Here is a 53,512-nt window from a genome sequence, read left to right on the forward strand (position 1 = left end):
TTAGCGCAACAACGCCATGCCCGCATGTCGTATGCGGGCTCTCGTCTTTACGGTAATTCCTAAGACTGCAACGCCCGCACGCGGCGGCGATAGTGCCGCGCGCGGGCGTTGGATCAATCCGCCGCGAGGCGTTGGAGATAAGCACCGTAGGTGTTCTTGGAGAAGCGTTTGGCCTGCGCGAGCAACTGGTCGCGTGTGATCCAGCCAGCGGCGTAGGCGATCTCCTCGGGACAGCCGCTTTGCAGGCCCTGCCGCTCTTCCAGCGTCCTGACGTAGTTTCCCGCGTCCAGAAGGCTTGCATGCGTGCCGGTGTCGAGCCAGGCGAAGCCGCGCCCCATGAGTTCGACCGACAGCAGGTCGTCGGCAAGGTAGCTTTCCAGCAGCGTCGTGATTTCAAGCTCCCCCCGCTCCGAGGGCTTGACGTCCCGCGCCCGCGCGGAGGCGGTGCCGTCAAGGAAGTAGAGCCCGGTGACCGCGTAGGAGGACGGCGGTACCTTCGGCTTTTCGATGATCTGGGTCACGCGCCCGCCTTCGCCGAAGCCGACAACGCCATACCGCTCGGGATCGGCAACGCGGTAGCCGAAGACGGTGCCGCCCTTTTCCTTCTCATCGGCAGACCTGAGCAACTCCTGCAGACCTGCGCCGTGAAAGATGTTGTCGCCAAGCACCATCGCCGAGGGAGCTCCGGCCAGGAACTCCTCCGCCAGCAGATAGGCCTGCGCCAGCCCGTCCGGGGAGGGCTGGACGATCCACTCCAGGCTCACGCCCCATTGCGAGCCGTCCCCCAGAAGCCGCTGAAACTGCGCCTGATCGTCCGGCGTGGTGATGATCGCGATCTCGCGGATCCCGGCCAGCATCAGGCAGGTGAGCGGATAGTAGATCATCGGCTTGTCATAGACCGGCATGAGCTGCTTCGACACCCCGATGGTGATCGGGTAGAGCCGGGTGCCGGAACCGCCCGCCAGAACGATACCCTTGCGTGCCGTCATCTCAGGTCTCCAGTTGCTTGAGAACAGCCGCCAGCCCCTGCCGCCAGTCCGGCCGCGGGATGCCGAAACCGGCCGTGAGGGAGGAACAGTCGAGCCGCGAATTGGCCGGCCGTCGCGCCGGCGTCGGATAGGCGGAGGTAGGGATGTCCGCCACGTCCACCTTCAGGCCGGCCTGAAGGAAGATTTCGCGCGCGAAGTCGGCCCAGCTCACATCCGGCGCGCCGGAGAAGTGATAGGTGCCGGTTTTCCCCGGATCGGCGATCAGTCCGCGGGCCATGACGATCAGCGCATCGGCAATGTCGGCAGCAGGTGTCGGCCCGCCGACTTGGTCCGCCACGACGGTCAGTCGCTCCCGCTCGCGCCCGAGGCGCAGCATGGTCTTGACGAAATTCGCCCCATGCGCCGAGAAAACCCATGAGGTCCGCAGGATCGCAGAGGTGCCGCCCGCGTCGCGGACACCCTCCTCCCCCTCCAGTTTCGTGCGTCCATAGACGCCAAGCGGTCCTGTCGGGTCGTCGGGTTTCCAGGCCGCCGTGCCGTCGCCCGCAAAGACATAATCGGTCGAGACATGCAGAAACGGCAGCCCGCGCCCGGCTGCGGCACGGGCCATGGCGGCAGGAGCGGCGGCATTGACGAGGCGCGCCGTCTCCTCCTCCGCCTCGGCCTTGTCCACCGCGGTATAGGCGGCGGCGTTGATGACGGCATCGGCTTCCGCCTCCCGGATCGCGCGGGCCGCGCTCTCCGGGTCGGTCAGGTCAACCTTGTCGCGGGGCAGGGTGGTGATTTCCAGAGCGGCGCCCGCGCGGTCCTGCAACTCCGTGGCGAGCTGCCCGGTCCTGCCGATAACCAGAAGCCTCACGCCTTGGTCCCCAACCGCTGACCAACGCCCGCGCGATCCTGCAGGGCCTGCCACCATGGCTTGTTGTCGAGATACCACTGCACCGTCTTCTCCAGCCCCTGCTCCAGCGTGACGGAAGGGCGCCAGCCCAGTTCCTCGCGGATACGCGAGGGGTCGATGGCGTAGCGCAGGTCATGGCCCGGACGGTCGCTCACAAAGGTGATGAGCTGCTCATGCGGAGCGCCTTCGGGATGCTTCTCGTCGAGAATGCGGCAGATCATGCGCACGAGGTCGATGTTCTTCGCCTCATTCTCTCCGCCGATGTTGTAGCTGCGTCCGATCTCGCCCTTCTCCACCACCAGAAGCAGTGCATCGGCGTGGTCCTCCACGTAGAGCCAGTCGCGGACATTCTCCCCCTTGCCATAGACAGGGATCGGCTCTCCTGCCAGGGCCTTCAGGATGACGACCGGGATCAACTTTTCCGGGAAGTGGAAAGGACCGTAGTTGTTGGAGCAGTTCGTCATCACCACGGGCAGGCCGTAGGTCTCGTGCCAGGCCCGGACCAGATGGTCGGACCCCGCCTTGGACGCCGAATAGGGACTGTTCGGGGCATAGGGCGTGTCTTCGGTGAACTTGCCGGTCTCCCCCAGAGTGCCGAAGACCTCATCGGTGGAGATGTGGTGGAAGCGGAAGCTCTCGGGGCGCCCCTTGTTCGTCCAGTGGGCCCGCGCGGCTTCCAGCATGTTGAACGTGCCGGTGACGTTGGTTTCGATAAAGTCCTTGGGCCCGTCAATGGAACGGTCCACATGGCTTTCGGCGGCAAGGTGCATCACTGCATCCGGGTCATGGGCGGCGAAGATGCGGTCGAGCGCCTCCCGGTCGCGGATGTCAGCCTGCTCGAAAGTATAGAGGTTCGAACCCGACACGCCCGCCACGTTGTCAAGGCAGGCGGCATAGGTCAGCGCGTCGAGATTAACGACCTCATGGCCCTGTGCCACGGCCCGGCGCACCACGGCCGATCCGATGAAGCCGGCTCCGCCGGTCACCAAAATCTTCATCGATCTCACTCCGTATAGGGGAACGGGCTGTCGAAATCGGCAAAGGCGGGCGCCGCCGCATCCTTGGCCGAAAGCACGGCGTCATCCTGGGAGATTCCCCAGTCGATGCCGATGTCGGAATCGTTGAACCGGACGCCGCCGTCGCATTCAGGCGCGTAGTAGTCCGAGCATTTGTAGAACACGAGCGTATCCGGCTCCCGCGTGACGAAACCATGCAGGAAGCCTGCCGGGATCAGGAGCTGACGACCATCCTCGGCCGAAAGCTCCACGCCCACCCATTTCCCGTAATGCGGTGAACCCTTGCGGACATCCACTGCAACGTCAAGGATCCGGCCCTGAAGCACGCGGACCAGCTTCGCCTGCGCATGGGGCGGACGCTGGAAATGCAGGCCGCGGACGGTCCCGACCTGGCGTGAGAGGGACTGGTTGTCCTGCACGAAGGGGGTGGAGATCCCCAGATCGGACAGGGCCTTGAGGTTGTATGTCTCGGAAAAATAACCGCGGTCGTCGCCAAATCGCTTGGGGGTGATGATTACGACCCCGGGGAGGGCCGTCTCCTCGATCTGCATCCCTGCTCCGTTCCTTTTCACGCCTCCCCGCTTCATGCCTAGCAAGTCGCGGCAGGTCTGTCACCGGCCAAGACGCGCCAGAAGGGGCCAAGCTCATGTCTTGACAGCGGGAACCGTCGTTCCAGATCGCATGAAAAAGGGCAAACGCCGAAGCGTCTGCCCTTTCCCGCTTACGTTTGCACGAAAGCTCAGTTCGTGGTGGTCGTGGTGCCGCGGCGGCTGTCGCTGCTGTCGTCCGCGATCAGAGCGACGACGGCAACGGCGGCTGCGATGGCGGCGATGGTGCCGACGCCACCCATGCTGCCGGTCTCACCGACGACGACGACGGGCTCCGGCTCCGGGATCGGCGCAGCAACGGAGCCGGCGAAGCTTGCGACGGTGCTGGACAGCAGGATCGCTCCGGCCGCAAGTGCGGAAACAGTCGATTTCATCATTTTCTACCTCTTGGGTCGGCTAGCGTGTAATTCACGATCAGAAGATAGCATGGCCCATGGATTTTCCAAACGCAATCAATCCTTGAGCTGACGAAGCTCGACCCACCCCAGATAGGGCGAGACCCACTGCCGCGAGCCGCGTATGACGCCGGAATCGTCAATCCAATAAGCGTTTTCGAAGGAAATGTCTTCGCTCGTGCAGCGTTCGATGATGTGCCGGGTGGCGAAACTCCGCTCTGCCACGACAAGATTCTCCCGCCCGATGTTGCCAAGATCACACAGGAAGGAGCGGCCGTAGGACTGGTTATCCCCGTCGATGTAGAACATCCGGCGCTGGTGCTGGCCTGCGCCTGCGGAAATGACGGCGCGGGACGGCACGTCGGCGGACATCAGATCCGCTCCGGCGAGGCCCCGAGTCGCGACGAGCACGCCCTCCCTGAAGGCAAGCGTGGATCCATCGCCGGACACATAGGTATCCACCCCCGCATTTCGCCCGGCGAGGGCGAGGAGCGCATTGCCCCCCGTCCGCTCGACATGGGCGGAGATGAGAGGCGTTTTCTGTTGCGCGAGCATTGCCTGCGTGACCTGGGGCATAGGTGTGGGCTGGGGACGGTCGCCCGCGCCCATGACCACGTCGCGAAGCAGGGTGCGTGAATCCTGAAGATCGCCGCAACCGGCCAGCGTCATGAGCGCAAGCCCGATAGTGGCGACGAGCGCCTTTCGCATCAGCGCCATACCTTGCCCCATTGCTGTTCGAGCCGCTCCTCATGCATGCCGCGCACCGTGTCATAAAGCCGGCCCGTCACGCCGAGACGTGCTCCGCCATCGCGGTTGATCGGGCGGATGGCGGTGGAATAGGCCTGCTGCGTCGGCTGGCCGAGCATCCAAGAGATCGGAATGGTGAGGGTGATGCCCTTGTCGAACGATCCCTCGCCGAAATCCTCCGACGAGACGTTGGTGAAGGTGGCAAAGGCGCCCACACGCCAGCCGTTCGCGAATTCACGCTCCAGCGTCAACGTGGTGCCCCAGTCGCCCGCCAGATAGCGGCCCACGTCGATTTCCGCGCGGTAGCCGCTGCCGATATCGTAATAGGCCGAGACATGGCCGGTCACGACATCATAGTCCTGAAAGCCGAAGTAACCGTCGAAGTCGCGCTGCTTGACCCAGTTCAGCTCCGCGCCGAAGGCCAGGCGGCTCCCGACGGGCGCCCAGAGTGCCTCTGTCGAAATGCCGCCGAACATCTGCTCCAGATAGCCGAAGGTGACACGAGTGTAGATCTCCTCCGCCGGATGGCGATACCAGGCCACCTGCAACCGCTCGATACGGGGATCGCCGTATTTGTCATATTCCGCCTGATCGGAGCGGACATGCGGCAGGCGCGAGTTCGACACGCGCTCCACGCTGTCCAGGTTGCCGATGATCCGCTTGGAGACAGCGCCTGAAAACGTCAGGCCGGGCAGGAGATCATACTCCGCCGCCAGCAAGGCGTTCAGGTCGGCCCGCACCGGCTGATCGGGGTCGAACCAGCTGAACACCGCATTCGGGCCAAGCGACCAGCGGAATTTCGGATACAGCCCCTCGCCCCAGACGGTGCCTTCCGCCACGGCATCGGTCGTCTCGCCGATTGCGGTCCGCGCGAGAAGGCGATTCGATCCGTCGGGCGCGTTCTCCAGCGCCTCGATATCGCTCCGCTTGAAGGTGACGCGCGCGGCGGGGATGCCGCGATTGACCGGCTCGATCTCGAACGTCTCGATGGAGGCCGGAAGGGTGCGGGTCATCGCGCGGGCGGCGCGACCGATGGCCTGCGGTTCCTGATCGAACTTGTTGTTCCGCAGCCGGAGCCGCGCCGTCTCCGCGGTGACGGAGAGCGCCTCGACATGCATGCCGTCCGCGGCCAGAACCGTCTCCAGCCGGTCTCTCAGCGTCACTGCGGCTTCCGGGTTCTGCGCCCATTCACGGCTCCACGCCTCCGGGCGGGAGACTGGATCGGGGCGCGCCACCACCGGCAGCGGAGCGGGTTCGGTCGTATTGCGGTTCGGCGGGTTCTTCGGATTGAGCGCGAGCTGAAATGTCAGGCCGAACTCGCTGCCATACATGTAGTAGGCGCCCAGCCGGATATTCTCGCTTGCCTGATATTCGGCGCCGAAGTTCCAGTCGGACTTGCGGTCGAAGACATCGCTCTGCTCCGATTCCAGCACATAGGCGTCGGAGGAATACTCGACCTTGAAGCCCAACCTGTCGTTGGCCTGCCACTCCACGCCCGCGAAGGGCGACATCGGCCCCCGGAACCAGCGATCCGGTTCGAACTTGCCGCCCGTGCCGCTGAATCCGCCGGGCCGGTCGCCAAAGGGCGAGCCCAGGTCATGCCCGGTGCCCAGCCGCCCCCAGCCCAGACCACCCGTGACCTTGAGGCCGGGAATGACGGTCTTGGTCAGCGCGACATATTCCCCCGAGAACACCCCCGTTCCCGCGAGATCCTGAAACCCGATGGTCAGCGAGGGCCAGTAGCCCTGCTCCCTCAGGGGGGTTAGCCGCAGGTCGAAGCTCCGGTCGTAAAAGGTGTCGTAGCCCGCGTAGTTGAAATCCCGCGTCTCGCTGTAGCGGAAGGACGCGCCCAGCCACGGCAGAAACTGAAAGCTCAGCGTGCCACGCGTGATGCCGGAGAAATGCCCGATGCCGAGCGTGAATTCCCCATCCGGCATGGCCTCGCCCGTGGGCATGTCGATCAGGCCGGCAACGCCGTTCATGTTCATCGTGGGGGAAGGTGTGAGCGCGGGCGAGGGCAAGAGGGTCTCGGCGGAAAGCGGCGCGGCCACGGCGCAAAGCGCGAGGACAGAGGCCACGGCGCGCCCGGGGCGCCTGTCTCGTCTGAAGGGTGGTGTCATCTGTCCCCGGCCTGTTGTCGCGGTGTGTCCGCCTGCTCTTTGATTGCAGCAAGGCTAGCCGCAGTCACCGCCAGTCACAATAGCGGGACCGACGAAACCCGGCGCAGGTGGCAACTCGGTGCCGTTCCGGCGCAGCGGATCAGAGACGGAAGTCGTCGGTCGCGCTGATCAGTTCCGCGGCGATGCCTGGTTCGGAGAGCGCATGGCCCGCCAGGGGGATCATCCGCAGGTCCGCGCGCGGCAGCCGCTCCGCCAGCCGCCAGGCGGAGACAGGCGGACAGACCATGTCGTACCGCCCCTGCACGATCCGGGTGGGGATATGGGCAATGCCTGCCGCCCGGGCAACGATCTGATCGTCCTGTTCCAGAAAGCCGCGATGGGTGAAGTAGTGGTTCTCGAGCCGCGAGAAGGCGCGGACATAGTCCGCCGGCCCGTCGCCCATCACCGCAGGGTGGTCGATGCTTGCCAGAGCATTCTCCCACCCTGCCCAGAGCCGGCCATAGGCCACTTCCTCCTGCAGGTTTCCACTGAACAGGCGCCGGTGGTAGGCCGCGATAAGGTCGCCCCGCTCGCTCTCCGGGACGGCATTGGCGAAACGCTGCCACAGATCGGGGAAGAACCGGCCCGCCCCGCCGCCATAGAACCAGGCCAGTTCCGCCTGCGTCATCAGAAACACGCCGCGCAGCACCAGCGCGCTCACCCTCTCGGGATGGGCCTGCGCATAAAGCAGAGCGAGTGTCGCGCCCCAGCTTCCGCCGAAGGCCATCCAGGCGTCGATATCCAGCGCTTTGCGGATGCGCTCGATATCGCCGATCAGATGCTGCGTCGTATTCGCCTCCACGCTGGCGTAGGGGCGGGAGCGCCCGCAGCCCCGCTGATCGAACAGCACGATGCGATAGACCTGCGGGTCGAAGAACCGGCGCATCATCGGGCTGCACCCGCCGCCGGGACCGCCGTGGAGCACGATCACGGGCTGACCCTCAGGGTTCCCGCATTGCTCCATGTAAACGACATGGCCGTCGCCCATTTCGATCATGCGCTGGTCGAACGGGTCGGTCGGAGGGTAAAGCGTCGCCGGGGGGCGTTTCGGGGATGCGGTCCTGTCCATGAGGGTACTATATAACCGTCAGGCGGGCGCTGCCTATTCCGATTGCGCGAAAGGACAGGGGATGACGACGGAGACCACAGTCGATGCCACCGAAGTCGCCAAATTCGAAGCCATGGCGGCGGAATGGTGGGATCCTGATGGTAAGTTCAAACCGCTTCACGGAATGAACCCCTGCCGACTCGACTATATCTGTGCCCAGATCGCCGCGGAATTCGGACGCGACAGGAACGAGCCGCGCCCTTTCGCGGGGCTGAGGCTTCTGGATATCGGCTGCGGCGGCGGACTTCTGTCCGAGCCGATGGCGCGGCTCGGCGCCGATGTGGTGGGCGCGGATGCGGCAGCGGGCAACATTCCGGTCGCGCGGGTGCATGCTGCGCAGCAGGGACTCCCCATCGACTACCGTCATACCACGGCAGAGGCGCTCGCTGCCGCAGGGGAGCGGTTCGACGTCGTCCTCAACATGGAGGTGATCGAACATGTCGCCGATCCCCTCGCCTATCTGACCGCCTGCCATGATCTTCTGAAACCGGGCGGGCTGATGATCTGCTCCACGCTGAACCGCACCGCCAAGAGCTTCGCCCTTGCCATCGTCGGCGCGGAATGGGTTCTTCGGTGGTTGCCGAAGGGGACGCATGACTGGCGGAAGTTCATCACGCCCGAAGAACTCGGCACCCTGATCGCGGCCGCGGGAATGACCCAGGTGGATCGCAAGGGCATGGTCTTCGATCCGCTGCGCCAGAGATGGTCGCTCTCTCCGAGGGATCTCTCCGTAAACTACGTCACGGCGAGCACGAGACCGCTCTGAAAGCGCCCATACGCAAGGTCAGGCTGCTGTCGCTGCCATTGCAGACGATCGCACAAGGCCACGGAGCCGAGCCGCATAGGGTCGGAACAAAGGACTCGGAACAAAGGACAAGGAACCGGACATGCGCGGATAGGGCCGATGCTTCCGGGCCGATTGACCGCGGTCACGGCTGCAGCGGCGCTCAGCTGCAAGACGCGTCAACTCCGCCAGTTGGATAGGAAACGGTTCAGCCCGCGAGGCGCATTATTCTTGATCTTCGCGCCCCGGAGTCCCCCGACCGGAACCCTGCCTTCTGTCCCCGACCGTCAGGCCGCGCGTTTGCCGGTTTCCACGGGCCTTCCGGTGAAGGTCTTGTCGCCCACCCGAACGACGACCTTGCCGTTTTCGAGCATCTTTATGAACATTCCCTGCACGGAAATGCAGCTTCCGATGGTGATGGTGCGCAGCATGGCTTTCTCCTCCCAAAGCAAGACCATTGCGGTCCGTTAAGGATATCTCATGAACGGTCTTAAATCATCCCGCAAGATTAACTCCCGCGAATGTGTTGATTCTATGCCGCAACCACCTAAAGGATGATTAACGGATCGACCGATCGGAAAGAAATCAAAGCCAGTCGCGCAGGATAGGGATCAGGGGAATATCGGCGGGCGGCATGGGATAATCGCGGAGCGCATCGGCCCGCACCCACTTCAGCACCTGCCCCTCGCGCGCCTCGGGGATACCACGCCAGCGGCGGCAGGCGAAAAGCGGCATGAGCAGGTGGAAATCGGCATAGGAATGGCTGGCGAAGGTGAGCGGCGCAAGGCAGCTCTCCTCCGTGTCGATGCCAAGCTCCTCATGCAGTTCGCGGATGAGGGCCGTCTCCGGTGTTTCCCCCGGCTCCACCTTGCCGCCCGGAAACTCCCAAAGTCCGGCCAGTGACTTGCCGGGCGGGCGCTGCGCCAGGAGCACGCGCCCGTCACCATCCACCAGCGCGACCGCTGAAACGAGAACGACTTTCACGAGCGGTAGTCGGCGTTGATGTCGATATATCCGTGGGTGAGATCGCAGGTCCAGACCGTCGCCTTGCCGCGGCCCAGTCCCAGATCGACGGAAATCGTCAACTCCTGATTCTTCATGTAGGCGGAGGCGGCCTCTTCGCTGTAACCCTCCGCGCGAAGGCCTTTTTCCGCCAGAAGCAGGTCTCCGAATCGGATGGCAAGCAGATCCCGATCCGCTTCCGCCCCCGATTTGCCGACCGCCATGACGATCCGGCCCCAGTTCGCATCCTCACCCGCCACGGCTGTCTTGACGAGCGGGGAATTGGCGATGGCGAGCGCCACCTTGCGTGCATCCGCGTCATTGGCGGCACGGGTCACGCGGACTTCGACGAACTTCGTCGCGCCCTCACCGTCACGGACCACCTGTTTGGCGAGGTCGAGCATCACGCCCTGCAACGCCTTCTGGAAGGCGCGGGAGCCCTTGCTGCGCAGGTCCCGGATTTCGGCGGCAGTGCTCTGCCCCGTGGCCGCGACGATCAGCGCGTCGGAGGTCGAGGTGTCGCTGTCCACGGTAATGCTGTTGAACGTGCCATCGACATGGGCGCTCACCATGCGTTGCAGCGTGGCTGCGGGGATTTTCGCATCGGTGAAGATATAGACGAGCATCGTCGCCATGTCGGGCGCGATCATGCCCGATCCCTTGGCGATCCCGGCGATGCGGATCGTGCCGCCATCCCCTTGCACCTCGGCCATCGCGCCCTTGGGGAAAGTGTCGGTGGTCATGATGGCACGGGCGGCGTCGGCGATACCGTCCGCCGACAGCGCGGTTTTCAGGTCCTCCAGCGCGGCGGTGATCCGGTCATGCGGCAGCGGCTCGCCGATCACTCCTGTGGAGGAGGAGAAGACGCGGGACACAGGCAGGTCGAGCGCCGTGGCAACCCCGCCTGTCACGCTGTCCACCGCGTCCTGACCGCTCCGGCCGGTGAACGCATTGGCATTGCCGGAGTTCACGATGATCGCGGCCCCGGCCTCCTGCGCGATGGGGCCGGAAAGCTTTGCCTGACAGTCCAGCACCGAAGCCGCGCGGGTGGAAGATTTGGTGAAGGCCCCGGCGATGGACGTGCCGGGGGCCAGCCGGACCAGCATCACGTCGGTCCGGCCCTTGTAGCGCACACCGGCCTCTGCGGCGGCGAATTCCACACCCGCGATGACGGGCAGCGCGGGAAAGGCCGCGGGCGCGAGGGGAGAGACGGGGAGCTTCTTCTTCTTCGCGGTGGAAACGGCGTCTTCGACCCGCTCCACCGCCTCGCCTACCGCGGTTTCCAGCTTCTTCTTCAGCTTGGCGACCTTGCCTTCGGCCTTTTTCGCCTTGGCCTTCCAGTCCTTCGCCATTCCCGTCTCCTCGCGCCGCTGGGCTGTTACTCGTTCAGCAATGTCTGATTGCGAAGCACGGACGGGTCAATCCCTTCGGTGCGCTCAATCTTGGCCGATTCGGTGGCTTTCGCGAGTTCCGCCTGAACGGCGGCCTGCTGGAGCTGCGTCTCGATCTGCGGACGAACCTCGTCCAGCGCGGGAACGGCGGCGTCGCGCACTTCCTCCAGCTTGATGACATGCCAGCCGAACTGGGTCTGGATCGGCTGGGACACCTGTCCGGGTTGCAGGGCGGACACGGCTTCCTCGAATTCCGGCACCATCATACCGGCCCCGAACCAGCCCAGATCGCCGCCATTGGTCTTGCCGCTGGGATCCTGGGTCTTTTCATTGGCGACCGTGGCAAAATCGCCGCCGTCCGCGATGGCCTTCTCGACGGCCTTCGCCTCATCCTCCGTGGGAACGAGGATATGGCGCGCGTGATATTCCTTGCCCGGCTCCACCTTGGCATATTGCTCGTCATAGGCGGCCTTGACCGCCTCTTCCGTCACCGCCGTCGCCGCCACGCGCTCAAGCGCGGTCCCGGCAAGGAAGGCCCGCTCCGTCGCGCCAAGGCCGATCTCCTCCCGCTTCGTCAGCTTGCCCTCAACGCTGTCGGCCAGAACGGTCTGCTGCACGAGCTGTTCGATCAGCCCGTTCATCAGAACGTCATCGGGAAGCTGCTGGTACTGCGCGGGCAGACCCTCCTTCACCACGAGCAGATCGCCCATCGTGATATTCTTGCCGTTCACCGTCGCGACGACGGTTTCAGCGGTCACATCTGCGGCAGCAGCAGGGAGCGCCAGTGCCAGCGTTACCGCCGCGCTCATGCAGAACTTCGCCATTTTCGACATGTCGGATGCTTTCCTCGCAGAAGCCGCGACCCCTCGCGGCGTTGACAGTTGAGCGGGCGACCCTTACATCGCCCAAGGATTCATGGCACCGGCGCGACCGGGGCGTCCCTGTCCATTGCCCTTCCGGAGCCGTTCCGTGGGTGGTTCTAGGCAAGGCATCCCGCCCGGGCAAGGCCGGTGGCCACACGATGACGTGGGCCAAGCGGAGAAAACATGCTGGGGCTGGGTAAAATCGCCAAGAAGGTCTTCGGGACCCCGAATGATCGCAAGGTCAAGGAAGTTCGCCCGCTCGTCGCGCGGATCAATGCGCTGGAGCCTGAGTTCAAGGCTCTCTCGGATGAGGGCCTGCGGGCCAAGACGGTCGAGTTCCAGGACCGATACGCCAAGGGCGAAAGCCTGGACGACCTGTTGCCGGAGGCCTTCGCCAACTGCCGAGAGGGCGCGCGCCGCGCTCTGGGCCTGCGGGCCTTCGACGTGCAGCTCATGGCGGGCATCTTCCTCCATCAGGGCAATATCGCGGAGATGAAGACGGGTGAGGGCAAGACCCTCATGGCGACTTTTCCGGTTTATCTCAATGCCTTGGCGGGTCGCGGTGTGCATGTCGTCACGGTGAATGACTATCTGGCCAAGCGCGACGCGGATTGGATGAGCAAGGTCTACGGCACGCTCGGCCTGACGACCGGGGTAGTCTATCCGTTCCAGCAGGATGCGGAGAAGCGCGCGGCCTACAAGGCCGACATCACCTATGCCACGAACAACGAACTGGGCTTCGACTATCTGCGCGACAACATGAAGTCCTCCATCGAGGAGATGGTGCAGCGCGACCATTTCTTCGCCGTGGTGGATGAGGTCGACTCGATCCTGATCGACGAGGCGCGCACGCCGCTCATCATTTCCGGCCCGTCTCAGGATAGATCCGAACTTTACAAGACCATCGATGTGTTGATCCCGGAAGTGCAGCCCGAGCACTTCACGCTGGATGAAAAGCAGCGCACCGTGGTCTTCACGGAGGACGGCAACGAATTCGTGGAGCAGCGGCTGCACGAGATGGGGGTGCTGCCGGAGGGCCAGTCGCTCTACGATCCCGAATCGACCACCATCGTTCACCACGTCACGCAGGGTCTCCGGGCGCACAAGCTGTTCCAGCGCGACACGCATTACATCGTGCGGGACGGCGAGGTGATGCTGATCGACGAATTCACTGGGCGGATGATGAAGGGACGGCGGCTTTCCGAAGGGCTGCACCAGGCCATCGAGGCCAAGGAAGACGTCCAGATCCAGCCCGAGAACGTCACGCTCGCCTCCGTGACCTTTCAGAATTACTTCCGGCTTTACGACAAGCTCTCCGGCATGACCGGCACGGCCGCGACGGAAGCCGAGGAATTCGCCGAGATCTACAAACTCGGCGTGGTCGAGGTGCCGACGAACCGGCCCATTCAGCGGATCGACGAACACGATCAGGTCTATCGCACCGCGCGGGAGAAGTTCGACGCGATCGTCAAGGCGATCCGTGAGGCGAACGAGAAGGGCCAGCCCGTTCTGGTCGGCACGACCTCCATCGAGAAGTCGGAACTGCTGTCCAGCCTGCTCAAGAAGGAGGGTATCCCGCACAACGTGCTGAACGCCCGCCACCATGAGCAGGAGGCTATGATCGTCTCCGAGGCCGGCAAACTCGGCGCGGTGACCATCGCCACGAACATGGCTGGCCGCGGAACGGACATCCAGCTTGGCGGCAACGTCGAGATGAAGGTGATCCAGGCGCTGGAGATCGACCCGGAAGCGAACCCGGACGAGGTGCGCGCCCGGATCGAGGAGGAGCACGCCGCCGAGAAGCAGAAGGTGCTGGAGGCGGGCGGGCTTTACGTTCTGGCGACCGAACGTCACGAAAGCCGCCGGATCGACAACCAGCTTCGCGGGCGGTCCGGCCGTCAGGGCGATCCGGGCCGGTCGTCGTTCTTCCTGTCGCTGGAAGACGACCTGATGCGGATCTTCGGCTCCGAACGGCTGGACTCCATGCTCCAGAAACTGGGGATGAAGGAAGGCGAGGCCATCGTCCACCCCTGGGTGAACAAGTCGCTGGAGAAGGCGCAGGGCAAGGTGGAGGCCCGCAACTTCGACATCCGCAAGCAGCTTCTCAAATATGACGACGTGATGAACGACCAGCGCAAGGCGATCTTCAGCCAGCGCCGGGAGATCATGTCGGCCAATGAAGTGGCCGAGATCGCGGAAGACATGCGCCATCAGGTCATCGAAGATCTGGTGGATACGCATCTTCCGCCGAAAAGCTATTCTGATCAGTGGGACATGGCCGGTTTCCACGATGCGGTGCAGACCCAGCTTGGCCTCGACCTGCCGGTAAAGGACTGGCAGGAGGAGGAGGGCGTCGATCAGGAGGTGGTGCGGGAGCGGCTGGCGGAAGCCTCCGACGCCTTCACCGCGGAAAAGGCCGCAGCCTTCGGCGACGAGACGATGCGCAGCATCGAAAAGCAGGTGCTGCTCCAGACCATCGACGCGAAGTGGCGGGAGCATCTGCTGACGCTCGAACATCTCCGTTCCGTCGTCGGCTTCCGGGGCTATGCGCAGCGCGATCCGCTGAACGAATACAAGACCGAGGCGTTCGGCCTGTTCGAATCCATGCTCGAATCCCTGCGCTCCGAGGTGACGGCCAAGCTCGCCATGATCCGCCCGCTCACGCAGGAGGAGCAGGCGGAGATGATGCGCCAGCTCATCGCGCAGCAACGCGCCGCCCAGCCCGCGGCCGTGCCTGAACTGGTTACGACCGCCGATGACGCGCCGCTCAATCAGGCGGAACCGGCCCCGGTGAGGGTGGAGGCAAGCGGCTTCGATGAGGCCGATCCCGCAACCTGGGGCAATCCCGGGCGCAACGATCCTTGCCCCTGCGGATCGGGCGAGAAGTTCAAGCACTGCCACGGTCGGTTCATCTGACCGGCATCTGCCCGCGTCCCCTGAACGGGTCGCGGGCGTCAGGGAGATTGCCGTGCCCCCCTTACGCCGTCCTCTGCTGGCTGCAGGTGTCGCCCTTCTCCCCGGCGGGGCTTGGGCCTGTGCGCCTGTATTGACGCTCACCCCTGCCGCGCCGGCCTCTGTCAGCGTGACGGTGGAGGCGGATTGCGCACCCGATACGCGCATCCTGATCGCGCAGGATGCCTTCGTGGTTACGGAGCGGCTGGACGCGAGGGGGCATTTCTCGGGCGTTTATCCCGCGCTCTCGCCGAGGGTGGAGATCACGGCGAAGCTGCCCGATGCGCCCTTCGTTCTGGCGGAGATCGAGGTGCCGACAGCCACGGCCTACAACCGCTTCGTTTTGCAGTGGCTGGGGCCGGGAGAGCCGGAACTGACGGGAGCCGGCCATTACGGCACCGCGGATGTGGCCTTCCCGCTGCGCGCGCTTGTCCTGTCCGCCCGTGCGTCGGACAGCCTCGCGCCCGAGGTGGTTCTGCCGGTCACCCCCGAGACCTGCGGCCGCGACCTCATCGGCGAGACGCTGGTGATCCGGCGCGGCGACATCGAGCGCCGCGATCTGACGGTGAGCCTTCCCGCCTGCGACGCCGTGGGGGAGAGGCTTCACCTGCGGGGGCTGGCTGACTGAAGGCGAGCTATGCCTGCGGTATCGCCGCGCCAGGCTCTGTGGCTGGGCGGCCTGCTGAAACGCGATATCCACGTTGAAACCCGGAAATCGGTTCTGTCACGAGCCGTAATGTGCGGTACCCGGGGCGATCTCCAAAACCGCGCCACACCGGAATGCTCTTTCAGCGGCCTGTTAGGGTACTCCCCGCCCAGCGGCCCCACACTGCCGGTTTGAACCTGGCGGCACGATTATGGCGGAAGATACCGCTTTACACGCAGGGGAATCTGCGGGCGTCGCATCACTGGCAGAGTGCTTAGAAAGGCTTCCAAGTCCGTGTGGGAGTGGAGATCGTGTGCAATCAGACGACATCCAGAATCTACCATTCCGGGGCTGATTTCCCGATTTCCGGTCCATAAGCCATGTCACCTCAGAACTTTTTCAGCCGCCTGCTAAAGATACCCTGCGGCGCGAAAACTCACCTCCCGCGCCTTGCCGATAATGAGATGGTCGTGCAGCGTCAGCCCGAGGACCTGCGCCGCGGCGGCGATCTGCGCCGTCACCGAGATATCGGCATCGGACGGCGTCGGATCCCCCGAGGGGTGGTTGTGCACCAGGATCAAGGCGGAGGCGTTCAGTTCAAGAGCCCGCTTCATCACTTCACGCGGATAGACCGGCACGTGATCCACCGTGCCCCGCGCCTGCTCCTCATCCGCGATGAGCGTGTTCTTCCGATCAAGAAACAGGATGCGAAACTGCTCCGTCTCCCGGTGCGCCATTGCCGCCCGGCAGTAGTCGAGAAGCGCGCTCCATGAGGACAGAACGGGGCGATGCATGATGCGGCTTCGCGCCATGCGATGCGCTGCCGCCTCCACGATCTTCAACTCCTGCATCACAGCCTCTCCCACCCCCTCCACCGCTTTCAGCCGCGGCAGGGGCGCGGAGATCACGCCGTTGAAATCGCCGAAGGCAGCCATCAGCCGATGTGCGAGCGGCTTTACATCCTGCCGGGGAATGGCACGGAACAGCACAAGCTCGAGCAGCTCGTAATCCGGGATTGCCGCGGCGCCGCCCGTCATGAACCGGTGACGCAGACGCTTGCGATGATCCCGGATATAGGAGGGCAGCCTGTCGGGCAGCGGAAACCCCTCGGCCTCATCTGGGTCGAGCAACAATGGGAGGGGGGCTTCCTGAAACGCGTGGGTCATGGGGGGAGTGTGCCCAGGCGGAGTGAACAAAGCGTTAAAAAACTCTCCGTCCGCGGCGATTCGCTATCGCAAGCCCTGATAAGCTCTGAACTATTGAAGAACGTATCGCCCGATCAGGACCGCCGCGAAGGCTGCCGAGACGCTTTCAGGAGGCCTGTCGGTGGAAGAGGGGGCTTCCGCCCCCTCAGCCCTTCATCCCATCCCAGAAACTCTTCACCTTCGTGAAGAAGGAGGAGCTTTCCGGGTTGTTGTTCGCGTCGATTTCCTCGAACTCCCGCAGAAGCTCCCTCTGCCGCTGAGTGAGGTTGACCGGCGTCTCCACCGTCAGTTCGATCAGCATGTCGCCGTGGTTTCCGCCCCGGAGCTGGGGCATCCCCTTGCCGCGCAGCCGCATCTGACGCCCGGACTGGGAGCCTGACGGCACCTTCACGCGGCTCCGCCCGCCGTCGATCGTCGGCACCTCGATCTCACCCCCGAGGGCGGCCGTGGTCATGCTGACCGGCACGTGGCAGTGCAGTGTCTGGCCGTCGCGCTGGAAGATCGGGTGCTCGCGCACCTCGATGAAGATGTAGAGATCGCCCGTCGGCCCGCCGCGCAGACCGGCCTCTCCCTCACCGGCAAGCCGGATGCGGGTGCCCGTCTCTACCCCGGCGGGGATATTGACGGAGAGCGTCCGTTCCTTCTCCACCCGGCCGGCACCATGGCAGACCTTGCAGGGGTTCTTCACGATCTGGCCGGAGCCGCCGCAGGTCGGGCAGGTCCGCTCCACGGTGAAGAAGCCCTGCTGGGCGCGCACCTTGCCCATGCCCGAGCAGGTGGGGCAGGTCACGGGCTCCGCGCCGCCTTCGGCACCGGTGCCGTGGCAGGCCTCGCACACGGCGGAGGCAGGTACCGTGATCGTCTTCTGCACGCCGCTCCACGCATCTTCCAGCGTGATCCGCATGTTGTAGCGCAGGTCGGAGCCACGTTGCGCGCGGGAGCGCGGGGCACCGCCCTGACGCCCGCCCATGAAGTCGCCGAACAGATCCTCGAACACGTCGGAGAAGGCGGAGGCGAAGTCGCCGCCCTGATAGGCGCCACCGCGCCCGCGGGCCGCGCTGCCCATCCCCCCCTCGAAGGCCGCATGACCGAAGCGGTCGTAGGCGGCTTTCTTCTGCTCGTCCTTCAGCGTTTCATAGGCCTCGTTCACTTCCTTGAACTCGGCCTCTGCATTCGGATTGTCGGCGTTGCGGTCGGGATGAAGTTCCTTGGCCTTCTTGCGATAGGCCTTCTTGATTTCCTCGGCCGAGGCGCCCTTTTCGACGCCCAGAACCTCGTAGAAATCCCGCTTTGCCATTGAAATTCCCTTTCAAACACGGTCAGGCCCGGCCGAGGGCCGGGCCTTTCCGCATTCCGCGCCCGTTACGAGCGCTTGTTGTTGCCCAGATCCTCGAAGTCCGCATCGACGATGTCATCGTCATCGCGCGCCCCGGCGGGGCCTTCTTCCTTCTCGGCCGATTCCTCCTGGCTGGCTTTGTAGATCGCCTCGCCAAGTTTCATCGCAGCGTCGGTCAGGTTGTGGATGCCGCCCTTGATCTTGCCGGCATCTTCCGTCTTGAGCGACTCTTCCAGCGCGCCGATGGCCAGTTCGATCGCCTCCACGGTGGAGCCATCGACCTTGTCGCCATGATCTTCCAGCGACTTCCGGGTGGAGTGGATCAGCCCTTCCGCCTGGTTCTTGGCCTCGACGAGTTCCTTGCGCTTCTTGTCCGATTCGGCATTCGCCTCGGCGTCGCGCACCATCTTCTGGATCTCGTCATCCGACAGACCGCCGGACGCCTGGATGGTGATCTTCTGCTCCTTGCCGGTGCCCTTGTCCTTGGCAGACACGCTCACGATGCCGTTTGCGTCGATGTCGAAGGTCACCTCGATCTGTGGCATGCCGCGCGGCGCGGGCGGGATCTGCTCCAGATTGAACTGGCCCAGCATCTTGTTGTCCGCCGCCATTTCCCGCTCGCCCTGGAAGACGCGGATCGTCACGGCCGACTGGTTGTCCTCGGCGGTGGAGAAGATCTGCGATTTCTTGGTCGGGATGGTGGTGTTGCGGTCGATGAGCCGGGTGAACACGCCGCCCAGCGTCTCGATGCCCAGGGACAGCGGGGTCACGTCGAGCAGGACCACGTCTTTCACGTCGCCTTGCAGGACGCCGGCCTGAATGGCCGCGCCGAGCGCCACGACTTCGTCCGGGTTCACGCCCTTGTGCGGCTCCTTGCCGAAGAATTTCGTCACTTCCTCGACGACCTTCGGCATGCGCGTCATGCCGCCGACCAGCACCACCTCGTCGATGTCGCCCTTGGAGACGCCGGCATCCTTCAGAGCGTCGGCGCACGGCTTCATCGATTTCTTGATGAGATCATCCACCAGCGATTCGAGCTTCGCACGGGTCAGCTTCATGACCATGTGCAGCGGCGTGCCGGTGTTCTTGTCCATCGAGATGAACGGCTGGTTGATCTCGGTCTGCTGGCTGGAGGACAGCTCGATCTTGGCTTTTTCCGCAGCTTCCTTCAGCCGCTGAAGCGCCATCTTGTCCTTGGTCAGATCGACGCCATGCTCCTTCTTGAACTCCTCGGCGAGGTAGCTCACGATGCGCATGTCGAAATCTTCGCCGCCGAGGAACGTGTCCCCGTTGGTCGATTTCACCTCGAACAGACCGTCATCGATCTCAAGGATCGTGATGTCGAAGGTCCCGCCGCCGAGGTCATAGACCGCGATCGTCTTCGTTTCCTTCTTGTCGAGCCCATAGGCCAGAGCGGCGGCCGTGGGTTCGTTGATGATGCGCAGCACCTCAAGGCCCGCGATCTTGCCCGCGTCCTTGGTCGCCTGACGCTGGGCGTCGTTGAAATAGGCGGGCACGGTGATAACGGCCTGCGTGACCGTTTCGCCAAGATACGACTCGGCGGTTTCCTTCATCTTCTGCAGGATGAAGGCGGAGATTTGCGAGGGCGAGTATTTCTCGCCATGCACCTCGACCCAAGCGTCGCCATTGCCGCCGTCCACGATGTTGTAGGGGACGAGCTTGCGGTCCTTCTCGACCTCCGCGTCGGTGACGCGGCGACCGATCAGGCGCTTCACGGCGAACACGGTATTGGCGGGGTTGGTGACGGCCTGCCGCTTGGCGGCCTGTCCGACGAGGCGCTCGGTGTCGGTGAAGGCGACGATCGACGGGGTCGTCCGCGCGCCTTCGGAATTCTCGATCACCCGGGGCTGCGACCCGTCCATGATGGCGACGCAGCTGTTGGTTGTCCCGAGGTCGATCCCGATGACTTTGGCCATGTATTTACCTCTTCCTTCGGCGATTATTGGAGTTCGGAGCCGGACTTCGGCCTCCGCTCCCCGATCCCAGTGGTTCGCCGGGAGATACCCTCCCGACGGCTCCAGCGGTATATAAGGAGGGTGAAATAGCGCTGCAAGCGGAGCACCGGGCAAACTCGGTGCAAACTCGGTGCAAACTCGGGGCAAAACGCGCGGCGGGGCGGTCTCCATCACCGGCCTCGCAGACGGAGGGAGAAATGCCGAAACGCGACCCGTCATCCATGCCGCCCCCGGAGCGGGGGCAGGGGCCTGATCCGCATCCGGGGGAGGAGGCCGCTCCGCCCGCCCCGCCTGTCGCGATCCGGGGCTTCCTGCTCTATCGCGACTTTCTTCTCGACCGGGCGAAGCAGGAGGCGATGGTGGCCGATCTCCGCGCCGTCGCGGGAGAGGCACCGTTCCTGCGGCCCATGACGGCCTGGGGCAAGCCCATGTCGGTGCAGATGACTTCCGCCGGGCGCCTGGGCTGGGTGACGGACCGGCGCGGCTATCGCTACGAGCCGCGACACCCCGGCACGGGGGAGGCATGGCCCGCCATTCCCGACAGCATCCTCGCCGTCTGGCGCGCCGTTTCGGGCACCGGGCGGCTGCCGGACAGTTGCCTCGTCAATTTCTACGGGGAAGCGGCGCGCATGGGGCTGCATCAGGACAAGGATGAGGGCGATTACCGCTTTCCGGTCGTCTCCCTTTCGCTTGGCGACGAGGCCCTGTTCCGCATGGGCGGCACGAAGCGGGAGGAACGAACGGAGTCCGTCTGGCTCCGGTCCGGCGATGTGGTGGTGATGGGAGGCGCGGCGCGGCTGGCCTATCACGGGATCGACAGGATCCGCTTCGGTTCCTCCACGCTTCTGCCGCAGGGCGGGCGGATCAACGTCACGCTCCGCTGCGTCACTTCGTCATGAAGGGGCGACGACGCGGCCAAAGCGCCTATGTTTCCCGCGCAGACATCCTGAAGGAGATGTGTCATGGCTGAAGCCAAAGGCGCGGAATTCGATGGCAAGGTCGCCATAGTGACCGGGGGCGCCTCCGGTATCGGTGCGGCGGTGGTGCGTGAACTGGCTGCGGGCGGTGCGAAGGTCGTTGTCGCGGACATGGACGAGGATCGCGCCGCGACGCTCGCGGCCGAGGTGGGCGGCAAGACCTTCCGCGTCGATGTGACGGATGTGGAGGCCGTTCGCGCCATGGTCGCCTTCGCCGAGGCCGAATTCGGCGCGCTGCATCTGGCGGTCAACAATGCCGGGATCAGCGGCCAGCACCCTGCGCCGGTCGGTGACTATGACGTTGAGACCTGGCGGCGCGTGATCGACGTGAACCTCAACAGCGTGTTCTACTGTCTCCGCCATGAGCTGCCGGCGATCGAGCGGGCAGGCGGCGGCGCGATCGTCAACATGGGCTCCATCCTCAGTTCCGTGGGCACGGCGGGAAACCCGGATTACGTGGCGGCGAAACACGGCGTGATCGGTCTGACCAAGACCGCCGCGCTCGATTATGCGACGCGCGGCATCCGCGTGAACGCGGTCGGTCCCGGCTATATCGAAACACCGCTGCTGGCCCATATGGACACGGCTACGCATGACCACCTCATCTCCCTGCATCCGATGGGGCGCCTTGGCCGTTCGGAGGAGGTGGCGGCGCTGACCTGCTTCCTGCTCTCGGACCGCGCCTCGTTCGTCACCGGCAGCTACCATCTGGTGGACGGGGGCTATACGGTTCCCTGACGCGCTCTCCCGGAGGCGGAGGGACTCATGGCCGCTGCCTTTCGGGGCGGCGGCGAAGGGGCACTTTCCCGCTCTCCGAGCTGCGCCTCAGGCCTATGCTTCGCAGATCGGGACATCGGCCCCGGAACGATCCGAAATGTCCTTATTTACTGCCGGATTTCGCCAGATGTGGAACGATTGCGTTCCAGGGCAGGCCCGGAAGCCTTGTCAGGCAGCCTGTTAGCTCCGTCTTGAACAGAGATCGTTCGCAGCCTGACAAGGTACCGCTGAAAATCCGCTTATGCCGGGGAATTCCGGTGCCGGTTTCCCGGCTTCGGCAACCTGTCAGTTCAGCGGATAGCCAAGTCCCCTGACGTCTGCCGTTCAACCCTTGTCGAAATAGGGTTCCATCTGGGCAATGACGACGGCGTTCTCCGCCAGCGCCCGCTCCATCAGCGCGCGCTCCTCGTCCGGCACGTCCTGCCCAGCGGCGAGCCGTTCCTCCAGCGTGCCATAGCCGGAGACGTCGAGCGGTGCCATCTCTGCCTGACGGAGCACGGCGACCGTCTCGCGCACGGCCTCCGCCTCATCCACACCGCTGGCATAGACGATCAGCCCCGCGCCGGTCGCGCCGTTCGGCAGGCCGTCGCCCGGACGCCGTCCCACCTCCACCACCAGCATGTAAACCTGCTGCGGGCGCTTCTGCTTTTCCGTATCGGTCATCTCTTTCCCTCACGTTGCACGCGGCGCCGAGATGGCTGCTCCAGCGACATTTCCCGCAATAGGCACAGCGCTGCCCCGGCACAACCATTGCCTTTCCCCCGAAGTGGAACCGGGCGCGGGACCGGGCGTTCGGGCGGAGCGGTTCGCACAGGAGAAACACCGTGGATGACGGACAGACCGAGCGCTCCCCCTCCACGGGCAGCGATGGACCCACCGAACACCGCCCGCTGCATCGCGACCGGCCGTTCTGGGCAGCGACACCGCACCGCAAGGCGCCTGCCGCGCTGGAGCCGCTGAGCCGACACTATGACGTGATCGTCATTGGCAGCGGCATCAGCGGAGCGCTCGTGGCGGAATCGCTGGCGGACGGGGTTCGACGCGTGCTGATCCTGGACCGGCGCGACCCGGTGGAGGGCAGCACGCTCGCCAGCACGGCGATGATCCAGCATGAGATCGACGTGCCGCTGCACGTGCTCGCCCGCAAGATCGGTGCGGAGAAGGCGGCGCGGGCATGGCGGCGGTCCGCCCGTGCCGTGGAGGACCTGCGTCTCCGCGTGGAGCGGCTGGGCATCGATTGCGCGATGACGGCGAAACAGGCGCTTTACCTTGCCGGCGACGAATATGGCTCGCGCGCCTTGCAGACGGAGACGCAGACCCGTCATGACGCTGGAATCGCGGCAGAATATCTGAACGTCGCCACGCTTCAGGATCGCTTCGGTCTCAGCCGTACAGGCGCCATCGTGTCCGACTTCTCCGCCTCCGCCAATCCGGCGCAGATGACGGCGGGCCTGCTGCGCGCGGCCCTGGCGCGGGGGGCGGAACTGGTTTCTCCCGTCGAAGTGACGGATGTCGAGGAACGGGGGGAGACCGTGATTCTCGCCACATCGGAGGGACGGTTGCTCACGGCGGGGCATGTGGTCTTCTGCACGGGCTACGAATTTCTCAAGGTGATGGAAAACCCGGCCCATCGCATCATCTCCACCTGGGCGCTGGCCTCCCGCCCCGACATGGCCCGGCCCGATTGGCTGGACGGCTTTCTGGTCTGGGAGGCGTCTGATCCGTATCTCTATTTTCGGACCGCGAGCGGCGGGCGGATCATCGTGGGCGGCGAGGACGAGGAAAGCGCCACCGCCTTCGCAGACCCCGCGAAGGGTCAGAAAAAGACGCGACGGATCGTGGAGAAGCTCGCCGACCTGACGGGCATCGACATCGGCGAACCGGCATATGCGTGGGCCGCGCCCTTCGGCAACACCACCACCGGGCTACCGATCATCGACCGCGCGCCGGGAGCGGAACGGGTGCATGTGGTGATGGGCTTCGGTGGCAACGGGATCACTTTCTCCGCCATTGCTGCAGATATCGTGCGGGGCCGGGTCGAGGGGATCGAAGACCCTGACGCCGACCTGTTCCGCCAACCCTAAGCCGAGCCGGCCCGCCGGGGGCATCGAGCCCCCACCGGGCCGGCTGCCGCGGAAGGGGGAGAGCGGGTGTCCCGGGGCGGGGGCCTGCTGCGAGCTTTGGGGCGATGGCCTCCATCAGGGCACGAGAACTTCGGTGTATCGACTGCCGGGAAGGCGCCCGCGTTCATCGTCGCACAGAGAGGGTCAATGTGTGCATGGACCATGGAATTGCCTGCTTCGCCGAAGCGGGTCCCATCTCCGGCAGTCGCCAACTTCTGCGAAGCGCCGCACTTGCCGTTGCGGCAAGCCGTCCTCCGCGAGGCCGTGAAGAAAAGCGATTGCTGCTCGAGCGCGTGCTGATGTGAAGCGGGACTTCAGGACTTCAGTGGGTCGGCCAACCTCAACAGGCTGACGAAGCCTGGATCGGCGACACGCCGCTGAAATCGAAATGGACCTCAACGCCGGAAAATCCCCGAATTCGGGCAGGGACGGGCCCTGTCCCGACACACCCCTTTACAACCGCAGCGATCCGAGAACCTTTACCAGCATCGACCAGCATCGACCAGCATCGACCAGCATCGCTCCGGTCAGAGAATGCGCGAGCAGCCCCCCAGCCGCCGCTCGCTTCCCGCCTCGCCGGCAAGCAATGCCTGCGCAACGTCGCCTGAAGCGGATCGCAGCCCCTGCTTCCTTCCGGTGATCGGAAGGCAGCATTGCGGATCACCATCTGGAAGAAACCGGCCGGTGAGCCTATGCGACCGCTTGGCCTCCGCCAAGAAACACCGGCGCCGGTACCCCCGCCGTTGAGACGGGAGGGTGCCAGCATCTCAAGTCCGATCAGTCGCGCAGCAGCTCGTTGATCGAGGTCTTGGAGCGGGTCTTGGCGTCCACGCGTTTCACGATCACCGCACAGTAGAGATTGACGCCATTCTTGGAGGGCAGCGAGCCGGAGACCACGACGGAGCCTGCCGGAACCTCGCCATACATCACCTCGCCGGTCTCGCGGTCCACGATCTTGGTGGATTGCCCGATGAAAACACCCATGCCGAGCACGGAGCCTTCGCGGACGATCACGCCTTCCACCACTTCGGAGCGGGCGCCGATGAAGCAGTTGTCCTCGATGATCGTGGGGCCAGCCTGCATCGGCTCCAGAACGCCGCCGATGCCGACGCCGCCGGAGAGATGCACGTTCTTGCCGATCTGGGCGCAGGAGCCGACGGTGGCCCAGGTATCCACCATCGTGCCCGAATCGACATAGGCGCCCAGGTTGACGAAGGAGGGCATCAGCACCACGCCCGGCGCGATATAGGCGGAGCGGCGCACGATGCAGTTCGGCACCGCGCGGAAGCCTGCGGCCTTCCACTCGCCGTCCTGCCAGCCGTTGAACTTGGAATCCACCTTGTCCCACCAGCCGCCACCCTGCGGCCCGCCGGACTGCATTTCCATGTCGCGCAGGCGGAAGCCGAGCAGAACGGCCTTCTTCGCCCATTGGTTCACGTGCCATTTGCCGTCGGACTGCCGCTCCGCCACGCGCAGGCGTCCCTTGTCCAGCGCCTCCAGCGTCGCTTCGATCGCGTCGCGCTGTTCGCCCGTCGTGGCGGGGGTGATGCCGTCGCGCGCCTCCCAGGCAGCTTCGATGGCGGTTTCAAGCGCGGCGTTCGACGCGGCATTCGACATGGGGATGCTCCGATTTCTATGGCTCGACCGGGGCCAAGCCTATAGACCGCGCACGGCAGTCACGCAACGCAGCCGAAAGGACGGGCCATGACCGAAGATGCGGACACCCCCCGCGGAGCGAGCGCAACCGACCGTCAGCACCCGTTCCGGGACAGCCGTCAGGATGCCCGCGTGGTGAAGGAGACACCCGACACCCCGCAGACGCGCGCACCCGCCTACCGGCTGGCCTTCACCGATACGGATTTTCTCGTGCGGGAGGAGTTGCGGCCGGTGCGGCTGCAGCTTGAACTCCTGAAGCCCGAGATGATCCTGGCGGAGCGCGGCATCCGCTCAACCGTCGTGCTGATGGGCAGCGCGAGAATCCCCCGGGAGGGCGAGGCGGGTCCGGCGGCGGCGCTGTCCGGCTGGTATGAGGTCGCGCGCGATCTGGCCCAGCGGATCACCGAGGAAAGCCTCAAGACCTACGGCCGTGACTCGGTGGTCATGACGGGAGGCGGGCCGGGCATCATGGAGGCCGGCAACGAAGGGGCAGCAGCGGCGGGCGGCCAGTCCATCGGCCTTAACATCGTTCTGCCGCATGAGCAGGCGCCGAACCCGTTCGTCACGCCGGATCTGTGCTTCAACTTCCACTACTTTGCGATCCGCAAGATGCATTTCCTGATGCGGGCGCGGGCGGTCTGTGTCTTTCCCGGCGGCTTCGGCACGCTGGACGAACTCATGGAATGCCTGACGCTGATCCAGACCGGGCGGATGCAGCGCATTCCGATCCTGCTGTTCGGGCGGGAGTTCTGGGATGGCGTCATCAACTGGCAAGCGCTGGTGGAGGCGGGCACGATCACGGAAAGTGACCTGTCGATCTTCAACTATGTCGAGACGGCAGAGGACGCGATGGCGCTCCTGCATCAGCGACAGGTCTTCTGATCAGCGCTTTTTCCCACCAGAGAGGGACCGTTTCAGCGCGTCCATGATGTCGATGACCTTGCCCTCCTCCTCCTGCCGGGCGGGGGGAGAGGCAGGTTTCCGGGCCTTGCGCGCCGGCTTGCGCCTGGCTTCAATCATTTCCAACAAACGCGCCTGAACGGGGTCATGAACGATCTCCGGCGTCCAATCGGTCTTCCGCGCGTCGATGAGCTTGGTGATCATCTTCAGAAGATCCGTGTCGGGGGCCTCCGGTTTCTGTTCAAAGTAATCGCCGGGATCGCGCACCTCATCCCCGTAGCGGAGCGTCCACAGCATGATCCCCTTGCCTTTCGGCACCAGAAGGACCGGCCGTTCCCGGCGGTAGAGCACCAGCCGCGACAGCCCGAAGGTGCCCGTCGCCTCCATCGCGGCGCGGATCACGGCATAGGCTTCCTCCGCCACCTTGTCGTCCGGCAGCAGGTAGTGAGGGGTGTCCAGCCAGACCCATCCCACGCTGTCCGACGGCACGAACCGGTCGATGGAAATGGTGCGCGTGCTCTCCAGGGCAAGGGATTCGATTTCGGCATCCTCCAGCAGGACATACTCATCCTCGCCTTTCGGATAGCCCTTCATCTGGTCCTTCTCGGGGACTTCTTTTCCTGTCTTGTCATCGACATAGCGACTGAGCGTGGGGTTTCCCGTCTTCGCGTTCACGGTGGTGAACCGCAGCTTGTCAGCTTCGCTGGTCGCGGGAGTCATCGCGACAGGGCAGGTCACCAGAGAGAGTTTGAGATAGCCTTTCCAAAAGGGGCGGGGCGCCATCCGTTACCTCTCATTTTCTGAGATCAACTGCATGTAACGCCACGGAATTGCGCAGGTTCCCGCCTGAACGCAAGTTATGTGTTGCTTCGCGATCAAATTTGCGCGACATCCCCCGCGTGGCTTAAACACACTTTCTCATCGAAAACTTCGCACTCATGTTTTTCGAGCCTGCTTTTTAATCGAACTTCGCTGAGTTTGGTGAGAATATCTTACCTTTTTCTTTTTAAGCAGCTGTTCTTGCAGAAATTAGTATTGATTTTATATTCAACTTTGAGAAGGATGAGTTTCATCGAAAACAACTTGGCGGAGAGCGAAATGGCGAAGACAACGAGACGTGCCGCGAGCAAGGCAGAGGCACTTGCGGACACGCTCCGGCTCGCCATCGCATCTGGCGAGTTTCCCGCCAACTCTCTCCTTCCCGGTGAAGTCGAGTTGATGGAGCAACACAATATCTCGCGTCCCACCTACCGGGAGGCTATCCGGGTGCTGGAGGCGGAGGGGTTGCTGACGGTGGAGCGCGGGCCGCGGGGGGGCACGCGCGTTCTCCGGCCGACGATCGAGCCGATTGCCCGTCAGATCGGCTTTTACTTCCAGATGCAGCGCATGACTCTGGGAGAGGTGATGGATTATCGCCTGCAGACGGAGCCTGCCGCCGTTCACCACATCGTCAGGGCGCGCAACTTTGACGCCATAGAGGCGCTGCGGGCCTGCATGGTCGAACAGCGGGCGGCGATATCAAGAAACGATCCTGCCGAAGTCGCGATTGCCTACAATGAGCTGGACGACGAGTTTCGCCGGACCCTCGTGAAACATTCCGGCAACGGCATCACGGAGGTGTTCGGCGAGATTCTGGATGAGGTCATGACGCGTCATCTGGAAAACCGGGCGCATGCCACCCGTTCTGCCGAGGAGGACCTCGCCGGACGCTATGAGGCAGGTGTCGGTACCAAGATGAAGCTCATCCGGCGTGCCGAAGCGGGCGATGCGGAGGAGGCTGCGAATGTCTGGCGTCTCTATCTCAACGCCTATCGCGAACGCATCGAGGAAATGGGCCGCGATCGCATCAACCTGATGCCGATCGCCTGCTGATCGAATAGCCGGTCAGCTCCTTCCTGCAAGCGGCGCGGCCCAGGCGGAAACCGCTTCTTTGGAGCAGGGAAGCGTTTCGCCCATCTCCCCCGCATAAGCCTGCCAGAGTGCCAGCCGGGTATCTGCCACGGCGAGCAGAACCGGTATTCCGGCCTCTACCGCGGTTTCCAGCAGCGGGCGGAAACCGAATCCGGCGGCCTCGCTGTCACCGAAACGATTGAGCACCAGGAGAGACGGCGGAGGGGTCAGCCGCGCTTCCAGCCCGGCCGCTGCCTGATCGAGCGCCGCGGGGTCTAGCCTGCATCCGCCGCCAGCAGGGCCGCCCAGAGGCACCAGCACGCCGTCCGCCACATCCAGCAGCGCCAACCCGCCGTCCCCGCGCCTTGCCTGCACATAGCCGCGCACCCCTGCAAGGCCGCGCACGGCGGAGAGAATGGCGTCGTCCGGCGACTGTCCGGCGTGATATACGACGGTTGCAAGGCGTGTCATGAGTTATTCCCTCCTTCACCGGCCAATCGCGCGGTCGGTAGCCTAGGCCAATCGTACGGAACAGTCGTACGGACAAGTCGCACGTGCCAGTCGTCAGGTCCATTCTGTAGGCCAGCCACTGGCTAAGCCGCGAAGCTAGCGTCATCGCACGGTTTTGTCAGGCAAAAGCGCCGTGTTTTGCTTTACTCGCGGTTATGTTGACTGTATCAGTCAACCATCTTGGAACGGAACGCGAGTCTTATGGCCGTCGCAGCTCTTCTTCCCGCACCTGCCGTTGCCACTCCTCAGAACGAGGAGCGGGATGTTCAGTTGACCGCAACGCTGAACCGGCTGAGGCTTCTTTCCCTGCGGTGCCGCGCGGCGCGCCGGATCGACGTATTCTCGGCCTGCGCCCTCCTCGCCATGGACCGGGTGGAAGCGGCGCAGGCTTTTGCTGAGGCCCTGCTGCGCGCCCTGCCGCAGGCGACCGGCAAACCGTTGAATTTCCTGTTTCCCGGCGCGCGAGAACGCTCCTTCGATGAAAGCTGGCTCCTTCGGTTGGTGGAGGCCGTCCGGCAGGGTGATGGCGACAGCACGACCTTTCTCATCGCCTCGCAGGTGCGCAAGCCTTACCGTCGTCAGATTGCCTATCTTGCGAAAGGTCTCGCCGAGGGACTGGACACAATTTAAAATCATTCTAAATTGGGGATCATGGCAAGCGGACGCCAGCTAATGATTCGCAACTCGAAAGGAATGAGAACATGTCGCAAACGGCTGCCAACCTGAGCGAAAGTGCGCAGGCCGCCATCGCGGACGCGCTGAACCAGGCCGTCGCGGAGACCGTCGTCACCACGATGCTCGCACAGAATTTCCACTGGAACGTCAAGGGCATGTCCTTCGGACCGTTGCACGAGCTGTTCCAGAAGATTTATGAAGATCACTTCGAGGGCCAGGACGATCTGGCCGAACGCGTCCGCGCCATCGGTGCCCATGCCGAAGGCCGTCTGGCCGATATGGTCAAGCGCTCCAAGGTCGATGAGCACGACGGCCATGCCAGTGCCGAGGACATGATCCGCGCCCTGCTGAAAGCGGAGCGGACCGTGACGGAAACGCTTGCCGGTGTCGCTTCGATCTCCGAAAGCCACGGCGACCTGCTGACGCAGGATCTGGCCATCGAGCGGGGTCGCGTCCACGAGAAATTCGCGTGGATCCTGCAATCCCACCTCGAATGACCTAGAGACCGGGAAGGGTGGGCATTTCGATGCCCTTCTTCGCGCATTTCCGGGCATAGGCGCGGCCCCAAGCGGGAAACTTGCCAAGGTCGCGCTGCTGATGCACCAGCATGGTCAGAAAACCTTGCTGGTGTTTTTCTTTCTTCAGCTTCTTGAAGAGAGACTTCTGATCCTTGGTCATCGAGCATGCGATGCAATGCCCCGCGCGGCGGAATTTGCAGACGCTGAGGCAGGGAGAGGGCAGCTTCGTCATTGGAGCCTCCATCGGGTGCGACGCGCGCCCGAAGTCAGCGGTTAGAGGCAAGCCCCGGCCCCTTGTCAAGCTTGCGGAACGAGAGAAGCCCTGCGATCCCCGAGGAGACGGGTCGCAGGGCTTCTGAAGGCGCTACAGAAACGGGAGCGTGTGTTGCGCCTCTCCGGCATGTTCCGGGAGGGGGATGCCGGGTTTCCGATCACTTGGTGAGGATAAGCTTCCCCGCCTTGGTGATCCTGAGGGAATAGACCTGTCCATCAAGGACGATGCGCGCCTGCACGCCCCCGGCGGTCAGCAGGTGTGCATCGTGGACGGGGATGGAGTCCTGCAGCGTCAGCGTGCGGGAGACGGTGGCGTTCATGGCATCCTCTCAAATCTGTCGAGAACCTGGTCAAGCGGGCGTCCGCCCCCAAAGGCAAGAAGCAGGAGCCGGTACAGCTCCCCCAGCGGAGTGGAAGGCGCGCCTTCCCGAATTTGCCGGTGATCCGGCCAGAACAGGATCTCAGGTTTCATTTTCCGTACTCCGACGGAGGGTCTGTTCCGGGCTGACCTGTTCGGGCGGCTAGGACTGATGATGAAACTGAGCGAAACAGTCGGAAATGTCAAACAAGATTTGTCGGGAATTAATCCAGTGGAAGATTTTTGCCTCATCTGGGCGAGGTTCATCGCCAAACCTTGCGCTTTGAGAAGATTGTGCCACCTTTCTGCCGACACTCTCTGACTGGAGGCGCAGATGCAGCCGACCTCAATGAAATCCATGTTCGACAGTCTTTTGGGCCAGATTACCGGTGATGCGGGCACGAGTCGCACCCAGACTGGTGGTCAGAATACCGCTGGCAGTGCGGCGAGCGGTGCGACTGGCGGGAGCAGCGGAGGTCTGGGGGATCTTCTCTCCAGCCTGACCGGCGGGGGAGCGACGGCCTCGTCCAGCCGCTCCGGCGGCCTTTCCGATATGCTGGGCGGTCTCGTCGGCGATCAGGGCTCCTTTGCCAAGGGGGCGGCCGCAGGTGGTCTTGCCGGGGCGCTTCTCGGCGGCAAGGGGCTGGCGAAAGGGGCGGTCGCCGCCGCGATCGGCACGCTCGCCTACAAGGCCTACAACGACTGGCAGGCAGGCAGGGCACCGTTCAGCTCCGATACCTCCGCTGCCCAGCCGCAATCGGCAGCAGCGCCGGAGGCATTGCCTTCCCCGGAGGGCACCGATTTCATGCCCGATGATCCCGAGGAACTGGCCGAGAAGCTGGCGCGCGCCATGGTCGCCGCCGCCAAGGCGGACGGGGAGGTCACGGCCGTGGAACGGGCGCGGATCACCACGGCCCTGAAAGAGCGGGGCTATGACGACAGCGCCGCGCAGGTGCTGACCGAAGAGTTGGCAGCACCGCTCGATGTGGGGCGGATCGCGGCCCTCGCCTCCAATCAGGCGGAGGCGGCGGAGATCTATGCGGCCTCCCTGCTTGCGGTCGATCCGGAGGGGGCGGCGGAGAAGGGCTATCTTGCGATGCTGGCCGCGCGCCTGAAGCTTCCGGCGGATCTCGTGGCGCATCTTCATGCCAACGCGGGTGCGCTGGCCTGATCTCGTCAGGGAGGATTTGCGGCTTCCGGGGCAGCCTGCGGCAAGGCGGGCCCGGAAGGCCGCTCCACCTTTGCGAGTGTACCGAGATAGTCGCGGCACCAGTGATGCACGTCATAGGCGCGGAGCCTGTCCATCATGGCACTCCAGCGCTCCTTGCGCTCCTCCAACGGCATTGAGAGCGCGCGCGCCAGAGCATTGGCTGTCGCGTCTATGTCATAGGGGTTGATGAGCAACGCCTCCACCATCTCCCGCGCGGCGCCGGCGAAGCGGGACAGGACCAGGACACCGGGATCGGCAGGATCCTGAGCTGCCACGTATTCCTTGGCGACGAGATTCATCCCGTCCTTCAGCGGCGTCACGAATCCCACCTGCGCCACCCGGTAGAGACCTGCCAGCACCGGGCGTTTCAGCGACTGGTTTATGTAGCGGATCGGCGTCCAGTCCACCGCGCCGTTATCGCCATTCACGCGCCCCGCCTGCGCCGCGACCGCCTCCTGCATGGCGCGGTATTCCGGCACGTCGGAGCGGGACTTGGGCGTGACCTGAAGGAAGGTCACTTCCCCCCTGAAATCCGGGTGACGCTTCAGAAAGCGCTCATAGGCGTCGATGCGGTTGGGGATGCCCTTGGAATAATCCAGCCGGTCCACCCCGATGATGAGACGCCGCCCGTGCAGACTGCGGAGCAGGTCGCGCACCCCCGGCTTGCCCACCGAGGCGCGCGAGAGGTTGGCGAACTCCTCCGTCTCCATGCCGATGGGAAAGGCGCCCACGCGAAACTGCCGCCCATAGGCCACCACTTCCCCGTCGCCGAGCGGGCTGCCGCTGCCCTCGCGCCGGAGGCAGCCGATGAAATTGTCCATGTCGTAGTCGGTCTGGAAACCGACCAGATCATAGGCGGAAAGACCCGACAGCACCGCCTCATAGACCGGCATGGCAAAAAGGATATCCGCAGGCGGCCACGGGATGTGGAGGAAGAAGCCGATTCGGTTCCTGACCCCGCGCTGCCGCAACTCCTCCGCCAGCGGGATGAGGTGATAGTCATGCACCCAGATCGTATCGTCGGGGCGGAGCATGGGCACGAGTTGATCGGCAAAAAGCCGGTTCACCCGGAAGTATCCCGCCATCTCCCGGCGTGCGTATTCCGCCAGATCGACCCGCCCATGAAAGATCGGCCAGAGGACGCGGTTGGCAAAGCCGTTGTAGTATTCCTCCACGTCGGTTTCCGTCAGATCCATCAGCGAATAGGCGATGCGCCCCTGTTCGCGGGTGGTCATGCGGACATCCTCCGTATCGGCGACCGCCCGTCCCGACCATCCCATCCAGATGCCGCCCTGATCCCGGAGCGCCGCGTGAACGGCCACGGCGAGCCCCCCGGGCGGCGGATTCCCGTGCTTGTCGGGGAGCGGCACGCGGTTTGAAACGACGACGAGCCTGCTCATCGGACGATCTCCGCGAGCAGGGCGCGCAGCGCGTTGGGCGAGGGGAGCCGCTCCGTCGCCGCGCTGTCCTCCAGCGTCGGCCCGATCCGGATACCGCGTCCGCCCCGGTCCGCGACGAAGCGGAACATCGCCTCATCCGTCAGGTCGTCGCCGATGGCGAGCGGCAACCGGCCCCGGAACGGGGCTTGCGCAAGGAAAGCGGCGATGGCGGTGCCCTTGTCGCCGGAGGCGGGGCGCAACTCGGCAACCATCTTGCCGGACTGGAGCTGAAAGGCGCTGCCCGCGGTGGCCAGCGCTGTCTCCATCTCGCGGCGGACTTCGGCCTCCGCTTGCGGCAGCCCCCGGTAGTGGAGCGCAAAGGCGAGGCCCTTGTCCTCGAACAGCACGCCTGGTGTCCGCTCGGCAAAGTGTGCGGCCCCGGCCTTGGCGATGAGGTAATCGCGCGGGGGGGGCGGCTGATCCGCGCCCCGCAATTCCGCCCCGTGCAGGCCGGCGATCGGCAGACAGGCCGGCGCGAACATGGCCTCCGCCCGCGCCAGCGACCGCCCCGTGACCAGCGCAAGCGCCCCGCCCAGCAGGGCGGAAAGGCGGGTGAGCCGGGCGGCCAGCCCTTCCTCCACGACGATACCGTCCGGGCTTTCGGCGAGATCGACCAGCGTCCCGTCAATGTCCAGAAACATGGCCCAGCGTTCGGAAACGGCGGGAAGCGACCTGAGCGTGGCTTCCGCAGCGGCAACCGGGTCAGCGAGGGAATCCCGGTCTGCGACCGGGGGCGGCGTCTGACTGATCTGCATGGAGGGAAACTAGAGCGTCGCTGCCGTTTCGGCAACCGCGAAGCCGTTATTTTGCACCCGCAGCAGTCTGGGCAGCCGCTTTGGTATGACGCGAGCCCTTGAACGGGTCAGGTCGGCCAGCCTCCTCCGGGGGGCCGTTTCGTGCCGGAGGGCGGGATGCGGCTGGTGCTCAATCCAGCGTCGGGGGCAGGTCTGTCCTGCAGGGGTGCTGCCCTCGGCGCGGCGGTATTTCCCATGCGCGCGGCCATCTCCCTCAGGGCCGCAACCCGGTTCGCAGTCGAGGGATGGGTGGAAAACAGCCTGTCACGCTGAAAGGCATGCAGGGGATTGATGATGAACATCGGCGCCGTGGCCGGATTGCGCTCCGCCGGGACGTTGTCGATCCGGCTGGCATAGCCCTCGATCTTCTGAAGCGCCGAGGCAAGCCAGAGCGGCTGGCCACAGATTTCCGCCCCTGTCCGGTCCGCCTCGTATTCCCGCGTCCGGCTGATCGCCATCTGGACGACAGCCGCCGCCATCGGGGCCACGATCATGGCGATCAGGCCACCCAGCGGCCCCATCGGGCTGTTGCGGTCACGCGGCATGAACAGCGCGAAATTGCCCAGCATGGAAATCGCCCCGGCAAAGGTTGCGGTCACGGTCATGATGAGCGTGTCGCGGTGCTTCACATGGGCCAGCTCATGCGCAACGACGCCCGCCACCTCCTCCATCGTCAGGGCGCGCATGAGGCCGGTGGTCACCGCGACGGCGGCGTTATCCGGGTTGCGGCCCGTGGCAAAGGCATTCGGCTGGTCGTTGGGCAGAATGTAGAGCTTTGGCATCGGCAGCCCCGCGCGCGCCACCAGCCCTTCCACCATGCGATAGAATTCGGGCGCGGTTCTCGGATCAACGGGCTGGGCTGAATAGGTCTTCAGCACCATCTTGTCAGAGTTCCACCAGGTAAAGACATTCATCAGCGCTGCAAAGATCAGCGCGAAGATCATGCCGCCCTGTCCGCCCAGCAGATATCCGACGCCCATGAAAACCGCCGTCATGGCGGCCATCAGCAGCGCTGTCTTGGCATATCCGGTCATCTGTCATCCCCGCAACGGATCCCGAGAGAGATATGTGGCTCTCGAAGCGAGTGTTGACAAACAACACGAGGGGTTCAACTTCTTTCGCAGGCACCGGCGGTCTCCTTTGCCGCCGACCATTCGATTGGAGCAGAGAATGCTGAAGGAATTCCGGGACTTCATCGCGCGCGGCAACGTGCTCGACCTCGCTGTCGGTATCATCATCGGTGCCGCGTTCACGTCAATCGTCAATTCCGTGGTTGCGGATCTCATCAACCCCATCATCTCGCTTTTCACCGGTGGCCTCGATTTCTCCGGCCTGTCGATCGTCCTGGGCGAGGGGCCGAATGCCGCGCAATTCGCTTACGGCAAGTTCATCATGGCGGTGATCAACTTCCTCATCATCGCCTGGGTCGTGTTCCTGATCGTGAAGGGTGTGAACACGGCACGCAGATTCGCGCATATGGAAGGCAAGGAGGAGAAGGCCGAGGATCCGCCGGAGATCAAGCTTCTCACCGAAATCCGTGACGAGCTGAAAAATCGCCCTGCCGTCTGATGCAATAACCCCTTCGTCAGGGGCGGAAATATTGGTAGGCTCTACCGGATTTTCCGCCCCTTTTCGAAGAAGTTTGCGCTGAATGGAACTTGATGCGACGGACCGTCGAATCCTCATCGTCCTGCAGAAGGAGGGGAGGATTTCAAACTCCGACCTGTCGGAGCGTGTGAACCTCTCCGCTTCCGCCTGTCACCGTCGCGTCCAGCGGCTGGAGCAGGAAGGGTATATCCGGGACTATGTCGCGTTGCTGGACGAACGCCGCATGGGGGTGCCCACGACGGTCTTCGTCGAGATCACGCTTTCCGGTCAGGCGGATGAGGTGCTGGAAGCCTTTGAGCGCGAGGTGGCGCGCGTCCCCGACATTCTGGAATGTCACCTGATGGCGGGGTCCGCGGATTATCTGCTGAAAGTTGTGGCCTCCGATACGGAGGATTTCGCCCGGATTCACAGGCAATATCTGGCGAAGCTGCCGGGGGTGTCGCAGATGCATTCCTCCTTCGCGCTGCGCACCGTCTTCCGCACCACGGCGATTCCCGTATAGCCCTTTCCGTGCAAGCGCTGCGGCTACAGGGGTGATATCCAAGCGGATCAGCTCACGCGCCCTGATACCGGAAGCAGACAGCCGGTGATCGCGCTGCAAGGCCCGTGGGTCGTTGCCTTGATTGCCCGTCTGACTCCCGCTTAGGGGGGCACCACCACGGTAGGCGCGCGCGCCTTTTCCGGCGGTCTCTGGCCAGCGGGCGCCGACGCGTTCGGGGCTAACATGCTGCGGAAAAAGGTCTGACGTGTTATGTCCGTGCTCTGGAAATCGGGGCTCTGGAAATCGGGAAATCAGCCCGGGAACTGCCAGAAACGCGTGGGTCTCTGGCTGGAGTTCCCCAGATGCGAACGATTTCCGCTCTCGCAGACCCGAAGGCCTTTTTCAGCAGTCTGCCAAAGTGCCGCCCTCCCCCGAGAGTGCTCCTGCCAGACAGGCCGCCCCGCCTTCGCCAATGGCGTTGCCGGCCTCTGCACAAAAGAAAACCCCCGCGCAAAAGCAGCGGGGGTTCGGCAACCATGAGGTTACCCGTCGCGTCAGAGGCTCAGAGGAGACCCTCGCGCTGCGCCTTCTTGCGAGCCAGTTTACGCGACCGGCGAACGGCCTCGGCTTGCTCACGCGCCTTCTTTACGGAAGGCTTTTCGAAGTGCTGCTTGAGCTTCATCTCACGGAACACGCCCTCACGCTGAAGTTTCTTCTTCAGAGCGCGCATGGCCTGTTCGACGTTGTTATCGCGAACGCTTACCTGCATGTGGTTGTCACCACCTTTCTGGTCTAGGGTTTCTGTCAGGTGCAGGACGCCGCTCCATATCAGAGGGTAAAGGGGTTGTCCACCGCGCCTCGCAAGGAAAAGGGGAATTGCCATGACCGAAACTTCTTCCGGCTCAGCTCATTCCATGGAGGAGGTTCGCGATCGCCTTCTGGACGCGGCGCTGCCGCATGTCGTCTTCGATGGCTGGACTGCCGTCACCTACAGGGCGGCTGTTGATGATTCGGGGCTCGATCCCACTCTGGCGCATATGGCCGCGCCGCGGGGCGCAATCGATCTTGCGCACGCTTTCCACGTCCGCGGCGACAGGCGCATGGCAGAGGCGCTGGCGACGAGCGACCTTTCCGCCCTGCGCTTCCGCGAGCGGGTTGCAAAGGCCGTCATGCTGCGCCTTGAACTCGCAGGGGACCGGGAGGCGGTGCGCCGCGGCATGACGCTCTTTTCGCTGCCCCAGCACGCGGCGGAGGGATCCCGGCTGGTCTGGCAGACGGCGGATGCCATCTGGACAGCGCTTGGCGACACGGCGGACGACCTGAACTGGTACACGAAACGCGCAAGCCTTTCCGGGGTCTTTGGCGCGACGGTGCTCTACTGGCTTGGGGACGAAACGCCCGACAGCAGCGCAACCGCGGCGTTTCTGGAGCGGCGGATCGACGGGGTCATGCGGATCGAAAAGACCAAGTCCTTCCTGCGCAAGACGCCCGGATTCAATCTGCTGATGACCGGCCCCGACTGGCTGGCCCGGCAGGTGCCCTCGCCCGACCGGTGCCGGAGGGACGGGTTGCCCGGACGGCGATCAAGGACGGCCCCCGGCCCGCTCGGGAGGACGGCGGAATGAGCCGGTCCATGCGTGCCGTCGAGATATCGCGGCCCGGCGGGCCTGAAGTGCTGCGCCTGGTGGAGCGCCCGATTCCGCAACCGGGCTACGGACAGATCCTGATCCGGGTGGACTATGCGGGCGTGAACCGTCCCGATGCCCTGCAACGTGCCGGGAACTATGCACCGCCCCCCACGGCCTCCGACCTGCCGGGGTTGGAGGTCTCGGGTCATGTCGTTGCCGTTGGGCCGGGAGCGCAGCGCTGGAAGGCGGGCGATGCGGTTGTCGCCCTGACGCCCGGCGGCGGCTACGCGGATTATGTCGTGACCCATTGGGGGCAGGCGCTGCCGGTGCCGGAGCGGCTTGAGCCCGCCGCTGCGGCGGCACTTTGCGAGACATTTTTCACCGTCTGGACCAATGTCTTTGGCCGCGGAAAGCTGAAGGCGGGGGAGCGGTTCCTCGTCCACGGCGGATCCTCCGGCATCGGCACGACGGCCATCCAGCTTGCCCATGCCTTTGGCGCCCGGGTCTTTGCCACGGCGGGGAGCGGGGAAAAGTGCGACGCTTGCCGTGCTCTGGGCGCGGAGAGGGCGATCAACTACCGGGAGGAGGATTTCGTCGCCGTGTTGAAGGGGGAAGGCGGGGCGGACCTGATCCTCGACATGGTGGGGGGCGATTACATCCCGCGCAATCTGCGCGCATTGGCGGAGGATGGCAGGCTGGTGCAGATCGCCTTCCTCTCCGGTCCGACGGCGGAGGTGAATTTCGGCCTGCCGATGCGGCGGCGGCTATCCGTCACCGGATCGACGCTCCGGCCGCTCTCCGATCTCGACAAGGCGCGAATCGCGCAGGGGCTTGAGGCGTCGGTCTGGCCATTGCTGTCGGCAGGGCGTGTGGCCCCGGTGATGGATTCGGTCTTTCCGCTTGAGCAGGCGTCTCGGGCGCATGAACGGATGGAAAGCTCCGCCCATATCGGCAAGATCGTCCTGAAGGTGGCGTGAGGAGGGGACCGCCGGAGGGTTGGCCGGTGGCCTCCGCCCTGCGGGCCTGCGCTTGGCGCGGGCCCGAGCGGGCTGTCAGACAGGGCCGCAGCAGCCGTGGCTCATGCGGCGGATCTCTGCGGCCCCTTTTTCTGCGGCCCTTGCCCGAAAAGGGCGGGCGGTGGCCCGGCCCTTTCAGTAATGCGGCGGTTTCTGGTCGGCGAGCGGGATCGTGCCCCCGGCCTGCATCTCGCGCTCCGCCTCCCGCTCCATCAGCAGGGAGACGAGCCGCGTCAGGCGTGCGAGGTCACGGGCCTGCGCGCTCGTCACGTCCGACAGGTCCTCCACGATCCGGGTGAGGTGGGCGATCTGTTCCTCCGCTCGGGTAAGGCGGTCATCCATAATCTCGTCCTTTCGGGCCAAAAAGCCGCATTGCCTTGCCCCGAACGGGTCCATCCGCTAGACGACGCCCGTCAACCACGAGGCACACCGATGGCGAAGGACAAGGGCAGCCAGGCCAAGGGAACCCGCCGACCCAAGGCGGAGAACCCCCGCGGCTTCCGGGACTATTTCGGCGCAGAGGTCACCGAACGCAAGACCATGCTCGACCGGATTGCCGAGGTGTATCATCTCTTCGGCTTCGATCCGCTGGAAACCCCGGCGGTGGAGACGGTGGAGGCGCTCGGCAAGTTCCTTCCCGATGTGGACCGCCCGAATGATGGCGTCTTCGCCTGGCAGGACGAGGGCGACTGGCTCGCGCTTCGCTATGACATGACGGCGCCGCTGGCCCGCGTGGCCGCGCAGTTCCGTAACGACCTGCCCTCCCCCTACCGTCGCTATGCCATGGGGCCTGTCTGGCGGAACGAAAAGCCCGGGCCGGGACGCTTCCGCCAGTTCTATCAGTGCGATGCCGATACGGTGGGTTCCGCCAGCGTGGCCGCGGATGCCGAGATCTGCGCGATGCTCTCCGACACGCTGGAAACCTTGGGGATTCCGCGGGGCGATTATGTCGTGCGCGTGAACGACCGGAAGGTGCTGAACGGGGTGATGGAGGTTGCGGGCGTGCTCGACCCCGCCGACCCTGATCGCTTCGCCTCCGAGCGCGGTATCGTGCTGCGCGCCATCGACAAGATCGACCGGCTGGGGGAGGCGGGTGTCCGCGCCCTGCTGGGCGAGGGGCGGCGGGACGAATCCGGTGATTTCACCAAGGGCGCGGGGCTTGGCCCGGAGCAGGCCGATGTGGTCATGGGCTTCATGGCCGCGCGGCGCGACAGCGGTGCGGCGACCGTGGCCCGGCTGCGGGAACTCGTCGGCGCATCGGCCATCGGGCTGGAGGGCGTGGGCGAGCTTGAACAGATCGCGGAGCTTCTGGATGCGCAGGGCTACGGGGCGGATCGGGTGATGATCGACCCGGCGGTGGTCCGCGGCCTTGGCTACTACACCGGCCCGGTGTTCGAGGCGGAGCTGACCTTCGAGATCCTCGATGAAAAGGGCCGTCCGCGGCAGTTCGGTTCCGTTGCGGGCGGCGGGCGCTATGACGATCTGGTGAAGCGCTTCACCGGCCAGACCGTGCCCGCGACCGGCGTTTCCATCGGCGTGGACCGTCTGCTGGCCGCGCTGCGGGCCAAGGGGCGGATCGGCGGCGAAACTGCTGGCCCGGTCATCGTCACCGTGATGGACCGCGAGCGGCTGGCGGATTGCCAGTCGATGGTGGCGGAACTGCGGAACGCCGGGATCCGGGCGGAGGTCTATCTGGGCAACCCGAAGAACTTCGGCAATCAGCTCAAATATGCCGACAAACGCAATTCTCCTGTTGCGGTGATCCAGGGATCGGATGAGCGCGCGCGGGGCGTCGTGCAGCTCAAGGATCTGTATCTGGGCGCCAGGATCGCCGCCGAGGCGAGCCTTGAGGAATGGAAATCCCAGCCTGCGCAGATCGAACTGCCGCGGAGCGAACTGGTGCAGGGGGTGCGCAGCATCCTCGGGCGGTATTGATGCCGGCGAAAGCAGCCGCACGGGCCGAGGGCGAGGCGATCTTTTCGCGGTTCCTGCTGGCAGGCGCCCTGCCGGTGGAGACGGATATCCTCCAGCCTGCCGAAACGCTGCTGGACCTGTATGGCGAGGATATCCGCGCCCGCGCCTATGTGACGTCCGATCCGCTCCGGGGGGAGCAGATGCTGCGCCCGGACTTCACCGTGCCCGTCGTGCAGATGCACATGGCGCAGGGCGCGGAGCCCGCCCGCTACACCTATTTCGGCGAGGTCTTCCGCCGTCAGGAACATCGCGGCGCGCGGGCCAGCGAGTATTTCCAGGTGGGTTACGAGCTTTTTGCCCGCGACGATATTCCTGCGGCGGATGCCGAGGTCTTTGCGCTGTTCGCGGAGATACTGGCCCCGCTCGGCCTTCGGGCCGCAACGGGCGACATGGGCCTGCTGCTGGCCGCGGTGAACGCGCTGGAGACTTCGGAGGCGCGCAAGGCGCGGCTTCATCACCATATCTGGCGGCCCCGCCGGTTCCGCGCCCTGCTGGACCAGTATTCCGGCCGCACCAAACCCACGGATGCGCGCAAGCGGATGCTGCGGGGGCTTGCCGCGACGCCGGTGGAGCGGCTCCTTTGGGAAGCGGGCACCGCCGTCGGTCTGCGCAGCGATGAGGAAGTCGCCGCCCGGGTGCGCCATCTGGTGGAGGAGGCCGATACGCCACCGATCCCCGCCCTCCAGGCGGAGATACTGGATGAGCTGATCGGGCTGCGCGATACCGCGCCCGCCGCGCTCAGCCGTCTGGAGGATCTCTCCGTGGACATGCCGGGGCTGTTTCCGGCGGTGGAACGGATGTCTCTCAGGCTGGATGCTCTGGTCGCGCACGGGATCGATGTGGACCGGCTGGATTTCGAGGCGAGCTTCGGGCGCACCACGCTGGAATATTACGACGGCTTCGTCTTTGGCTTCTATGCCGAACGCCGCCCGGATCTTCCGCCGGTGGCGACCGGCGGGCGCTATGACGCGATGACCTCCCGGCTGGGGCTGGGGCAGTCGATCCCCGCGGTCGGCGGCATCATCCGGCCGGGCGTGCTGGCGGAGCTGAAGGAGGCGGGCGAATGGCGGTGAAGCTCGGCGTGCCCTCCAAGGGCCGCCTGATGGAAAAGACCTTCGAATGGTTCGGCGCGCGCGGCGTGCGGCTGATGCGCACGGGGTCCGACAGGGAATATTCCGGCCATGTCGGCGGGGTGGAGGGTGTGGAACTGGTCCTGCTCTCCGCCGGAGAGATCCCGAGGGAGCTTCAGGCGGGCCGCATCCATCTCGGCGTGACCGGATCCGATCTGGTGCGGGAGAAGATCGTCGACTGGCAGCAACGGGCAGAGGCGCTGGCCCCGCTGGGCTTCGGCTTCGCCGATCTGGTGATCGCGGTTCCGGCGCTCTGGGTCGATGTGGACTGTCTGGACGATCTGGACGCCGTAGCCTCGGATTTCCGGGCGCGCCACGGGCACCGGCTGCGTATCGCCACCAAATATCACCGGCTGGTGCGGGAGTTCCTGCGCGACAACGGCGTGGCCGATTATCAGCTTGTGGACAGTCAGGGCGCGACGGAGGGGACGGTGAAGAACCTGACGGCGGAGGCGATCGCCGACATCACCTCCACCGGGGAGACGTTGCGCGCCAACCACCTGAAGATCCTGTCGGACGGTCTCATCCACCGGTCGGAAGCCACGCTGTTCCTGTCGCGCAGCGCGCCGCTGACCGAGGGGGAGCGCAGCGCGCTGACCCAGCTTTCCGCCCGGATCGGCGTCTAGCAGGCTGTGTCCGTCCATGTTCTGAGACCCGGCCGGAACCATGTGGATTTCCGGCCGGGTTTCCATCAGATCGCGAGCGATTCCCGCTCCGGCTCGGGCTTGGCAGGCTGCTGAAGAAGCCTGAAGTGTCGTGTCCATGCTCTGGAAACGGGAAATCGGCTCTGGGATGGTCCGAAACGTACGGATTTCCGGCCGGGTTTCGTCAGATCGCGAGCGATTCCCGCTCCGGCTCGGGCCTGACAGGTTGCTCAAGAAGCGCCATGCCCATGCTCTGGAAACGGGAAATCGGCTCTGGGATGGTCCGAAGCGTGTGAATTTCCGGCCGGGTTTCGCCAGATCACGAATGACTTCCGCTTCGACGCAGCTCGGAAAGGCTTTTTCAGCAGCCTGCCAAGAGCGGTCTGCTAGCGAAGGCCGATCTCATCCAGCATGGCGGCGAGGGCGGGGGGAAGATCCTCGTTCTCCCGCCCCTTGGGCAGATCCCGCGGCGCATCGGCGGCGGCAAGGTAGCGCCAGCCCTGAAACGGGCGCCGGGGCATCGGATGGGTCTGCACTACCTCCCGGTCCAGCACGAAGCCGCAGCGCCGGATGCCGTCGCCGTGATCGCGTTCCTCGAACGCCAGCAGGCGCTGACGGGCGAGGATCAGCCCCTTGAACACCCAGTAGAGCGAACCGCCCGAGAGGATCTCCGTCTCCCGCTTCGGCCACATGCGCGTGACATGCACCGGATTGCCGGCGGGATACCGCTCCTTCTGCCAGCGGATCAGGTCATCGACCGCCTCAGCGCCGACGCAAAGCTTCACGATATGCAGGGAATCGGTCATCATCGCCTCCGGGGATACCGGATCACATAGGCGCGGATCGGCCGGAGGGCAAGGTTGACCCTGACAGATCAATGCCTATCTTGTGTCATCCGCCAATTCGCACACAACATACAGGGTTCTGCCATGTCCCGCTTTGAAACCGCCATCGCCGAACAGATCTGGGACATGAAGTACCGGCTCCGGCAGGCGGACGGCACCCCCGTGGACGGCACGGTGGAGGATACCTGGCGCCGCGTCGCCCGCGCGCTGGCGGAGACGGAAGCAGACCCCGGCGCATGGGAAAACCGCTTCTACGCCGCGCTGGAGGATTTCCGCTTCCTGCCTGCAGGCCGAATCATTGCGGGCGCTGGCACCGGCCGCAGCGTCACGCTCTTCAACTGCTTCGTCATGGGAACGATCCCGGACAGCATGGCGGGGATCTTCGACATGTTGAAGGAAGCCGCGCTGACCATGCAGCAGGGGGGCGGCATCGGCTATGATTTCTCCACCATCCGCCCGCGGGGGGCGGAGGTGAAGGGCGTGGCGGCGGATGCCTCCGGCCCGCTTTCCTTCATGGATGTGTGGGATGCGATGTGCCGCACGATCATGTCCGCCGGATCGCGGCGGGGCGCCATGATGGCCACCATGCGCTGCGACCATCCCGACATAGAGGCGTTCATCGAAGCCAAGCGCGATCCCGCGCGGCTGCGGATGTTCAACCTCTCCGTTCTGGTGACGGACGCGTTCATGGCGGCGGTGAAGGCGGACGGGCCGTGGGATCTGACCTTTGGCGGCAAGGTCTATCGCACGGTGCAGGCGCGTGACCTGTGGAACGGCATCATGCGCTCCACCTATGATTATGCGGAGCCGGGGGTGATCTTCATCGACCGGATCAACGCGATGAACAACCTCGCCTATTGCGAGACGATCTCCGCCACCAATCCCTGCGGGGAGCAGCCGCTCCCGCCCTATGGGGCCTGTCTGCTGGGTTCCGTCAACCTCGCGCGGCTGGTCTCCGATCCCTTCGGGGCGGAGGCGCGGCTGGATCTCGACGCGCTGGACGATCTGGTGCGCGTGGCCGTCCGCATGATGGACAATGTCGTCGATGCCTCGCGCTTCCCCCTGCCGGAACAGGCGGCGGAGGCGGCGGCGAAGCGGCGGATCGGGCTGGGCGTCACGGGGCTGGCGGATGCGCTGCTGATGCTGGGCCTGCGCTATGGCTCGGAGGAGGCGGCCCTACGGACGGAGGAATGGCTGCATGCCATCGCGCGCTCCGCCTATCTCGCCTCCGCCGATCTGGCGGCGGAGAAGGGGGCCTTTCCGCTGTTCGACGTGGAGAAGTTCCTTTCCTCCGGTTCCCTGCGCGACATGGATGAGGAGGTGCGGGCCGCGATCCGGGAGAAGGGCATCCGCAACGCGCTGCTCACCTCCATCGCGCCAACGGGGACGATCTCGCTTTTCGCGGGCAACGTCTCCTCCGGGATCGAACCGGTCTTTGCCTATGCCTACACGCGCAAGGTGCTCCAGAAGGACGGATCGCGGACGGAGGAGGAAGTGGTGGATTACGCCGTCCGCCTGTGGCGGGAGCGGTTCGGCGATGCGCCCCTGCCGGAGTGGTTCGTGGATGCCCAGAACCTCGCCCCGCTCGACCATGTGCGGATGCAGGCGGCGGCACAGAAATGGATCGACAGTTCCATCTCCAAGACGATCAACTGCCCGGAGGATATCTCCTTCGACGCATTCAAGGATGTCTATCTCGCCGCCTATGAAACAGGATGCAAGGGCTGCACCACCTACCGTCCCAACAGCGTGACGGGATCTGTCCTGACCGTGGCGGAGACGAAACCGGAGCCCGCGGCTACTCCCGCGCCCGCCGGGGAACATCCCGCGCGTGCCGCCACCGGCGGGGAGGTCGTCTATCTCAGCGACCCGCTGGACCGGCCCCAGGCGCTGGAAGGCCAGACCTACAAGCTGAAATGGCCCGATTCGAACCATGCGATCTACATCACCGTCAACGATATCGTCGTGGGCGGTCAGCGGCGGCCGTTCGAGGTGTTCATCAACTCCAAGAACATGGAACACTATGCCTGGACCGTGGCGCTGACGCGGATGATCTCCGCCGTGTTCCGGCGCGGGGGGGACGTGTCCTTCGTGGTGGAGGAGCTGAAGGCGGTGTTCGACCCGCGCGGCGGGGCCTGGATGGAGGGACGCTACGTGCCCTCCATCCTTGCTGCGATCGGGGGGGTGATCGAGCGGCACCTCGTCTCCATCGGGTTCATCGCGGGCGAGGGCCAGGGGCTGAAGTCCGATCCCCGTGCGGAGCGGGTGGCGGTGGGGGAACAACGCGGCCCCGCCTGTCCCAACTGCGGCGGCCACGATCTCCACATGGCGGAGGGCTGCATGACCTGTCTGGACTGCGGCTATTCCAAATGTTCGTGAAGGAAAGGGTCCGCGCCACGCATGGGAGGGGGGAATGAGCCGGCCCGATGAGGCCGGTTCATCGCCGGGAGAGAAAACCGCTCAGAGCACGTAGCGGCTGAGATCGGCGGACCGCGCCAGCGCGCCCACGTTGTTCTCCACGAAATCGGCATCGACCGTTACGGTCTCGCCCGCTCTGTCGGGCGAGGTGAAGGACAACTCCTCGAACACCCGCTCCATGACCGTGTAAAGCCGCCGCGCGCCGATGTTCTCCACCGAGCGGTTCACATCCGCCGCGATCCGCGCCACCGCGGCGATGCCATCGTCGGTGAAGGTCACGGTGACGGATTCCGTGCCCATCAGCCCCGCATATTGCCGGGTCAGCGCGTTGTCCGTCTCGTTCAGGATGCGCACGAAGTCCTCCTCGGTCAGCGCCCGCAGTTCCACCCGGATCGGCAGGCGGCCCTGAAGCTCCGGCAGCAGGTCGGAGGGTTTGGCGACATGGAAGGCACCGGAGGCGATGAAGAGGATGTGGTCGGTCTTGACCGGGCCATATTTGGTGGAAACGGTCGTCCCCTCGATCAGCGGCAGCAGGTCACGCTGAACGCCCTCGCGGCTCACTTCCGCGCCGCGGGCATCGCCCCGAGCCACCACCTTGTCGATCTCGTCGATGAAGACGATGCCGTTCTGCTGGACCGATTCGAGCGCGGCGCGCGTCACGGTTTCGTCGTCGATGAGCTTGTCCGCCTCCTCGGCGATCAGCACCTCATAGCTTTCGGCCACGCTCAGCTTGCGCTTCACGCGCCGCCCGCCGAGCGCCTTGCCGAAGATATCGCCGAGATTGACCGCCCCCAGTCCGGGCTGGCCGGGGATCTCCATCCCCCCGAACGGGCTGGACGTATCCTGCACCTCCAGCTCGATGACCTGCCCGTCAAGCTCGCCGCGTTTCAGCTTCTGGCGGAACATCTCGCGCGTCTGTTCCCGTGCGTCCCGGCCCGCGATGGCTTCGACGACGCGCTCCTCCGCGGCCTTGTGGGCGCGGGCCTTCACCTCCTCGCGCATCCGGTCGCGGGTTTCCGCGATGGCCGCGTCGCAGAGATCGCGGATGATCTGCTCCACGTCCCGGCCGACATAGCCGACCTCGGTGAACTTCGTGGCTTCCACCTTGATGAACGGCGCTTTCGCGAGCTTTGCCAGACGGCGGGAGATCTCGGTCTTGCCGACGCCGGTCGGCCCGATCATCAGGATGTTCTTCGGATAGACCTCCTCCTGCATCTCGGGCGGAAGCTGCTTTCGCCGCCAGCGGTTGCGCAGGGCAACGGCCACGGCGCGTTTCGCCTCCTTCTGGCCGATGATGAAACGGTCGAGCTCCGAGACGATCTCGCGCGGGGTAAGGTTGGTCATGTCTGGTCCTGTTCGTCAGTTGCGGGAACACGCGCGCATTCCGCCCGTTTCCCAATTATGCAGTAGCGGAGGAATGACAATGCCTACCCCCCAGGAACTCGCGGCCGACTTCTGGAAAGCGCTGAAATCCGACATGACGGTCATGCTGGGCATTTCGGGCAAGGATGACAGCCATACCCGCCCGATGACAGCGCTTTTCGAGGGTGAAGAGGGCGGCCCCGTGTGGTTCTTCACCAGCCGCGACAGCGAGCTTGTGCGCGGTCTGGGCGACAAGACGTCGCTGGCCATCGCCACGTTCACCTCGGAGGGTCACGGGATCTTTGCCTGCCTGCACGGCTCGCTCACGGTCGATAATGATCGCGCGGTGGTGGACCGCCTGTGGAACCGTCACATCGCCGCCTGGTATGAGGAAGGGAAGGACGATCCCAAACTCGCGCTCCTCCGCTTCGACCCGGAAAGCGCGGAGATCTGGAAGGACGCCAGCGGCATGTGGGCCGGGATCAAGCATCTGTTCGGCTCCGACCCGAAGGAGGACTACAAGGACAACGTGGCGGAGGTGCGCCTCTGACGCCGGTTTTGCGGGACGCGCCGGTTCGCGGGACGCGGGGTGTAGCTTTCAGTTCCGCGTCTTCCCTTGTCGCTCGGCACAGTGTCAGTGCAAATCCACGGTCGGGGAAAGGGAGCACCCATTGCCGGGGTGAGGGCTGTGCAAAGCGGCCGGCCGCCTGACAGACCGCGACTCCTGAATACGCGGGGAGGAATCGGGCCCTCCCCGCGCAGGTGTCAGGGGGCGGTGATCCGCTCCACGGTCAGATTGCCGTTGGTATAGACGCAGATGTCGCTCGCGATCTTCATGGCGCGGCGGGCGATATCTTCGGCGGGAAGATCGCTGTCGATCAGGGCCAGCGCTGCCGCCTTGGCGTAGTTGCCCCCCGAACCGATGGCGGCCACGCCGTCCTCCGGTTCCAGAACGTCGCCCGCGCCGGTCAGCACCAGCAGATCCCGCCCGTCGGTGACGATCAGCATCGCCTCCAGATTCCGCAGGTATTTGTCCGTCCGCCAGTCTTTCGCCAGATCGACACAGGCGCGCGCGAGCTGTCCGGGTGTCGCCTCCAGCTTTGCCTCCAGCCGCTCCAGCAGCGTGAAGGCATCGGCGGTTGACCCGGCGAAGCCCGCCACGATCTCCCGCACCCCACCGGGGCAGAGGCGGCGCACCTTGCGGGCGGTGCCCTTGATGACGGTCTGGCCAAGGCTCACCTGCCCGTCACCCGCGACCACCACCTCGTCGCCCTTGCGGATGCCGACGATCGTCGTGCCATGCCAGCCGGGGAACCGTTCTTCCGCCATTCTTCTCTCCTTCCGGGATGCCAAGCAAAAGGGCGCCCCGATGCGGGCGCCCCTGCCATGGATCGCGCCGCGATCAGATCGCGTTGTCGATCCAGTTCTTGAGTGCCGCCTTCGGTGCGGCGCCGATCTTGTTGGACACCACCTCACCGTCCTTGAACAGGAACAGCGCCGGGATGCCGCGCACACCGAGCTGCGAGGGCGACTGCGGGTTTTCGTCCACATTCACCTTCACGATCTTGACCTTGCCGTCGTATTCGGCGGCGAGTTCTTCCAGCGCCGGGCCGATCTGGCGGCAGGGGCCGCACCATTCGGCCCAGAAATCCACCACGACCGGCAGGTCGGACTGGCGGACTTCGCTGTCAAAGGTGGCATCGGTGACGGGTTGCGTGGCCATCGGATTCTCCTCGGGTGAGTGTTGGGGGAAACGTAGGTATGGCGAAGGGGAGCGTCAAGGCGGACAGGGATCGGCTTCCCGGGTCGCGGGTATCGCCGCGGCAAGCGCCGCGGCCACCCGCGCCGGGCAGAGCGGCATGAGCACCCCCGTCCGCGTCCAGAGCACCGCCGTCTCCACCCGCCGTCCGGGCCAGATCAGGCGGAGCGCCGCCGCATAGGCTCCCATCTGGCGGAGAATACCTTCCGGCACCCCCGCTTCCGAGGAAGGGACCACGGCGTTCGACTTGAAGTCGATGGCGAGGACGTGATCGGATGTGATCACAAGCCGGTCGATGGTGCCGAGCATCCGCCGCCCGCCGATTTCCGCCGTGACCGGCACTTCGGCCAAGGTCTCGGGCGCGAACAGGAAGCCAAGCGCCGGATTGCCGATGACCGCCCGGGCCTCCGCGAGCAGGGCCAGCCGCTCCGCTGCGGGCGGCGGGTTGTCGTCCAGCGCCAGCAGATCGTGGGAGAGCCGGTCCCACTCCGCCGCCGGGTAATGCGGCAGGTGTTCGAGCAGAAGGTGAAGCCGCGTGCCGCGGAGCTTGGCCGCCGCCTCATCCAGACCGGACTCTCCCGGCAGGGCCTTCGCGCCGCCGAGGGCGGAGGGAGAGACGGGGCCGGGCTCCTCTCGCGGCGGCGGTGCGGGCTGCATCGTCCAGCCGGGAAGGGCGGCGGGCGCCGGCTCCGCGCTGGCCGCGACGCCCTCGCCGGGGCGGTCGGCGGGGCGATCGGCGGGCCAGTCGCCCCAGGAAAGCCGCTTGCCCTCTCCCGGGGGAAACGGGCAGGGGGCCAGCTTCAGGCCCTCATCCAGCCCCCGGCCGTGATCCGCGCCCAGACTGGAGCCCGGACTGGCACCAAGACTGGCCCCAAGACTGGCCCCGGCCGCCCGCGCCATTCCCACGGCGATCCGGTCGTGCCAGGAGGACAGGTCCTTCGCAGGCTCGCCAGCGCCGCAGACGATGAGCCAGGACTGCGCCCGCGTCATCGCCACATAAAGCAGCCGCGCCCGCTCCTCCTCCTGCCGTGCGAGAAGGTCGCCGCGCGCGCTGGCGATGAGGTCGGGACTTTCGGCGGCGGCGGTGCGCCAGAGCGGCGTGCCGTTGGAAAGGTAGATCTGCTCCCGCTCCTGCGGGCGCGTTTTGGCGGTATCGGGCATGATGACCACGGGGGCTTCCAGACCCTTGGAGCCATGCACCGTCATCACCCGGATGCGTCCTCCCGCCGCGTCCACCTGCCGCTTGACCTCCACATCGCCGGAGGCGAGCCAGCCGACGAAGCCCTGAAGGCTCGGCACCTCCGCCTGCTCGTAGGCCAGCGCCTGCGCGAGAAAGGCGTTGATCCCGTCCTCCGCCTCCGGCCCCAGCCGCGCCAGAAGCCTGCCCCGCCCGCCGTGGCGGGTCAGGATGCGTTCGGCCAGCTCATAGGGCCGCAGGAAGTCCGACTGGTCGCGCAGATCGTCCAGCATCGCAAGGGTCGGCCCGTGCCGCTCCCGCTCCCGCCGCAGAGCCTCCCAGAGAAAGGCGCCGCCCCGCGGCTCCGCCAGCCGGTAGAGATCGCCCTCCCCCCAGCCGAACAGCGGCGAGCGGAGGGCGGCGGCCAGCGACAGGTCATCCTCCGGCGTGACGAGGAAGGAGAGCAGCGCCGTCAGATCGCGGATGGCCATTTCGGCGGCGAGCTTCAGCCGGTCCGCCCCGGCGATCGCAAGGCCGGCCTGCTTGCAGGCACGGATGATCTCGCGAAAGAGGGTGTTCCGGCGGCGCACGAGGATGAGCACGTCCCCCTCCGTCATCGGATGAGTGCGGCCGTTGCCTTCGGGGATCAGCGTGCCCGCGTCTATCAGCCGCCGGATCTCCCGCGCGATCATCCGGGCAAGCCGCGCCTCGTGATGCTGATCGGTGACGAGATCGACGGGTTCGTACCAGACGTCCTCCTCCGGGTCGCCCGCCTTGGGCACCAGCGGCCACAGGTCCACCCGTCCCGGCATGTCGTTCTTGAAGGCGATGTGGCGCACGTCGCCGCCAAGCCCCTTGCCGCCATCCGCCGCGAAAGTCGCGTCCACCACGCCGAGGACGGCGGCCGAGGAACGGAAGGAGTGGGCGAGCGTCAGTTCCACCAGCGGCATCTCGATCCGCGCGAGACGCTGGCCGAACTCCTGCCGCATCGCCTCGAACACCGCAAGATCGGCCCCCTGGAAGGAGTAGATCGACTGTTTCTTGTCGCCCACGACGAAAAGCGTGCGCGGCGTCTCCACCCGTGCGCCTTCGCCCGCGGCGAACTCTTCCGCCAGCCGTTCAATCACCGCCCATTGGCCGGGGCTGGTGTCCTGCGCCTCGTCCACGAGGATATGGTCGATCCCGCCGTCCAGCCGGAACAGCACCCATTGCGCGGCGGCGCGGTCCGTCAGCAGGGCGCGGGCGCGGGTGATGAGGTCGTCGAAGTCGAGCCAGCCGCGCTCCCCCTTGCGCCGGTCGTATTCCGGCAGGAAGGCAGCGGCGAAACGGTGGAGCGCCGCGGCGCGCTCCGCCGCGACGAGGGCGAGGCGCCTGGCCCGCGCCGCCTCCACCCGCTTCATCAGATCCTCCACCATCGCCATGCGCGGCACGCGGGCGCGGGTGGCCTTGGTGGGGAAGCTGCCGATCTTGGCGGTGAACGGCTCCTTTGCCGCAGCGCCGGTCAGGAACACGCCCTCCAGCACCGCGAGCGTGCCAAGCCCCATCGGGTCGAACCGCGCGGCGCGGAGCTTCGTTGCGGCGGACAGGTCCGTCGCGCCGCCGGTCTCCAGCGCCGCGATCAACTCGCGGCAGAGGTCGCCCTCATTGCCCAGACAGACATCGGCCAGCACATCTGCGGCGGTGAATGCCTCCGGCAGACCAAAGAGCGTGAAGGCCGCCCGGCGGTCCAGCGGATCGGCGAAGGCTGCACGGTGCTGGCAGATCTGGGCCACCAGATCCCTCAGGCTGTCCCCGGTCCAGAGCGCGGCCACCCCGTCCACGGCGGCGACATGGCGGGGATCGTCGGCCAGCGTCTCGATCACCTCCTCGCGCAGAAGCTCTGCCGCACGGTCGTCGATCTCGCTGAACTGCGGGGTGACCCCGGCTTCCAGCGGAAAGCGGCGGAGCAGCGAGGCGCAGAAGGAGTGGATCGTCTGGATCTTCAGACCGCCCGGGGTTTCGATCGCGCGGGCGAAAAGGCGGCGCGCGCCCCGCAGCCGCTCCGCGCCGATCTCCGCCGCCGGAATGCCGAGCTTCAGCAGCGCCTCGCCAAGCGGCCCATCCCCCAGCATCGCCCATTCGCCCAGACGGTGAAACAGGCGGTTCTGCATCTCGCTCGCCGCGGCCTTGGTATAGGTCAGGCAGAGGATGCGCTGCGGCTCCACCCCGTTCAGCAGGAGCCGCGCCACCCTGTCCGTCAGCACGCGGGTCTTGCCGGAGCCCGCGTTGGCCGAAAGCCATGTGGAGGCGCGGGGGTTGGCGGCATCGACCTGCCGCTGGCTGGCTGCGTCGCGGCTCATCGGTCGTCCTTCCCGTTCCGGGGTGCGTGGGGGACGGCATCCCCGGGCTCCTTGCCGGTATCCCCTGCCCGCATGGCCTGCGGCTCGTCCCCGCAGGGACCGGCTTCCGCCGCATCCTGCCCGACGCCTTCCGGCTCCGGCACGGCTGTCATCTCCCATTCGCCGAAGCGGGCGAGGTGGTCGTAGGCCCCGGCGCTGCCTTCGCTGAACATCGCGCGGCGGGAGGTATAGCCCGTCTCCTCCGCCGCATAGCGGGCGATGAGCTGGGCCAGTTGCTCCCATGCCGCCGCCGTCACGGCGGGGGAGAGGTCGAGCGGCTCCTCCTTCGGCGTGGCGCCGAGGCCGATATAGGTGGCACCCGCGATATCGGCGAGACCGAAATCCTCGAATGCCCCGCGTTCGGCCATCGCGGCCTCCAGCAGAAGCTGCTTGTCGAAGGCGCGCTGCTGCTTCTCCGTGGGCGGGCTGCCGGTCTTGTAGTCGTAGATGTGGATGCGCCCGTCGGGAAGCTCGTCGATCCGGTCGGGCCGGGCGGTCAGCCGGAAGCCGGACGGCTCCAGCGTGATCCCTCCCGGCTTTTCCACCAGCCGGGGCGTGCCGTCCCGCCGCGCCTCCCGCGCGAGGAACCAGTCCGCCGCCCTGTCCAGCCGCGCGCGCCACAGGCGGCGGGCCACCGGCCACGGCACTTCATCCGCCAGCACCGTGTCGGCAATCTTCATCAGCCGCGCCCGCGCCTCGGGCGCCCTGGGATCGACGGTGGAGAACCGCGCGAGGATCTCGTGCAGCACCGAGCCGCGCAGGGCCGCATCCGGTTCGGGCCGGAGCGGGTCGAGCGGGCGGAGCCGCAGGATGCGCCGCGCATAGACCGCATAGGGGTCGCGGATCAGCCGCCCGATATCCGTCACCGGCAGTTCCACGGGCCGCGCGGCGGCGGGCGGGCGCGGGGAGGGGCGCGG

General features: G+C 65.4%; 52 protein-coding genes. 20 read left to right on the top strand and 32 right to left on the bottom strand.

What is annotated here, in order from left to right:
• Nucleotides 1-113: 113 nt before the first annotated feature.
• The 8 genes from rfbA to pip all read right to left on the bottom strand — a co-directional run bounded on the left by rfbA (nucleotide 114) and on the right by pip (nucleotide 7,881).
• The gene (gene rfbA / locus CDV49_RS15435; protein ID WP_088216314.1) at nucleotides 114-989 is read right to left on the bottom strand and encodes a glucose-1-phosphate thymidylyltransferase RfbA; all 876 of its coding nucleotides are present in this window, start codon (nucleotides 987-989) and stop codon (nucleotides 114-116) included.
• A gap of 1 nt (nucleotide 990) precedes the next feature.
• On the bottom strand, nucleotides 991-1,848 hold the full coding sequence (gene rfbD, locus CDV49_RS15440; RefSeq protein WP_256947369.1) for a dTDP-4-dehydrorhamnose reductase: 858 nt from the start codon (nucleotides 1,846-1,848) through the stop codon (nucleotides 991-993).
• Nucleotides 1,845-2,885, bottom strand: a complete 1,041-nt coding sequence (rfbB, locus tag CDV49_RS15445; RefSeq protein ID WP_088216316.1) for a dTDP-glucose 4,6-dehydratase — start codon at nucleotides 2,883-2,885, stop codon at nucleotides 1,845-1,847. Before rfbB ends, rfbD begins: the two co-directional genes overlap by 4 nt.
• 5 nt (nucleotides 2,886-2,890) lie before the next feature.
• A complete protein-coding gene (gene rfbC, locus CDV49_RS15450; RefSeq protein WP_088216317.1) occupies nucleotides 2,891-3,454 on the bottom strand; it encodes a dTDP-4-dehydrorhamnose 3,5-epimerase in 564 nt (187 codons plus the stop codon).
• A 188-nt stretch (nucleotides 3,455-3,642) separates the two neighbouring features.
• On the bottom strand, nucleotides 3,643-3,888 hold the full coding sequence (locus tag CDV49_RS15455; protein WP_051930570.1) for a hypothetical protein: 246 nt from the start codon (nucleotides 3,886-3,888) through the stop codon (nucleotides 3,643-3,645).
• A gap of 75 nt (nucleotides 3,889-3,963) precedes the next feature.
• Entirely contained in the window at nucleotides 3,964-4,623 is a 660-nt protein-coding gene (locus CDV49_RS15460; protein WP_179209236.1) for a YjbF family lipoprotein, read from the bottom strand.
• Nucleotides 4,614-6,773, bottom strand: coding sequence for a YjbH domain-containing protein (locus CDV49_RS15465; RefSeq protein WP_256947370.1), 2,160 nt, complete (start codon nucleotides 6,771-6,773; stop codon nucleotides 4,614-4,616). The genes CDV49_RS15460 and CDV49_RS15465 overlap by 10 nt, the downstream gene beginning before the upstream one ends.
• 139 nt (nucleotides 6,774-6,912) lie before the next feature.
• Complete coding sequence (pip, locus tag CDV49_RS15470; RefSeq protein ID WP_088216319.1) at nucleotides 6,913-7,881, bottom strand: prolyl aminopeptidase; 969 nt, start codon at nucleotides 7,879-7,881, stop codon at nucleotides 6,913-6,915.
• Nucleotides 7,882-7,942: 61 nt separating this feature from the next.
• Here pip and ubiG point away from each other — a divergent pair, with 61 nt between their 5' ends.
• Entirely contained in the window at nucleotides 7,943-8,686 is a 744-nt protein-coding gene (gene ubiG, locus CDV49_RS15475; protein WP_088216320.1) for a bifunctional 2-polyprenyl-6-hydroxyphenol methylase/3-demethylubiquinol 3-O-methyltransferase UbiG, read from the top strand.
• A gap of 305 nt (nucleotides 8,687-8,991) precedes the next feature.
• On the opposite strand, the gene CDV49_RS20520 is transcribed toward ubiG, so the two are convergent.
• The 4 genes from CDV49_RS20520 to CDV49_RS15495 form a co-directional block, all read right to left on the bottom strand.
• On the bottom strand, nucleotides 8,992-9,135 hold the full coding sequence (locus tag CDV49_RS20520) for a hypothetical protein (protein WP_088216321.1): 144 nt from the start codon (nucleotides 9,133-9,135) through the stop codon (nucleotides 8,992-8,994).
• A 154-nt stretch (nucleotides 9,136-9,289) separates the two neighbouring features.
• Nucleotides 9,290-9,688 (bottom strand): (deoxy)nucleoside triphosphate pyrophosphohydrolase, encoded by a 399-nt coding sequence (locus CDV49_RS15485; RefSeq protein WP_088216322.1) that lies wholly within the window; start codon nucleotides 9,686-9,688, stop codon nucleotides 9,290-9,292.
• Nucleotides 9,685-11,058 carry a bifunctional glutamate N-acetyltransferase/amino-acid acetyltransferase ArgJ gene (gene argJ, locus CDV49_RS15490; RefSeq protein WP_088216323.1) on the bottom strand — a complete coding sequence of 458 codons (1,374 nt, stop codon included), beginning with the start codon at nucleotides 11,056-11,058 and terminating at the stop codon, nucleotides 9,685-9,687. The genes CDV49_RS15485 and argJ overlap by 4 nt, the downstream gene beginning before the upstream one ends.
• Before the next feature lie 26 nt (nucleotides 11,059-11,084).
• Nucleotides 11,085-11,930, bottom strand: coding sequence for a peptidylprolyl isomerase (locus CDV49_RS15495; protein ID WP_088216324.1), 846 nt, complete (start codon nucleotides 11,928-11,930; stop codon nucleotides 11,085-11,087).
• 213 nt (nucleotides 11,931-12,143) lie between these two features.
• Here CDV49_RS15495 and secA point away from each other — a divergent pair, with 213 nt between their 5' ends.
• Together secA and CDV49_RS15505 are read left to right on the top strand one after the other, a co-directional pair.
• Nucleotides 12,144-14,876 (top strand): preprotein translocase subunit SecA, encoded by a 2,733-nt coding sequence (gene secA / locus CDV49_RS15500; RefSeq protein WP_088216325.1) that lies wholly within the window; start codon nucleotides 12,144-12,146, stop codon nucleotides 14,874-14,876.
• 52 nt (nucleotides 14,877-14,928) lie between these two features.
• Nucleotides 14,929-15,540 carry a hypothetical protein gene (locus tag CDV49_RS15505; RefSeq protein WP_143413186.1) on the top strand — a complete coding sequence of 204 codons (612 nt, stop codon included), beginning with the start codon at nucleotides 14,929-14,931 and terminating at the stop codon, nucleotides 15,538-15,540.
• A gap of 428 nt (nucleotides 15,541-15,968) precedes the next feature.
• On the opposite strand, the gene radC is transcribed toward CDV49_RS15505, so the two are convergent.
• From radC to dnaK, 3 genes are all read right to left on the bottom strand, one after another.
• Entirely contained in the window at nucleotides 15,969-16,724 is a 756-nt protein-coding gene (gene radC, locus CDV49_RS15510; RefSeq protein ID WP_088216327.1) for a RadC family protein, read from the bottom strand.
• Between the two features lie 184 nt (nucleotides 16,725-16,908).
• Nucleotides 16,909-18,060 (bottom strand): molecular chaperone DnaJ, encoded by a 1,152-nt coding sequence (gene dnaJ / locus CDV49_RS15515; RefSeq protein WP_088216328.1) that lies wholly within the window; start codon nucleotides 18,058-18,060, stop codon nucleotides 16,909-16,911.
• Nucleotides 18,061-18,125: 65 nt separating this feature from the next.
• A complete protein-coding gene (gene dnaK / locus CDV49_RS15520; RefSeq protein WP_035745697.1) occupies nucleotides 18,126-20,036 on the bottom strand; it encodes a molecular chaperone DnaK in 1,911 nt (636 codons plus the stop codon).
• Nucleotides 20,037-20,272: 236 nt separating this feature from the next.
• Here dnaK and CDV49_RS15525 point away from each other — a divergent pair, with 236 nt between their 5' ends.
• Together CDV49_RS15525 and CDV49_RS15530 are read left to right on the top strand one after the other, a co-directional pair.
• Entirely contained in the window at nucleotides 20,273-20,974 is a 702-nt protein-coding gene (locus CDV49_RS15525; protein WP_256947371.1) for an alpha-ketoglutarate-dependent dioxygenase AlkB, read from the top strand.
• Between the two features lie 63 nt (nucleotides 20,975-21,037).
• Nucleotides 21,038-21,790 carry an SDR family NAD(P)-dependent oxidoreductase gene (locus tag CDV49_RS15530; RefSeq protein ID WP_088216330.1) on the top strand — a complete coding sequence of 251 codons (753 nt, stop codon included), beginning with the start codon at nucleotides 21,038-21,040 and terminating at the stop codon, nucleotides 21,788-21,790.
• Nucleotides 21,791-22,153: 363 nt separating this feature from the next.
• On the opposite strand, the gene CDV49_RS15535 is transcribed toward CDV49_RS15530, so the two are convergent.
• Complete coding sequence (locus CDV49_RS15535) at nucleotides 22,154-22,492, bottom strand: hypothetical protein (protein WP_035745693.1); 339 nt, start codon at nucleotides 22,490-22,492, stop codon at nucleotides 22,154-22,156.
• A 161-nt stretch (nucleotides 22,493-22,653) separates the two neighbouring features.
• Here CDV49_RS15535 and CDV49_RS15540 point away from each other — a divergent pair, with 161 nt between their 5' ends.
• Nucleotides 22,654-23,913, top strand: coding sequence for an NAD(P)/FAD-dependent oxidoreductase (locus CDV49_RS15540; RefSeq protein ID WP_256947372.1), 1,260 nt, complete (start codon nucleotides 22,654-22,656; stop codon nucleotides 23,911-23,913).
• Nucleotides 23,914-24,729: 816 nt separating this feature from the next.
• On the opposite strand, the gene dapD is transcribed toward CDV49_RS15540, so the two are convergent.
• Nucleotides 24,730-25,569 (bottom strand): 2,3,4,5-tetrahydropyridine-2,6-dicarboxylate N-succinyltransferase, encoded by an 840-nt coding sequence (dapD, locus tag CDV49_RS15545; protein WP_088216331.1) that lies wholly within the window; start codon nucleotides 25,567-25,569, stop codon nucleotides 24,730-24,732.
• A gap of 87 nt (nucleotides 25,570-25,656) precedes the next feature.
• Between dapD and CDV49_RS15550 the strand changes: the two genes are divergently transcribed.
• Nucleotides 25,657-26,490 carry an LOG family protein gene (locus CDV49_RS15550; RefSeq protein WP_088216332.1) on the top strand — a complete coding sequence of 278 codons (834 nt, stop codon included), beginning with the start codon at nucleotides 25,657-25,659 and terminating at the stop codon, nucleotides 26,488-26,490.
• Here CDV49_RS15550 and ku read toward each other — a convergent pair whose 3' ends face one another.
• On the bottom strand, nucleotides 26,491-27,291 hold the full coding sequence (ku, locus tag CDV49_RS15555; RefSeq protein ID WP_088216333.1) for a non-homologous end joining protein Ku: 801 nt from the start codon (nucleotides 27,289-27,291) through the stop codon (nucleotides 26,491-26,493).
• A 315-nt stretch (nucleotides 27,292-27,606) separates the two neighbouring features.
• Here ku and CDV49_RS15560 point away from each other — a divergent pair, with 315 nt between their 5' ends.
• A complete protein-coding gene (locus tag CDV49_RS15560; protein ID WP_179209237.1) occupies nucleotides 27,607-28,380 on the top strand; it encodes a FadR/GntR family transcriptional regulator in 774 nt (257 codons plus the stop codon).
• A 12-nt stretch (nucleotides 28,381-28,392) separates the two neighbouring features.
• On the opposite strand, the gene CDV49_RS15565 is transcribed toward CDV49_RS15560, so the two are convergent.
• Nucleotides 28,393-28,869 (bottom strand): DUF2478 domain-containing protein, encoded by a 477-nt coding sequence (locus CDV49_RS15565; RefSeq protein WP_088216335.1) that lies wholly within the window; start codon nucleotides 28,867-28,869, stop codon nucleotides 28,393-28,395.
• 240 nt (nucleotides 28,870-29,109) lie between these two features.
• Here CDV49_RS15565 and CDV49_RS15570 point away from each other — a divergent pair, with 240 nt between their 5' ends.
• Nucleotides 29,110-29,538: a hypothetical protein gene (locus CDV49_RS15570; protein ID WP_088216336.1), complete on the top strand. Its 429-nt coding sequence runs from the start codon at nucleotides 29,110-29,112 to the stop codon at nucleotides 29,536-29,538.
• Nucleotides 29,539-29,609: 71 nt separating this feature from the next.
• Nucleotides 29,610-30,080 carry a Dps family protein gene (locus CDV49_RS15575; protein ID WP_088216337.1) on the top strand — a complete coding sequence of 157 codons (471 nt, stop codon included), beginning with the start codon at nucleotides 29,610-29,612 and terminating at the stop codon, nucleotides 30,078-30,080.
• A 1-nt stretch (nucleotide 30,081) separates the two neighbouring features.
• Here the strand turns inward: CDV49_RS15575 and CDV49_RS15580 are convergent, their stop codons facing one another.
• Together CDV49_RS15580 and hemP are read right to left on the bottom strand one after the other, a co-directional pair.
• Complete coding sequence (locus CDV49_RS15580) at nucleotides 30,082-30,333, bottom strand: DUF1289 domain-containing protein (RefSeq protein ID WP_088216338.1); 252 nt, start codon at nucleotides 30,331-30,333, stop codon at nucleotides 30,082-30,084.
• Nucleotides 30,334-30,532: 199 nt separating this feature from the next.
• Nucleotides 30,533-30,694 carry a hemin uptake protein HemP gene (gene hemP / locus CDV49_RS15585; protein WP_088216339.1) on the bottom strand — a complete coding sequence of 54 codons (162 nt, stop codon included), beginning with the start codon at nucleotides 30,692-30,694 and terminating at the stop codon, nucleotides 30,533-30,535.
• A gap of 372 nt (nucleotides 30,695-31,066) precedes the next feature.
• Here hemP and CDV49_RS15590 point away from each other — a divergent pair, with 372 nt between their 5' ends.
• On the top strand, nucleotides 31,067-31,903 hold the full coding sequence (locus tag CDV49_RS15590; protein WP_218821989.1) for a tellurite resistance TerB family protein: 837 nt from the start codon (nucleotides 31,067-31,069) through the stop codon (nucleotides 31,901-31,903).
• 5 nt (nucleotides 31,904-31,908) lie between these two features.
• Here CDV49_RS15590 and otsA read toward each other — a convergent pair whose 3' ends face one another.
• From otsA to htpX, 3 genes are all read right to left on the bottom strand, one after another.
• Nucleotides 31,909-33,342, bottom strand: coding sequence for an alpha,alpha-trehalose-phosphate synthase (UDP-forming) (otsA, locus tag CDV49_RS15595; protein ID WP_088216340.1), 1,434 nt, complete (start codon nucleotides 33,340-33,342; stop codon nucleotides 31,909-31,911).
• Nucleotides 33,339-34,136: a trehalose-phosphatase gene (gene otsB / locus CDV49_RS15600; RefSeq protein WP_088216341.1), complete on the bottom strand. Its 798-nt coding sequence runs from the start codon at nucleotides 34,134-34,136 to the stop codon at nucleotides 33,339-33,341. Before otsB ends, otsA begins: the two co-directional genes overlap by 4 nt.
• 107 nt (nucleotides 34,137-34,243) lie before the next feature.
• Entirely contained in the window at nucleotides 34,244-35,209 is a 966-nt protein-coding gene (htpX, locus tag CDV49_RS15605) for a zinc metalloprotease HtpX (RefSeq protein WP_088216342.1), read from the bottom strand.
• Between the two features lie 136 nt (nucleotides 35,210-35,345).
• On the opposite strand from htpX, the gene mscL reads away from it, so the two are divergent.
• A complete protein-coding gene (gene mscL, locus CDV49_RS15610) occupies nucleotides 35,346-35,744 on the top strand; it encodes a large-conductance mechanosensitive channel protein MscL (protein WP_088216343.1) in 399 nt (132 codons plus the stop codon).
• An 82-nt stretch (nucleotides 35,745-35,826) separates the two neighbouring features.
• Nucleotides 35,827-36,285, top strand: a complete 459-nt coding sequence (locus CDV49_RS15615) for an Lrp/AsnC family transcriptional regulator (protein WP_035709296.1) — start codon at nucleotides 35,827-35,829, stop codon at nucleotides 36,283-36,285.
• Nucleotides 36,286-36,826: 541 nt separating this feature from the next.
• Here the strand turns inward: CDV49_RS15615 and rpsU are convergent.
• Nucleotides 36,827-37,033 (bottom strand): 30S ribosomal protein S21, encoded by a 207-nt coding sequence (gene rpsU / locus CDV49_RS15620; RefSeq protein ID WP_084684048.1) that lies wholly within the window; start codon nucleotides 37,031-37,033, stop codon nucleotides 36,827-36,829.
• Nucleotides 37,034-37,145: 112 nt separating this feature from the next.
• On the opposite strand from rpsU, the gene CDV49_RS15625 reads away from it, so the two are divergent.
• Nucleotides 37,146-37,889 (top strand): COQ9 family protein, encoded by a 744-nt coding sequence (locus CDV49_RS15625; RefSeq protein ID WP_088216344.1) that lies wholly within the window; start codon nucleotides 37,146-37,148, stop codon nucleotides 37,887-37,889.
• Entirely contained in the window at nucleotides 37,886-38,869 is a 984-nt protein-coding gene (locus CDV49_RS15630; protein ID WP_088216345.1) for an NAD(P)H-quinone oxidoreductase, read from the top strand. The genes CDV49_RS15625 and CDV49_RS15630 overlap by 4 nt, the downstream gene beginning before the upstream one ends.
• Nucleotides 38,870-39,043: 174 nt before the next feature.
• Here the strand turns inward: CDV49_RS15630 and CDV49_RS15635 are convergent, their stop codons facing one another.
• Nucleotides 39,044-39,250 carry a SlyX family protein gene (locus tag CDV49_RS15635; protein WP_088216346.1) on the bottom strand — a complete coding sequence of 69 codons (207 nt, stop codon included), beginning with the start codon at nucleotides 39,248-39,250 and terminating at the stop codon, nucleotides 39,044-39,046.
• Between the two features lie 90 nt (nucleotides 39,251-39,340).
• Here CDV49_RS15635 and hisS point away from each other — a divergent pair, with 90 nt between their 5' ends.
• Genes hisS through hisG form a run of 3 tightly spaced genes read left to right on the top strand, consistent with a single transcriptional unit; the run spans nucleotide 39,341 to nucleotide 42,638 of the window.
• Nucleotides 39,341-40,843: a histidine--tRNA ligase gene (gene hisS, locus CDV49_RS15640; protein ID WP_088216347.1), complete on the top strand. Its 1,503-nt coding sequence runs from the start codon at nucleotides 39,341-39,343 to the stop codon at nucleotides 40,841-40,843.
• On the top strand, nucleotides 40,843-41,955 hold the full coding sequence (locus CDV49_RS15645) for an ATP phosphoribosyltransferase regulatory subunit (RefSeq protein WP_088216348.1): 1,113 nt from the start codon (nucleotides 40,843-40,845) through the stop codon (nucleotides 41,953-41,955). The genes hisS and CDV49_RS15645 overlap by 1 nt, the downstream gene beginning before the upstream one ends.
• The gene (gene hisG, locus CDV49_RS15650) at nucleotides 41,946-42,638 is read left to right on the top strand and encodes an ATP phosphoribosyltransferase (RefSeq protein ID WP_088216349.1); all 693 of its coding nucleotides are present in this window, start codon (nucleotides 41,946-41,948) and stop codon (nucleotides 42,636-42,638) included. The genes CDV49_RS15645 and hisG overlap by 10 nt, the downstream gene beginning before the upstream one ends.
• Before the next feature lie 404 nt (nucleotides 42,639-43,042).
• On the opposite strand, the gene CDV49_RS15655 is transcribed toward hisG, so the two are convergent.
• Nucleotides 43,043-43,462 (bottom strand): DUF1489 family protein, encoded by a 420-nt coding sequence (locus CDV49_RS15655; protein WP_088216350.1) that lies wholly within the window; start codon nucleotides 43,460-43,462, stop codon nucleotides 43,043-43,045.
• Nucleotides 43,463-43,585: 123 nt separating this feature from the next.
• On the opposite strand from CDV49_RS15655, the gene CDV49_RS15660 reads away from it, so the two are divergent.
• Nucleotides 43,586-45,880, top strand: a complete 2,295-nt coding sequence (locus CDV49_RS15660; RefSeq protein WP_088216351.1) for an adenosylcobalamin-dependent ribonucleoside-diphosphate reductase — start codon at nucleotides 43,586-43,588, stop codon at nucleotides 45,878-45,880.
• A gap of 81 nt (nucleotides 45,881-45,961) precedes the next feature.
• On the opposite strand, the gene hslU is transcribed toward CDV49_RS15660, so the two are convergent.
• Entirely contained in the window at nucleotides 45,962-47,263 is a 1,302-nt protein-coding gene (gene hslU / locus CDV49_RS15665; RefSeq protein WP_088216352.1) for an ATP-dependent protease ATPase subunit HslU, read from the bottom strand.
• Nucleotides 47,264-47,342: 79 nt separating this feature from the next.
• Between hslU and CDV49_RS15670 the strand changes: the two genes are divergently transcribed.
• Nucleotides 47,343-47,831: a pyridoxamine 5'-phosphate oxidase family protein gene (locus tag CDV49_RS15670; RefSeq protein ID WP_088216353.1), complete on the top strand. Its 489-nt coding sequence runs from the start codon at nucleotides 47,343-47,345 to the stop codon at nucleotides 47,829-47,831.
• Between the two features lie 215 nt (nucleotides 47,832-48,046).
• Here CDV49_RS15670 and hslV read toward each other — a convergent pair whose 3' ends face one another.
• The 4 genes from hslV to CDV49_RS15690 form a co-directional block, all read right to left on the bottom strand.
• Nucleotides 48,047-48,610 (bottom strand): ATP-dependent protease subunit HslV, encoded by a 564-nt coding sequence (hslV, locus tag CDV49_RS15675; protein WP_088216354.1) that lies wholly within the window; start codon nucleotides 48,608-48,610, stop codon nucleotides 48,047-48,049.
• Nucleotides 48,611-48,683: 73 nt separating this feature from the next.
• On the bottom strand, nucleotides 48,684-49,004 hold the full coding sequence (gene trxA / locus CDV49_RS15680; RefSeq protein WP_088216355.1) for a thioredoxin: 321 nt from the start codon (nucleotides 49,002-49,004) through the stop codon (nucleotides 48,684-48,686).
• Between the two features lie 54 nt (nucleotides 49,005-49,058).
• Entirely contained in the window at nucleotides 49,059-52,556 is a 3,498-nt protein-coding gene (gene addA, locus CDV49_RS15685) for a double-strand break repair helicase AddA (RefSeq protein WP_088216356.1), read from the bottom strand.
• Nucleotides 52,553-53,512: PD-(D/E)XK nuclease family protein (locus CDV49_RS15690; RefSeq protein WP_179209238.1), on the bottom strand; the 960-nt coding region annotated here is incomplete at its 5' end. The genes CDV49_RS15690 and addA, both read right to left, overlap by 4 nt.

The sequence above is a fragment of the Haematobacter genomosp. 1 genome, assembly GCF_002196855.1.
GTDB lineage: Bacteria > Pseudomonadota > Alphaproteobacteria > Rhodobacterales > Rhodobacteraceae > Haematobacter.

Bases quoted from the DNA above. Each gene is read 5' to 3' on its own strand.
- rfbA (WP_088216314.1), bottom strand. From the start codon at position 989: ATGACGGCACGCAAGGGTATCGTTCTGGCGGGCGGTTCCGGCACCCGG.
- rfbB (WP_088216316.1), bottom strand. From the start codon at position 2,885: ATGAAGATTTTGGTGACCGGCGGAGCCGGCTTCATCGGATCGGCCGTG.
- rfbC (WP_088216317.1), bottom strand. From the start codon at position 3,454: ATGCAGATCGAGGAGACGGCCCTCCCCGGGGTCGTAATCATCACCCCC.
- CDV49_RS15455 (WP_051930570.1), bottom strand. From the start codon at position 3,888: ATGATGAAATCGACTGTTTCCGCACTTGCGGCCGGAGCGATCCTGCTG.
- CDV49_RS15460 (WP_179209236.1), bottom strand. From the start codon at position 4,623: ATGGCGCTGATGCGAAAGGCGCTCGTCGCCACTATCGGGCTTGCGCTC.
- CDV49_RS15465 (WP_256947370.1), bottom strand. From the start codon at position 6,773: ATGACACCACCCTTCAGACGAGACAGGCGCCCCGGGCGCGCCGTGGCC.
- pip (WP_088216319.1), bottom strand. From the start codon at position 7,881: ATGGACAGGACCGCATCCCCGAAACGCCCCCCGGCGACGCTTTACCCT.
- ubiG (WP_088216320.1), top strand. From the start codon at position 7,943: ATGACGACGGAGACCACAGTCGATGCCACCGAAGTCGCCAAATTCGAA.
- CDV49_RS20520 (WP_088216321.1), bottom strand. From the start codon at position 9,135: ATGCTGCGCACCATCACCATCGGAAGCTGCATTTCCGTGCAGGGAATG.
- argJ (WP_088216323.1), bottom strand. From the start codon at position 11,058: ATGGCGAAGGACTGGAAGGCCAAGGCGAAAAAGGCCGAAGGCAAGGTC.
- CDV49_RS15495 (WP_088216324.1), bottom strand. From the start codon at position 11,930: ATGTCGAAAATGGCGAAGTTCTGCATGAGCGCGGCGGTAACGCTGGCA.
- secA (WP_088216325.1), top strand. From the start codon at position 12,144: ATGCTGGGGCTGGGTAAAATCGCCAAGAAGGTCTTCGGGACCCCGAAT.
- radC (WP_088216327.1), bottom strand. From the start codon at position 16,724: ATGACCCACGCGTTTCAGGAAGCCCCCCTCCCATTGTTGCTCGACCCA.
- dnaJ (WP_088216328.1), bottom strand. From the start codon at position 18,060: ATGGCAAAGCGGGATTTCTACGAGGTTCTGGGCGTCGAAAAGGGCGCC.
- dnaK (WP_035745697.1), bottom strand. From the start codon at position 20,036: ATGGCCAAAGTCATCGGGATCGACCTCGGGACAACCAACAGCTGCGTC.
- CDV49_RS15525 (WP_256947371.1), top strand. From the start codon at position 20,273: ATGCCGAAACGCGACCCGTCATCCATGCCGCCCCCGGAGCGGGGGCAG.
- CDV49_RS15530 (WP_088216330.1), top strand. From the start codon at position 21,038: ATGGCTGAAGCCAAAGGCGCGGAATTCGATGGCAAGGTCGCCATAGTG.
- CDV49_RS15535 (WP_035745693.1), bottom strand. From the start codon at position 22,492: ATGACCGATACGGAAAAGCAGAAGCGCCCGCAGCAGGTTTACATGCTG.
- dapD (WP_088216331.1), bottom strand. From the start codon at position 25,569: ATGTCGAATGCCGCGTCGAACGCCGCGCTTGAAACCGCCATCGAAGCT.
- CDV49_RS15550 (WP_088216332.1), top strand. From the start codon at position 25,657: ATGACCGAAGATGCGGACACCCCCCGCGGAGCGAGCGCAACCGACCGT.
- ku (WP_088216333.1), bottom strand. From the start codon at position 27,291: ATGGCGCCCCGCCCCTTTTGGAAAGGCTATCTCAAACTCTCTCTGGTG.
- CDV49_RS15560 (WP_179209237.1), top strand. From the start codon at position 27,607: ATGGCGAAGACAACGAGACGTGCCGCGAGCAAGGCAGAGGCACTTGCG.
- CDV49_RS15565 (WP_088216335.1), bottom strand. From the start codon at position 28,869: ATGACACGCCTTGCAACCGTCGTATATCACGCCGGACAGTCGCCGGAC.
- CDV49_RS15570 (WP_088216336.1), top strand. From the start codon at position 29,110: ATGGCCGTCGCAGCTCTTCTTCCCGCACCTGCCGTTGCCACTCCTCAG.
- CDV49_RS15575 (WP_088216337.1), top strand. From the start codon at position 29,610: ATGTCGCAAACGGCTGCCAACCTGAGCGAAAGTGCGCAGGCCGCCATC.
- CDV49_RS15580 (WP_088216338.1), bottom strand. From the start codon at position 30,333: ATGACGAAGCTGCCCTCTCCCTGCCTCAGCGTCTGCAAATTCCGCCGC.
- hemP (WP_088216339.1), bottom strand. From the start codon at position 30,694: ATGAACGCCACCGTCTCCCGCACGCTGACGCTGCAGGACTCCATCCCC.
- CDV49_RS15590 (WP_218821989.1), top strand. From the start codon at position 31,067: ATGCAGCCGACCTCAATGAAATCCATGTTCGACAGTCTTTTGGGCCAG.
- otsA (WP_088216340.1), bottom strand. From the start codon at position 33,342: ATGAGCAGGCTCGTCGTCGTTTCAAACCGCGTGCCGCTCCCCGACAAG.
- otsB (WP_088216341.1), bottom strand. From the start codon at position 34,136: ATGCAGATCAGTCAGACGCCGCCCCCGGTCGCAGACCGGGATTCCCTC.
- htpX (WP_088216342.1), bottom strand. From the start codon at position 35,209: ATGACCGGATATGCCAAGACAGCGCTGCTGATGGCCGCCATGACGGCG.
- mscL (WP_088216343.1), top strand. From the start codon at position 35,346: ATGCTGAAGGAATTCCGGGACTTCATCGCGCGCGGCAACGTGCTCGAC.
- CDV49_RS15615 (WP_035709296.1), top strand. From the start codon at position 35,827: ATGGAACTTGATGCGACGGACCGTCGAATCCTCATCGTCCTGCAGAAG.
- rpsU (WP_084684048.1), bottom strand. From the start codon at position 37,033: ATGCAGGTAAGCGTTCGCGATAACAACGTCGAACAGGCCATGCGCGCT.
- CDV49_RS15625 (WP_088216344.1), top strand. From the start codon at position 37,146: ATGACCGAAACTTCTTCCGGCTCAGCTCATTCCATGGAGGAGGTTCGC.
- CDV49_RS15630 (WP_088216345.1), top strand. From the start codon at position 37,886: ATGAGCCGGTCCATGCGTGCCGTCGAGATATCGCGGCCCGGCGGGCCT.
- CDV49_RS15635 (WP_088216346.1), bottom strand. From the start codon at position 39,250: ATGGATGACCGCCTTACCCGAGCGGAGGAACAGATCGCCCACCTCACC.
- hisS (WP_088216347.1), top strand. From the start codon at position 39,341: ATGGCGAAGGACAAGGGCAGCCAGGCCAAGGGAACCCGCCGACCCAAG.
- CDV49_RS15645 (WP_088216348.1), top strand. From the start codon at position 40,843: ATGCCGGCGAAAGCAGCCGCACGGGCCGAGGGCGAGGCGATCTTTTCG.
- hisG (WP_088216349.1), top strand. From the start codon at position 41,946: ATGGCGGTGAAGCTCGGCGTGCCCTCCAAGGGCCGCCTGATGGAAAAG.
- CDV49_RS15655 (WP_088216350.1), bottom strand. From the start codon at position 43,462: ATGACCGATTCCCTGCATATCGTGAAGCTTTGCGTCGGCGCTGAGGCG.
- CDV49_RS15660 (WP_088216351.1), top strand. From the start codon at position 43,586: ATGTCCCGCTTTGAAACCGCCATCGCCGAACAGATCTGGGACATGAAG.
- hslU (WP_088216352.1), bottom strand. From the start codon at position 47,263: ATGACCAACCTTACCCCGCGCGAGATCGTCTCGGAGCTCGACCGTTTC.
- CDV49_RS15670 (WP_088216353.1), top strand. From the start codon at position 47,343: ATGCCTACCCCCCAGGAACTCGCGGCCGACTTCTGGAAAGCGCTGAAA.
- hslV (WP_088216354.1), bottom strand. From the start codon at position 48,610: ATGGCGGAAGAACGGTTCCCCGGCTGGCATGGCACGACGATCGTCGGC.
- trxA (WP_088216355.1), bottom strand. From the start codon at position 49,004: ATGGCCACGCAACCCGTCACCGATGCCACCTTTGACAGCGAAGTCCGC.
- addA (WP_088216356.1), bottom strand. From the start codon at position 52,556: ATGAGCCGCGACGCAGCCAGCCAGCGGCAGGTCGATGCCGCCAACCCC.